We start from the raw sequence: 44,766 nt of genomic DNA on the forward strand, positions 1-44,766 counted from the left end.
GATGGTCGCCCGATGAACCTGTCGGACACGTTGGACTGGATGTTCATCGCCGACAGGAGCCGGGCGAGGGGCACGTGTGAGGGGACGACCCATTGAGCGATTGCCCCTCGCCGTGGGCGCTGCGACGGGCCGCTGCGGTACAGTCACGTGTTCGATTCGCCGGCGCCACCCCGAGGAGCGAAGCGACCAGCCGCGTCAGCCGCGTCAGTCGGCGAAGCAACCGTACCCGTCCACCGAAGCCACCCGAGCCCCCTTCCAGGCCTTCCAGGGGTCCACACATGCGGATGCGAACAGCCAGCCCCGAGGAGCGAAGCGACCCACCGAGCCCCCTTCCAGGCCTTCCAGGGGTCCAATCATACGGATGCGAACAGCCAGCCCCGAGAAGCGAAGCAACCGTACCCGTCCGCCGAAGCCACCCGAGCCCCCTTCTAGGGGGCCACACATGCGAATGCGAACAGCCAGCCCCGAGGAGCGAAGCGACCAGACGCGAAGCGGCTGCAGTCGGCGAAGTCTAAGGTCTATGTGGGGGTCATAACCAGCTAGTCTCCCGCGGGTGACCTGGCTCGCGCTCGCGCTGCTGCTTGGACCGGCGACGCCGGAGACCGTCCCCGTCCAGCGACCTGGCGATCCCGTGACGTGGGTGTTCGAGTGGCGCGCCCCCCCGGCGTGTCCGGGCCGCGAGCAGCTCATCGCCCGCATCCACGAGTACCTGCCGCAGCTCGAAGATCCACCCGAGCAGGCCGCCCACGCGATGTTGCGGATCTCCGCCGAGGTCGTCGTCGCGGGCGACACGTGGCAAGCGAACGTCCGGGTCAGCGGGCGCGACGGCGATCAAGCGCGCAGCTTCTCGGCGCCAAGCTGCACCGAGCTCGCGGACGCGAGCGCCTTGATCGCGGCGGTCGCCCTGGATCCCGTGCTCGCCGCGCGCAGCGTCGCGCTAACGCTCGAGCCAGCACCCACGTCGCCGCCCGACCCAACTCCCGAGCCAGACCCAGACCCAGACCCAGAACCACAGCGCCCTCGCCCCGAGCCCCCAGCAGGCGACAGCGTGCCCACCACCAGCATCGTGATCAGCGAGCCCCCGCCCCCGCCTCGCAATTTCCAGATCGGTCTGCGCCTCCAAGGCCACGCCAGCTACGGCCCAACCACAACGGGCTACGCAGGGATCGGTGGCGGCCTCGCGCTGTTCGACGGCCTGTGGCGCTGGCAGCTCGAGGGCGGCTGGTGGACCCCCCGCCGGGTCAACCTCAGCGACGGCAGGGCCGGTCGCTTTCAAGCTTGGTGGGTCGGCACCCGTGGCTGCGTGGTCCCAAGCGCCGGCGCGCTCGAGTTCCCGCTGTGTCCGGGTGTCGAGGCGGGCCAGGTGATCGGCGAGGGGATCGAGCCAACCACCAACCGCAGCAAGGCCCGCTACGCGTGGGTCGCTGGCGTGCTCGGGCAGGGCCTGAACTGGGTGATCACCGATCGCGTCGCGCTGAGCACCGAGGCCACGCTGCTGGTGCCGTTCACTCGTGGGCAATTCTCGATCGACGAACAGGCGCTGCAGGCGATCACCCCCGTGGGCGTGCGCGCCATGTTCGGGCTCGAGGTACGCATCTAGGAGCCCGTGGTGGAACCCCTCGCGCCGCCTCGCTTGGCCTTTTCGCCGAGGGCAGTGTCGCCGAAACTTGCAGTACGCCCGGTACAGCTGCGTTTCGGCTCCTCGCCCTCGCCGAAAATTCCGGCGCGAGGCGACACGATGGGTTCCACCACGGGCTCCTAGAGCGCCGATCAGTTTGGAGTCGCGGCGTCAGGTGCGTCTGGGGCCGTTCCTGCCTAGGAGGGAGGCCGAAGCTGTATCCGGCATACTGCGAGCGCCGAGTCGACAACGGCAGGGGCGGTCCCAGATGTGCCTGGCGTCGTGAATTCAAACTGATTGGCGCTCTAGGACCCGGCCGCAGGTACGAGCGCGGCGGCGACAGCGTCATCCGAACGCCGGTGTCGCGTGATATGCTCTGAACACTGTGCGCGCAGAACTAATTCAGCTACAGACGACCGAGGACGCCTGTCGCACGCTCCCAAGCCATGGCCCCGCATGGGACGCAGCCATCGCGTACGGGGTGGACGTGACGCTGCTCGAGCGCAACCTCTCGCTGACACCCAGCGAGCGGCTGACCCAACTCGACGACATGCTCCGGCTCTTCTTTGCGGTGCAGCAATAGAGACGCGTCGGGAGACTCGAAGAGTGAGCGCTCGACGACCGCAACAGACCTCGGCTCTGCTCGAGCTCCTGTCCGCCAGCAAGGTTGAGTTCGCTGTCATCGGTGGCGTCGCCGCGGTGCTGTACGGCTCTGCGCGAATGACCCTCGACCTCGACATCGTGACCCCATTCTCAGCGGCCAACCTGACCCTGCTACTCGAGACGCTGCGACCGTACGACCCTCGCCACGCCACCAGGCCCGATCTTTCCATCCTCGAAGACTCCATCGAGCACTTGTTGACCTTTCGCATGTTGTTGATCGAGACCCAGCTCGGCCGCCTCGACGCGCTTCCAGGTGTTGAGCCATACGGTGACTACACGCTCGTCCCCACCCGGGAACAGACCCTGTTCGGCCACGTATGCCGCGTAATCGAACTCGACGCGTTGATCGAGGTCAAGCGGCTCGCGGGGCGTCGCAAGGACATCGAGGTCGTGTTCGAGCTCGAGGCCCTGCGAGCTCGAACACAGCGTTGATCGGTTGCGGTGTCAACACCTTCCGCCACGCTCTGCGCTGACTCCGCGACGTCGCGCCGCCCCCTCGAGCCAGCGTTGATCGAAGGTGAACAAATGCAGCATCACCATGCCAAAGCTGAGATCGACGAAGTCGACCAAGAACATCAGGCTCAGGTGCATCAGTAACCCCGCCGCCCACACGTAGGGGCGCGCGCGTGAGCTGGACGCGACCACGACAAAGCCCAACTCCAAGCCCAGCGCGCCCCAGGTCAAGGCCCGCAGCAGCGGCTGGGGAAGCCCGAGCAGCAGCGCACCCAAGCCGCCGCTGCGAGCCAGCGGCCCGGCCAACACGTGGGTCAGCGCGCTGCCATCGATCCACGAAGGGCTGCCAAGCTTGATCAAGCCGCTGTACGAGTAGCCGACCGCCATCAGGATCCAGACCACTGCATACAGCGACATCGGCATGGCCCAGCGGGCTGGCCGAGGCTGGCCGAGCGCCCCCGCCGATGGCGTGAGCGCGTGGACGATCAGCAGCAATCCAACATAGGGCAGACCGGGATTGGAGATCAGCGGGTTGCGCCCAAACAAGCTGGCCCAGATCACCCACAACAAGAGCGCGGCCCAGCGATCCCCGCGGCCAAGCGCGAGCATGGCCGACAACACCGCCCCCAAGCCCACCCACGCGACACAAAACCACGGCGCGTCATACCAACCCAAGATGTTGGGAAGCGCCCGCACATACGGACTCAGGCTCGCGTCGGGGAGCACGCCTTGGTTAGAGAACAGCTCGGCCGCCCACGGCATCAGGTGCGCGAAGTGAACCAGCAGGTACAGGCCAAACACGAGCCGAAACCCACGATAGACCTCGACCGACCAGGGCGCGTCGGCGTTGACGAAGGCTCGGACGCGCGTTGCGATCACGCTCATGACGGGCACCGCACTTCCAGCGTGTTGGGGACCTCGTCCAAGCGCAGGCCCGGACGCGGCTCGTAGTGGATCACATAGTGCGTGCCGCGTTCGTGCTTGGCCGCGCCGAGCTCATTGAGCAAGGGCGCGTCGCCACACAGCCCGTGGGTTGCGACGGACTGAAACAGCGCCATGCCGTCGTCGCTGGTCGCCAACACGGGCCCGTAGGCAAGCGCGGCCCCGTAGACATTGCGCCGGTTGTAGGGCCCCTCGAGCTGGCTGTAGCGCGCCTGCGTGATCGGCAGCTCGCGCGGCGATCCATCGGGGGCGCGCCAGCTGAGCGTGAAGCGGGTCGAGAAGGTCTCGAGCCCCTTGGCAGAAGCGAACACCTTGGGCGCGGGCGACAGCATCGTCGCGGCGGCGATGCCCTTGAGCGCTGGCAGCCCGGCGAGGTCGCCCACCATCTGCGCCATGCCGATCAGCAAGAGCAGCGCGGCGGGCAGCCAGCGACCCCATGGACCCCATGGACGGTTCATCGCGCCACCTCGTCGCTGCGGTTCACGTCGATCCCGATCAACATCTCGGCGAGGCGGTGCTCCTTGTCGCCAAAGCCACATTGACCGTTGAATTGCGCAGGGTTGTCGAAGGTCCCAAACAGCATGTCCCACACCGGTAGATCACCGTAGTTGTGGGTGTGGCTGCCCGCGCGGTGGTGCACGCAGTGCATCTCGGGCCGCTGGAACAGGTACCCGAGCCAGCGCGGGGTCCGAACGTTCCAGTGGTAGACCAGCTCGGCCAGCCCACACACCAGCACCGCGCCCGAGGCCGCGGCCGGGCTCACGCCAAGCACCAGGTACAAGATCGCGCTCGACAGCAGCCCGTTGAGCAGCAGCTCGATCGGGTGCTTGTAGAAGCTGGTCACGATCTCGAGGCGCTGCGGGCTGTGGTGGGTCTGGTGAACCCAACGCCACAAGAAGTCCGACTCGTGCCGCGCCCGGTGCCACCAGTAGTAGACGAAGGTCAGGACCACGTAGCCAACGACCGCGCCCCCCACCGCGCCAAGCCGGTGGCCGGGCAGCCACTGGTGAGCCTTCATCCACGGCTCCCAGGCCACGCCCGCCAGCAGCACCACGCCAGCCTGCAACGCGTTGAGCGACAGCGCCCGCCAATGCCACCCGGCGACCTTGGGGAACCGGCGGCCGGTCCAGCGAGCCTCCGCGAGCATCATCAGCAGGGCACAGGCAAGCACCGTCAGCGCGACCATGCGCTCAAAGTAGGTGCATCAGCCTATAAGTCCAACGCATTTATATTTGACGAATCAATAAGCACAGGTTATCAGACTACCTTCAGGGACCCGGCCGGCGTGCAACTCAACCGACTCGAAGGGTTTTACTGGGTGGCCCACACGGGCGGCTACGCGGCCGCGGCTCGGGCGATGCCGTTCACGATCTCGCAGCCGGCCGTGCACCAGCAGGTCAAGCGGCTCGAGGAGGATGTCGAGTTCAAGCTGTTCGAACGGGTGGGCCGCAGCGACATGCGCTTGACCCCGGGTGGGCAGGCGCTGTTCGACTTCATCGCGCCCTTCTTCGTCGGCTACGACGCCGCGGTCCGGGCCGCGCGGGCCAACACAACGGGCGGGCTGCTGCGGATTCAGGCGGCGCACCAGCTGATCCGCGAGCTGCTCCCAAGCTGGGTCGCCGCGCTGACAGCCGCGCGCCCCGGCGTGCAAGTGGAGGTGCTCGAAGCGGGCGCGGTCGATCTCAACGCCCTGCGTCGGGGTGACGCGGACTTGCTCATCGACTACGTGGGCGCCGAGCCGCCGAGCGACGTGGGCGCGCAGACGGTGGCCGTCACGTTTGGGTTCTTGGTCGCGCCCGCGAGCCTGCCTGGCGTCGCCAACGGGGACTTGGCGACGCAGCTGCGCACGCCGGGCTCGCGCCTCGCGGCCCTCGAAGGCTTGCCCTTCATCGCGTACAGCCGGCACCTTGGCCACCACGGTGTCCAGCGCGAGGCGCTCGATCATTTCAACCTCGCGCCACGCGTGGTCGCCTACCTCGAGCGCGCGGAGTGCATCACCGCGATGGTCGCGGCGGGCGTGGGCTACTCCTTCATTCCCAGCATGGAGCCGGGGGGTCCGCAGGCGCCGGGCGTGTCGGCGTTTCCGATCGCGGTTGACGGCGCGCGGTTTCCCGTCGTCGCGCTGTGGCGCCAATCGGGGACGCCCCACCCGCTCATTGAGTTGATGCTCTCGCTCGCCCCTGACATGCGGCAGCGCGCTCAGGGACGGCTTCCGTCGACCCGGTAGCGAGCCAGATCCACGTGGATATGGTTGCGGTGCAGGTGATCGAAATATGGCGTGACCACGACCGAGAACACCTGCTCGTCGTACAGGCGATTCGACAAGCTCCGCAAGAACAGCGTCTTGGGGTCCTCGGGTTGGTCCACCGTGGGCTTGAAGTCGTCGAGCACCGTCGCCGACTCGCCGTTCGCAAACACGAACTTCTTCAGATCAATCCCATTCGCAAAGCTGTGCTCGCTGAGCAGATCAAAGTTGACCATCTCGCGGCAATTGAAGGTGCCCATGTGCTCGATGCTCTTGATCCGCGAGCCGACCAGGCGCTCGGCCTCTTCTTGGGCGACGCGCTCGAAGTCGGCGAGCGCCAGCGCCATCGTGCAGGTCAGCAGCGGGTTCTTGTTGTAGGCGATGTTGCCCGGCCCTCGCTTGACGCGAACGACCTGGTGGGCCCCGCAGGTGTAGACCCCATCCACCTTCTTGCCGACCCCGATCCGCGCGGGCTTGAAGCTGATCCCGGCCGCCTCGAGCCGCGCCTCGCAGTCGTCGAGCGGCGCGGGCGGGCCAAGCACGTTGTCGTTGTCGGGATCGAGATCCGCGTGACCCCAAGAGAACAGCTCGGGTTCGGGCTCGGGCTCGGGCTCGGGCTCGGGCTCGGATTCGGGCACCGCTTCGACCGCGGGTTCGGCCGCGGCGGGCTCCGTGCTGGGCGAAACGCTGGCGACCGAGGGCGCGCCCGGGTCAGGTGGCGCCTTCGTCGGCGCGCCCTCGCAAGCGTTTAGCGCGAAGACCAGCGCGATACAGGTGAGGCGTGTCATCCCAGGCTGGATCGTACCCATCGCGCACGCCAACGTGCCAGCGCGCCGGTTGATCTGCGCTCAGCGAACGCCGACGGCCTCGCACGCGGATCGTCGAACATGGGCGCTCAACGGTGCCGCGCGGCGTGAAGATCCGCTAGCATCCCCACGTGGCCGAACTGACCGTCAACGGACGCGCGCTGCAGATCGACGAATCGCGCCTCGATCCCCACACGACGGTGCTCGACTTCCTGCGTGATCGCGGCTTGGTCGGCACCAAAGAGGGCTGCGCCGAGGGCGAGTGCGGGGCGTGTGCGGTGGTGATCGTTCGCGCAAACCACAACAACCAGACCGCGTTCGTGCCCGTCAACAGCTGCCTGACCCTGCTCGGTTCCGTGCTCGGTGGCGAGCTGATCAGCGTAGAGGGCGTTCGCCCCAGCCCCGAAGCGCTCCACCCCGTCCAAGCAGCGATGGTCGAGCACGGCGGCTCGCAGTGTGGCTACTGCACGCCTGGCTTCGTGGTCAGCATGTTCGCGGAGTACTACCGGCGCGAGCGCCCGGCCTGGGACCCCGAGGCGGTGGCGGGCAACCTGTGCCGGTGCACGGGCTACCGGCCGATCCGCGACGCGATGCGCAGCCTTGGCGCGCCCGCCAGCGACGATCGCTTCCTCGCCCGGCTTGCCCAGCCCGCCCCGCGCTTGGGGGGGCTCACGCAGCTGCGGACCCGCGCCGGTCAGCCCGGCCAGACTCCGAGCAAGCGCCAGCTGCTGCGGCCTGCGTCGCTCGCCGAGCTGCTCGAGCACCTCGCCGAGCAGCCCACGGCCAAGCTGATCGCGGGCGGCACCGACGTGGTCGTGGAGATCAACCAACGCCAGGCCCGCTGGCCCACGCTGATCTCGCTCGAGGCCGTGACCGAGCTGCGCAGCTTCACGAAGACCGCCAACGTCGCGCAGATCGGCGCAGGCCTCAACCTGTCGACGCTCGAGCACCTGTTGGATCACGCGGTCCCGCTGCTCGACGAGCTGTTTCCGCTGTTCTCGTCCCGGCTGATCCGCAACCGCGCCACGCTTGGGGGCAACCTGGCCAACGCCTCGCCGATCGGGGACTCGCCGCCGGTCTTGCTCGCGCTCGACGCTGCGCTCGAGCTGCGCTCGCGCGCGGGTTCGCGGGTGGTCCCGCTCGCGGACTTCTTCACGGGGTACCGCCAGACCGTGCTCGCTGCGGGCGAGCTGATCACCAAGATCACCGTGCCCTTGCAGCGCCCGACCCACGCGCACTTTTACAAGGTCAGCAAGCGGGTGCTCGACGACATCTCCACGGTCGCGGCCGCGTTCGCGCTGGACGTCGACCCAAGCAGCGGCGAGATCACCAAGGCCCGCCTGGCCTACGGCGGCGTCGCGGCCACGCCCGCGCGGGCCGTGGCCGCCGAGCAAGCCCTGCTCGGGCGCCCGTGGACCCACCAGACCCTCGCCGACGTGACGCCGCTGCTGAGCGCCGCGTTCACCCCCATGAGCGACCACCGCGGCAGCGCGGACTACCGCCAAGCCATGTGCGCGCGCCTGTTCCAGAAGTTCTTCCACGAGACCACCCACAATCGTCGCGTGGGTCCGCAGCCGCCGCCCGTCGTCACGCACGCGGGCGCGCACCACGGGGGGCAGCCATGACCGCCGTTGGCAAGGCGATCCCCCACGAGAGCGCAGCTGGCCACGCCAGCGGCGAGGCGCTGTACACCGACGACCTCGTTGGCCGGTTCGCCAATCCACTCCACGCGTGGCCGGTGCTCTCCCCTCACGCCCACGCCAGCGTGCGCTCGATCAACGCGAGCGCGGCCGCGACCCTGCCGGGCGTCGTCAAGATCCTGACCGCAAGCGACGTGCCCGGTCAAAACGAGGTCGGCGCCGTCCTCCAAGACGAGCCGCTGTTCCCAACCGAGGTCCAATTTCACAATCAGCCGGTCGCCTGGGTCCTGGCCGAGTCAATCGACCAAGCACGCGAGGCCGCCGCGGCCGTCATCGTCGAATATGATCAGCTACCCGCGATCGTGACAATGGAGCAGGCGATCGCGGCGCAGAGCTTCCTCACCGAGCCGCTCACGATCGTCGCGGGTGATCCCGACCAAGCCCTGACCACCGCCCCGCACACGCTCAGCGGTGAGCTGCACATTGGCGGGCAAGAGCACTTTTACCTCGAGACCCAAGCCGCGATCGCAGCGTGGGACGAAGCCGGCGAGGTGTTCGTCCACAGCTCGACGCAGCACCCCACCGAGACCCAGATCATCGTCGCGCGGGTGCTTGGGATCCCGCGCAACCGGGTCACCTGTCAGTCGCTGCGCATGGGCGGGGCGTTTGGCGGCAAAGAGGTGCAGGCCAACCCCTACGCCGCGATCGCAGCGGTCGGCGCCCACGCGACTGGCCGCCCGGTCCGGGTTCGCCTCGATCGCCAGCTCGACATGGCGCTGACCGGCAAGCGCCACCCCTTCTTGGCTCGGTTTCGCGTCGGCCACGACGACCAGGGCCGGCTGCTGGCCATGGACCTGCAGTTGTTCAGCGACGGCGGCTGGTCGCACGATCTGTCCAAGGCGATCATGTTCCGGGCCTTGTTTCACTGCGACAACTGCTACCGGATCCCCAACCTGCGCGTGGTCGGCCGCGTGCTGCGAACCCACAAGACCTCGCAGACGGCCTTTCGTGGGTTTGGTGGGCCGCAGGGCATGGTCGCGATCGAGGACATCGTCGACCGGGTGGCGCGGGCGGTCGGGCGGCCCCCCCACGAGGTTCGGGCGCTCAATTTTTATCGCGAGGGCGACCACACCCACTACGGTCAATTGGTGCGGGACGCCGGGCGCATTGAACAGATCTGGACCTCGCTGACCCAGACCTCGGCGTTCGCCAACCGCTGGGCCGATGTCCAAGCATTCAACGCCAGCAACGAGCACGAAAAGCGCGGCTTGGCGATCACGCCCGTACGGTTTGGGATCTCGTTCACAACCAGCTTCTTGAACCAAGCCGGGGCGCTGGTCCTCGTCTACGCCGACGGCTCGATTCAGGTCAACCACGGCGGCACCGAGATGGGCCAGGGCCTGCACACCAAGATGCTGCAGATCGCCGCCGACGCGTTCGCGGTCCCGCTGCAGACCGTGCGCTTGATGCCAACCCGGACCGACAAGGTGCCCAACACCTCGGCGACCGCCGCCTCGAGCGGCTCGGATCTCAACGGCGCGGCGGTCGAGCACGCCTGCGCGCAGATCCGCGAGCGCCTGGCCGAGGTCGCGGGTCGCGAATTGGGCATTCCGCCGGGCGACGTGGACTTCAGCAACGGGCGGGTCCGGCCGTTCTGGGAGCGCGAGGATCCCCAGGCCGGGCTGAGCTTCGCCGAGCTAGTTGGGCGCGCGTACCTGCAGCGGGTCCCGCTGTTCGCGACGGGCTACTATCGCACGCCGCACATTCACTACAATGAGGCGACCGGCCGCGGGAAGCCGTTTCACTACTTCACATATGGCGCCGCCGTGACCGAGGTTCAGGTCGACGGATTCACCGGGCAATTCGAGGTCCGCCGTATCGACATTCTGCACGACGTTGGCGACTCGATCTCGCCGCTGGTGGACATGGGGCAGATCGAGGGTGGGTTCATGCAGGGCGTGGGCTGGCTGACCTCCGAGCAATTGGTGTGGAGCGACGAAGGCCGGCTCGCAACCCGCGGGGCCTCGACCTACAAGCTGCCGACCTTGGGGGAGTGCCCCGAGGCGTTCAACGTGGCGCTGCTGCCCATGGCGACCGAGCCCAGCGTGGTCAAGGGCAGCAAGGCCGTGGGTGAGCCGCCCTTGATGTTGGCGATCTCCGTGCGCGAGGCGCTGCGGGCCGCTGTGGCTGACTTTGGCGGGGCAGATCCGGTGCAAGGTCCCGTACAAGGTCCCGTCGAGCTGGGCTGCCCAAGCACGCCCGAGGCGGTCTACTGGGCGCTCGAAGCCCGCCGCCGGTCCTGAGCTTTCTGCTACCAGGACACGTGATAGGTGCAGGTTGCTTCACCTTGATCCTGACATTCCCCGGCGGCGTGCTCGATCAGCGCCTGGGCGCCATAGCGGGCGCAGCCGCCAGCGATGATGCCGATATTGAGCGCGCACGATCCCCGTTGCGTGCGCACGATCGTGGCGCTGTGCTCGCCCTCGATCGTACAAAAAATGTCGCCGACCGGGCCGCGTGCGTTGAGCCGAAACCATGCACCAAGGCTCATGAGTATGGCTTGTACGCTGTCGATGCCGGGCGGAAGCGCCGCTGTCTCGATCATGGCGCGACCCACCTCCGCGACCGCGGCCTGCCCCACCTCTTGGGCGATGCGATCATAGATGGCGATTGACCAGTCATAGTCGTACCACCGCTCGGGATCGATCCCGTCGACACCGGCGTCGGCGAGGATCTTTTGCACGACGCTGTTCGACTCACCAAACGCGAGCACGAACGAATTGAGGGCGGCGCCGTAGTATTCTCCCTTTTCCGTGTTCATCAGACCTCGACTGCCGGCCAGTCTACAGCGGCCTCGCGCGCCAAGTCTACACTGACAGCGCGGCTCAGATCGTCCGCAGAAACGCCAGCAGCTGGGCGCGTTCGTGCGGTTGCAAGTCCAAGCCGTAGCGATGTCCAGGCTCGGTTCGCGAGGGATCGAACATGGACTCCAGCGTTGCAAACGCGCCGTGATGTAGATACGGCGCATTGCCCCCAACTCCGCGCAAGCTCGGCACCCGCCAATACCCCGTTCCGCGCAGGGGGCTCTCGCCCGCCGCTCGATCCGTCCCCATCTCATCGAGGCTGACCCGCACGTCCGAGGTGTACAGCGGCGGCGCATGACAGGCGTCACACCCCTCGGCGGCGAACACCTGTCGCCCACGCTCGCTCTCGGGGCTGGGCTCGGCGACTGGCGGCGGCGGCGGGAGCGAGCGCAGATACGTTGCGAGCGCCCACATGAGCACCCGCGGCGGCCGGTCGCTCACGCGTCCGTGCGTCATGAACACGGTCTCGACGCGGATCGCCAAGCTCGCGACCCCGCGGTGATACCAATTGGCCGTGTGGTGCAGGTACGGCATGTCCACGATCCCGCCGAAGTCCGGGAACGCGTAGGGGTTGAACACGTCATCGCGCTGCACGTCGCTGCGCCCGGGTCCGAGCTTGTCGAGATCCTCGGGCCGCGTGGCGTCGACGAGCTGGGCCTCGTTCGCGCCGCCATGGGCGAGCCGGATGCGCGCCAGATCATAGTCGCGGTTGGCACGGATCCCGCTCACGACCCCATCTTCACCAACCGAGGCGTGACAGCTCGCGCAGGTCATGACCACCCGCGTGTGGCCGTTGTGCTTGGCCAAGCGCACGCCGATGTAGCTGCCTTCGTGTTCGATCAGCCCGTAGTCACGCAGATCAATCCCATCACGCAGCGCCCTGCCAACCACCGGCGCGATCCCCATTGGGTACTCGAAGAACACCCGCTCGCCGAGCGCGACCCAGGCTTCCTCGGTGGTTGGTAGGTTGGTGGGCGCCTGCTCCGTGCCAAAGCCGGCGGCGAGCGAGGCGCCAAACTCGAGCTCGGGCAGGCGCTTGGTGGTCGCGATCTGGGTCGCCAGCGCGCGGGTGAGCGGCAGCGTGGTCCAGTCGGTGAGCGGCACCCGGTCCCAGCCGCGCTCGTGATCCAGCGAGTAGTGACGCAGCCGGACCCGCGCGTAGATCGGCTTGGGATCGACGAGGTCACGCTCGAGGATCCCCCGCCGGTACGCGGCGCTGGTGATGTACGCGCGCGGATCATCCTCGAGCGAGACGGCCGGCTGCGCGCTCGCGGTGGGGCCTGGGTCGGCCGCGGGCGCTGCCCGGTCCGAGCACGCCGCCGCGCACAGCAGCGTCACGATCCCGATCCAGGTCCGCACCGCCGCATGGTGCCAGGTGCAGGCCCGCGGAGCCAACCACGGAGCCACCTAGGCGGGCGCGTCCGTGCGGGCGTTGACGCTCGCCAGCCAGATCGTGGTCGGCGAACGCAGCCGCCGCAGCCGGGGCTCACGCTCGGCGAGCAACTTGGGAGCGAGCTCGGCGCCCGCGTCGAAGCCCGCCAGCGCAAACACCCGATCGACGTGCTCGAGGTTGCGAAACGGCTTCGCCACCGCCTGGCCCCGGGTCGCCAGCTTGATCGCCTGACGCGTGACCTTGGCCGCCGTCCCAGCCTTGCGCTCGCGATCCCCCCGCTGCAGGTCCGTGAGGTAGTGACCCGCCACGCCAGCCTTGCGAAACCCGGCCGCGAGGTTGTGCAGCAGCGTCTCGCGATCGGATAGCTCGAAGTAGTCGAGCATCCCCTCGCTGACCACCACCGGACGCTCGGCGCCCGCGACCAGCTCGGCGAATTCATCGGCGAAGCTGGGCGCGAGGATGTTGGTGCTGCGCAGCTCGAGGGTGCCGTTATGCAGCGCCAGGCGAACCCGCCCGGGCGCCTTGTCCAGCATGCCCCGCTTGGCCGCGCTCATGTGGGGCAGATCGATCTCTGTGTAGCGGACGCCACGATCCAGCGCCCACGTGACGCCGCGGTGCGAGAGCCCAGCCCCGAGCTCGATGATCCGATCGGGCGCCATCGCATCGAGCTGGGTGTCGAGCATGCGATGTCGGAACTCGAGATAGTCGAGCAGCGACGGAATTTTGAACGCCCGGATCGCCGGCTCGGTCGCGGCGCGAAAGGCCCAGTACATCATCGCGCCCTCTCGGGTGGCAAACAGGTGGCTGTAGGGCAGGCCGAGCTGATACCAGGCGTAGGCGGTGACGTGGGCGGTTGGACCGATCTTGTCGTACTCTTGGCCTTGGTCTGGGTCTTGGCCTCGCGCGGTGCTGCTCGCCGACATCGGCCGGAGTATACGGGCACTGTGGGTCTGACGCCTGGTCCGGATGGGGGCGGTTCGTGACCACGGTCCCCCCCGCTCGGCCTGCGGCAACCTATACTCCCCCGATGGCCATCGACTCCAAACGAACGCCAGATGATCGCTTTGACGGGCTCCCCGAGTGGCCCTACGCACCGCACTACCTCGAAGACCTGCCAGGCTACGAGGGCCTGCGGCTGGCCTACGTCGACGAGGGTCCCCGCGACGGTCACGTCGTGCTGTGCCTTCACGGTCAGCCCAGTTGGTCCTACCTGTATCGCAAGATGATCCCGGTGTTCGTGGACGCCGGGCACCGCGTGCTAGCCCCCGACTGGTTCGGCTTCGGGCGCTCGGACAAGCCAACTGACGACGCGGTCTACACCTGGGATTTCCACCACGGCACGATGACCGCGTTCATCGAGGCCATGCAGCTGTCGCGGGTGACCTTGGTCTGCCAGGACTGGGGTGGCGTCTTGGGGCTGACGCTGCCGGTCACGCACCCGGATCTGATCGCGCGACTGTTGATCATGAACACGGCGTTGGCGGTTGGCACCCACCCTGGCAAGGGCTTCATGGACTGGCTCGCCTATGTGGAGAGGACCCCCAACTTCGACGTGTCCGGCTTGATGCGGCGAGCGATCCCGGGTGCGAGCGAGGCGACCGCCGCGGCCTACGGCGCGCCGTTTCCAGACGTCAGCTACAAGGCTGGCGTTCGGCGGTTTCCCGCGTTGGTGCCGATCTCGCCGGACATGGACGGCGCTCGCGTGGCCCAACAAGCGGCGATCTTTTGGTCCACGAAGTGGAGCGGCCCCACCTTCATGGCCGTTGGCGAGCAAGATCCGGTCCTCGGCCCGCCGGTCATGGCCATGATGCGCAACCTGATCCGTGGGTGCCCGGCGCCGCTGATGCTGGCGGATCAGGGCCACTTCGTGCAGGAGTCTGGCGACCAGGTCGCGCGCGCGGCCTTGCAGGCGTTTGCGGTGTAGGGCCCGCCGAACGCCCATTTTCTACCAGCTCGAGGTTTTTTGCGTCCGCGCAGCCGCGACCACGTCAGCCAGGCCATGGAACACCGCACCACAGCCATCGAATTCCCCACCCAGACCCGAGCGCACATTGCGCTTGCTTGCCGCGACGTCGCGCAGTCCCAAGCCTTCTACGAGCAGCTGTTCAATCTTCAACCAACCAAAGTCCGCGACGGCTACGCGAAGTTCGAGGTGCTCGAGCCGCCGCTGAACCTCACCCTCAACTACAGCCCAGATTCCCCCAAACAGCACATGCCCGCGCACTTCGGGATCCAGGTCAAGTCGACCGCCGCGGTGCTCGAGCGACGCCAAGCGATGGCCCGAGCAAACATCGACGCGCGCACCGAAGAGGGCGTGGGTTGCTGCTACGCGATCCAGGACAAGGTCTGGTTCGCCGATCCCGACGGCAACCAATGGGAGGTCTTCGTGGTCACCCAAGCGGACATCCCCGAGCACAGTCAAGCCAGCCAAGCGCTGCCGCCCGTTGGGCAAGCGGGCGGGGCCAGCGAGCAAGCCAAGGCCGGGAACGAATCCGAGCCAAGCTGCTGCCCGCCAACCTGCTGCACGTGAGCTAGATGAGCCAGTCCGAACACCCAACGCTCGACCCCAGCGACGCCAGTGCGCCCGCAAGTGCGCACTGGCGGCATCTCGACGAGGTCCTGCACCGCTTCTTTCGCGCGCGGGTCAGCGACCCGCAGCTGCGCGCCGACCTGGTCCAAGACGTGTTGCTGCGCATGCACGAGCGGCGTGAGCAGCTGCGCGAAGACGATCGGCTCGAGGCTTGGGCGTACCGGATCGCTCGCAACGTGCTCGTCGATCACTTCAGGCGCGCGCGGCCATCGGACCCGCTGCCGGAGCCAGCCGAGCTGGCCGAGCCGCCGCCCGAGCCCAACAGCGACGCACCGCGGGTGCTCGGGAGCTGGCTGCGATCCCAGATCCACAAGCTGCCCGCGCACTACCGCGAAGCCCTCGAGCTCACGGAGCTGCGCGGGCTCTCGCAGCGCGAGGCCGCCGCGGCCCTCGGGCTGCCCTACTCCACGCTCAAGTCACGGGTCCAGCGCGGCAGGGAGCAGCTTCACGCGGATCTGTTGGCTTGTTGCGCCGTCGAGCTCGACGTGCGCGGCCGCGTCACGGACTTTGCCCCGCGCACCAGCTCGCCCTGCGGTTGCACCCCAACAACCTGCAAGCCTGGCCCGCCCAAGCCGTGAGCTGATCGCCGCTCGGCTCGCAGGGCAATGGCTGCGTCATCATGACCTACGACGATCCGCTCGGCGGCCAATACCATGACAACATCGAGCTGCTCGTTGCCCCCTACCGGAGCACCGTCGGCAACAACAACATCCGGAACTTCGGCAACTGAACTGCCAACGATGAGCTCTCGCTCAACGCCGACATGGGCACGTTCAGCTGCCTCCCGAACTTTGCCTGCGTATTTGCCGATGACGGTCTGCCCGGCATATAAGACCTCATGCTGCGCACGAACCTGCAAGCTTGTCTTCTCGCCGGGCTGTCGTGCTGCGCGTGGGCGTGCATCGGCGACGACCTCGCCGACACGGGCACGGGCGAGTCGAACAGCACCCAGTCCACTGCCCCCGAAGACACAACCGGCGACGGCGACGGCGACGTCTGCAACACCGCCGAGACCACCACGGTCGAGGCCTGCCCTGCGATCATCGGCGAGGGCTTTTGCAGCGAAGGCGGCATCCACGTCGACCAGGACAGCGCCATCGACTGGGGCAACAATCCGCCGCACTCGGGCGACCACTACCCAACCTGGGAGAAGTGGGGCGAGCACGACACCCCGGTGCCGCGCGGCAATTGGGTCCACAACATGGAGCACGGCGGGATCGTGCTGGTCTACAACTGCCCCGATGGCTGCGACGCCGAGCTCGACACGCTGCGCATGGTCCTCGACATGCGGACGGACAGCCGAATCCTGATCACCGAAGATCCGCTGCTCGATGGGCCGCCCTTCGCCGCCGTATCGTGGACCTGGGTGCACGAGTTCGACACCCCCGTCCTCGACGAGCTGCTGTGCTTCGTCGACCAGCACTTCAACCACGCCCCCGAGAACGTGCCCTGAGCCGGGGGCCGTCTTCGGACCCGGGGTGTCAGATCGAGCGAACGCCGATCTTCTCGAGCCCATGGTCACCCAGCAAGCGCCGCAGGCTGGCCTGGGCCTCGCTGGTCAGCTGCACTTCGGAGGCGACCGGTTCGTTGGACAGCTTCGAGTGACCCGCGCGGGCGCGCCGGGTCGCCGCGGCGACGGCCTCGTCAAACGAGTCGGGATCCTCGAAGCCGATCACCAGCCCGTTGGTCTCTGCGTTCATCAAGCTCAAGCCCATCTTGACGACCGGCGAGCGGTACATGACCCAGGCCTTCTCGACGCACGCGGCGTGCTCGACCAGCCAGGCCTGGAAGATCTTGCGGACCTCGCTCTTCCAAGCGTGCACATCATCGGCGTCGATGACGATCAGGACCCGGAAGCCCGCCCGGATCTGCTCGTCGCCCGCGTCGAGCACCGGCTGGATGTGCTCGGCCCGAACGTGGCCCGCGAGGCGACAGTGGATCAGGCCGGGGGCGATGATGTCGGCTTGGCCCAGACCCATGCGCGCCGAGCTGCGGGCGCTCGGGTACAAGGGAGGTCGGTCCTCGTTGTTCCCGTGGTCATCCATGGGCTGACTACACCACAAAATGATCTCACTGAACATCGACCCAGAGATCAGTTCTTGGCTTTTCCGGCCGCAAAAGCTGGTGACCGACACGGCTTCGACTGGCCCAAAGACCACAGCCTATTCGATTTCGCGCGCCGGCCCCCAACCGCCACCGCCCGGCGTCTCGAGCACGAACGCGTCGCCAGCCTCGACGCGCGCCGAGTCGGTCGCCGCGAGCTCGACCACGCTGCCGTCCGCTCGCTCGATCCAGTTGCGCCCCACCGCCCCCGGCTCGCCCCCCGCCACGCCGTAGGGTGGGATCTCCCGCCGGTTGGCGAGGATCACCAGCTCCATCGCCTCGCCAAAGCGAAGCCGACGCCGCACCCCATCGCCGCCGCGCCAGGTCCCCCGGCCCCCGGATCCCCGACGGATCTCGAAGCGCTCGAGCACGACCGGAAACCGCTGCTCGAGGATCTCGGGATCCGTCAGCCGCGAGTTGGTCATGTGGGTGTGGACCGCGTCGGTGCCGTCGAACCCAGGACCCGCGCCCGAGCCCCCGCACACCGTCTCGTAGTACTGGTGGCGGGCGTTGCCGAAGGTCAGGTTGTTCATCGTGCCCTGGGCGGCCGCCATCACCCCCAGCGCGCCGTAGAGCGCGTCCACGACCGCCTGCGAGGTCTCGACGTTCCCGGCCACGACCGCGGCTGGGTAGCTTGGGCGCAGCATGCAGCCGGCCGGGACGATCAGCTCGATGGGATCGAGGCAGCCCTCGTTCATGGGGATCTCGGCGTCGACCAAGGTCCGAAACACGTAGAGCACCGCCGCCTGACACACGGCGTAGGGTGCGTTGAAATTGTTGGGCCGCTGCGCGCTGGTGCCCGTGAAGTCGACCCGACAGCTGCCGGTGTCCGCGTCTAGCCGCACGTGGACGACGATCACGCTGCCGTCGTCCATGCCGTACTCGAACCGCCGCTCGTGGGCATGGTCGCGGGTGAGCTGGCGGATCGCGGCGCGGACCGAGCTGGCGGCGTTGGCCCGGACGTGGCGCATGTAGGCCCGCACGATCGGCAGGGTCCAGCGCTGGACCAAGCGGCGCAGCTCGTTGACGCCCTGGTGGTTGGCGGCCAGCTGGGCCTCGAGATCCGCGAGGTTCTGGCTGGGATCGCGGGCGGGCCAGCGACCGCTCGCGAGCCGCTCGCGGACCGCCTCGCGCCGCAGCTGGCCCCGCTCGACCAGCAAGAAGTCGTCGAACAGCACGCCCTCCTCGTCGACGTGGCGGCTGTCCGCGGGCATCGAGCCCGGCGTCTTGCCGCCGATGTCGGCGTGGTGACCACGGCTGGCGACGAAGAACACCGGCCCGGCATCACCGCTCGAGCCCCGGGCCTCGCCGGACCCAGGCATGAACACGGGCGTGATCACGGTGACGTCGGGCAGGTGGGTGCCGCCGTTGTAGGGCGCGTTGACGGCGAAGCTGTCGCCCGGCTGGATGCCCCGATCGCTGTGCTGCCCGTTGGCGCGGCTGCGGATCACGGCGCGCACGCTCGCGCCCATCGAGCCAAGGTGCACGGGCATGTGCGGGGCGTTGGCGATCAGCTGACCTTCGGCGTCGAACACCGCGCACGAAAAGTCGAGCCGCTCCTTGATGTTGACCGAGTGCGCGGTGTTGCACAGCGTCGCGCCCATCTGCTCGGCGATCGATCCATACAGGTTGTTGAACAGCTCGAGGCGCACGGGATCGGGGCGCTCGAGCTCGGTCTCGTCGCTGGGGCTCTGGTCCGCGCGGGGCTGCGCACGCGTCAACACCAAGTGCCCCGTGTCGCGCACCACCGCCGCCCAGCCGGGCTCGACGATCGTGGTTCCTGTTGGCTCGGCGATGATCGCCGGCCCGCTCACGCTGGCCCCCAGAGCGAGTCGCTCGCGCTCGTAGACCGGTGTGTCGCGGGTCTCGCCGGCCATGCGCACGGCGACGTGGCTGATCGGCGTGGGGCGCTCGGCGTGGGCGACGATCCCCGCGGTGTCTGAGCCAGTGTCTGGCCCAGTGCCTGGCCCAGTATCTGACCCGGACGCGACAGCCTCAGCCGTGAGCGCATCGACCACGACCGCATCCCCCGGGAGATCAAAGCCGTAGCGCTCGCGGTGCTCGAGCTCGAATTGGGCGCGCATCTGCTGAACGCGCGCGTGTGTGTCTGGGCCACGGATCCAGGTGATCGGCAGCGGACGATCGCTGCCCGCGTAGCGCAGCTGCGCCCCACACAGCTGCTCGATCTGTTCGGCAGCGATCGCCTGGGCGCGCAGCTCGGCGACCGCGAGACCCACCAGCTCATCGAGCTGCGCGTCGGCGTCCGCGAGCGCGCCCGGCTCGAGCTCGACGCCAAGCGAGCGCTCGCGCAGCGCCCGGACATCGGCGAGCCCCATCCCGTAGGCAGAGAGCACCCCCGCGAACGGATGTATCAGCACCGTGCGCATGCCCAGCGCGTCGGCGACCAAGCAGGCGTGCTGGCCCCCTGCGCCGCCGAAGCAGCACAACGCGTGATCGTTTAGGTCGTGGCCGCGCGCGCTCGAGATCTTCTTGATCGCGTCAGCCATGTTGGCGACGGCGATCTCGATGAAGCCCTCGGCGACCTCGACGGGGCTTCGGTGGGTGGCGAGCTCCGGGGACCCCTGCGGGTCCACGGGGGTCTGCGCGAGCGCTTCGGCGAGCTCACTGAACAGCGCGTGGGTGCGCGCGACGTCGATCGGCTGATCTGCGCTGGGACCGAACACGCGTGGAAATAGCTGCGGCTGGATCTTGCCGAGCATCACGTTGCAGTCGGTCACCGTCAGCGGGCCGCCGCGGCGGTAGCAGGCCGGCCCCGGATCCGCGCCCGCCGAGGCTGGCCCAACCCGGTACCGCCCGTGCTCGACCCGACAGATCGAGCCACCGCCAGCCGCGACCGTGTGGACCTCGAGCATCGGCGCCCGCACGCGCACGCCCGCGACCTCGGACTCGAAGCTGCGCTCGAGCCGGCCCGCGTAGTGCGCGACGTCGGTCGAGGTCCCGCCCATGTCGAACCCAATGATCGCGTCAAAGCCTGCGCTGGCGCTGGTGACCACGGCGCCGACGATGCCGCCGGCTGGGCCCGACAAGATCGCGTCCTTGCCAGCGAAGCGCGTCGCGTCGGTCAGCCCCCCGCTCGACTGCATGAACTGCAGAGGCACGTCGCCGAGCGCCTTGGCCACGCGACCGACATAGCCGCGCAAGATCGGCGACAGATAGGCGTCGACCACGGTCGTGTCGCCGCGGCCGATCAGCTTGGCGAGCGGGCTGACCTGGTGGCTGACGCTGACCTGCGAGAACCCGAGCTCGCGCGCGATCTTGGCGACTGCCTGTTCGTGGGCCGGAAACCGCCAGCCGTGCATGAGCACGATCGCTATCGCCTCGATCCCGAGCGCGCGGGCGGGCGCGAGCGCAGCCCGGATCTGCGCGGGGTCGAGCGGCTGCAACACCAGGCCGTGCGCGTCGACGCGGGCGTCGATCTCCGCGATCTGCTCGTAGAGCATGCTAGGCAGCACGATCTGTCGATCGAACAAGCGCGGGCGATGCTGGTAGCCAATCCGCAGCGCGTCGCGAAAGCCGGCGTTGATCGCCAACAGCGTGCGCGCGCCCTGGCGCTCGAGCAGCGCGTTGGTCGCGACGGTGGTGCCCATCTTGACGGCGCGGATCAACTCCGCGGGCAACGCCTGCCCCCGCTCGAGCCCAAGCAACACCCGGATGCCCTCGAGCGCAGCGTCGGCGTACTGCTCGGGGTGCTCCGAGAGCAGCTTGTGCGTCCGCAGCGACCCGCTTGGATCCCGCGCGACCACGTCGGTGAAGGTCCCGCCGCGATCGATCCAAAATTCCCAGCCTTGCTGCGGCGCGACCATGCTCGGGGGCAGCATAACCCGGTGCGGACTTCGGGGTGCGGGTCGGGTCCCGTGGAATCGAAGCTCCGACCGGAAGTCCGATGCCGGACCCCAGCCGGACCCCAGACCCACCTGACGACGCGACTTTAGGGGGTGCCCGTCGACGACACCGCCGCGCGGCCGTCCTCGAGTCGAGGTCGCCGCCACGATGTCGAGGCCGAGACCTCAATGGTCTCGGCCTCGAGCGGCTACCAAGCTCCTTGGACCTCATCTTCGTGAATGCCATCGGAGGTTTCGCACCACCTATCGTGATCGCGTCGGTTGCATAGTGCTGGCCTTGCAGCACTACTTGACGTCGATATCAACGTCGGAGTCGAGGTCCGAGTCGAGGTCCGAGTCGAGGTCCGAGTCGGCGTCGGAGTCGGCGTCGGAGTCGGCGTCGGCGTCGGAGTCGGCGTCGGCGTCGGAGTCAGCGTCAGCGTCGGCGTCCGAGTCGGCGTCGGAGTCCGCGTCGGAGTCGGAGTCGGCGTCGGCGTCAACCTCGGAGTCGATGTCGACTTCGGAGTCGATGTTGACCTCAGAGTCGATCTTGATGTCGATCTCCGAGTCGTCCCCGCCCTCGACGTCGAGCTCGAAGTTGACCTCGGTGTCGAAGTCAACCGTGGCCTCGGGCGTGGACTCGGCGTCGGCGTCGGCGTCGGCGTCAGCCTGTGAGTCGGCCTCGGCGTCGGCCTGTGCGTCGGCGTCGGCGTCAGCCTCAGCGTCAGCGTCAGCGTCAGCCTCGGCGTCAGCGTCGGCGTCGGCTTCGACGTCGGCGTTGACGTCAGCGTCGAGATCCCCCTCGAGATCCGCGTCGAGGTCAACGTCATTGTCCCCGCGCATCAACAGATACTCCTCGTACTCTTCACTGCTATCGCAGCCAAGCGCGCTACCGCAGAGTATCAGGGAGATCGCCAATCCTGTGAGATGTGTCCGTTTCATGGTGGAGGCAGATTAGCTCTGCCCCGACCCTGCGTGAATAGTGCATTCAACCAAAGGCATAACCGCGACGCAGCGGCGACACAGTGGCGACGAGTTCATAGGCTATCTCGCCAATGTTCGCGCCAATGTTCGCGCCAATGCTCGCGCGGCCCTGGATGCAGGCAATACACCCCCCGCGAGATGCAGCAATACGCCGATCTGCGGGGGGCGCCGTCTCACCCGACCGGCGCGATCTCGTCACACTTTGCGGCGATCACGTCGGCGAGGGTGTCAGCGAGCAGCGCGTTCATCTCGCTGGCGGCCTGCGCGGGTGGCAGCTTCTCGCTTGGCAGCGGCGCGACTGCGGCGGCCTCGGGCAGGCCTTGCAGGAAGTCGTCAATGGGAAGGTTGCCCTGGGCGTTGCACGCCGTCTCGACCAAGAAGCCACCACCGAGCACGCAGTCCAGCCCACCGCAGCCGGCCTTGGCCGCGGCCACCTTATCGAGCATCGCCAGGCCGCCGGGCATGTTGTCGATGACTTGCGGGGTCTGATCGGGCTCATCGGTCATGAAGAAGACCAGCAACACCGCGCCCGCGTCGCGCAAGAAGCCTGCGTTTGTCGCGCTATTGGAGGGATCCATGGCCCAGCCGGCCGGCGCGGACGTCATCTCGATGTTCGAGCCGCCAGTGCCAATCGCCGAGGCGCTCGCGAACCAGCTCTCGAGCTCGGCGACCGCCGCGACATCGTCGGTGTCAAACTCGAAGTAGTAGGTTCCATTACCGGGATCGAACAACCGGCCCTGGGCGCCGTTCGTGCCAGTGTTCTGCTGATCCGGCGTGATATAGAAGTTGTCGCTTGGCATCCCGTCGCCCGTGAACGTGCACTCGCCGTTGAACTCGCTGGTTGAGCCCGACCCGGCGTGTCCCATCTCGGAGCTGGTGACCCCGACGTGGACGTTGGTTCCCGGCGGGAGCGCGGCGGCCAGCGTGTGGGCGAACTGGGGGAACGCCAGCCCGAGCGCCGCCTGGTAGACATCCATGGACTTCGAGTTATCGATCACGAACAACAGATCGACATAGTCGCAGCCTTGGCCATGAGCGCCGCCGTCGTCGACACCCGTGTCTGACGGCAGGACATCGAGCTTGGGGAGGCCCGAGTCGTCCTCGCCCGGATCGCCGTTGTCCTGACCACCGCCCGAGTCAGCGTCAGGGTCAGAGCCAGCGTCTTGGGTGTGGCTGTCCGTCGCGCGCATGCTGGTGTCGAGGCCCGTGCCGACGCCCGTCATCGAAGACATGTCGGAGTCAGGATCCTCGGTGGAGCACGCGACGAGCGCGAGGACGGCGAGAGGGAGGGTGAATGATCGGCGAATCGACATGGTGAGTTCCGACATGATGAGTTCCAACATGCTGAGCCCTTGAAGTAGCAGTATAATCCTCAAAACGCGAACACGCGTGGTCCAGCGGTGCGCCAGGTCCCGCTTGGATGAAACCCGAGTGGCCTGAGCTACGCCGCGCAATAGGGGCATTCAATGTCATGACAAAAGCGCCGAGAAGCGCGCGATTGTTCCCTGAAGATGGCACGCAGTGGAGCGCGCTTCACACATGGAATTAGTGTTGACTGCGCAGCTTGGACTCGCGTATCCATGCGCGCGCGCGATGGCATGGCGGCACACTTCGAGCCGGGGGCAGGCGCTTGCAATTAGTTCGGGTTGACGATTGCGGAAGCGGGGACATTGTATGAATCCACGACGCGGTGATATCGCACCGCTGTCATAGGAGGTTACAGATGCACGTCAACAGCAAGAGTCCACTACGGTCTGCATGTTCGATGGTCGCGGTCGCTCTGCTCTGCGGATGCGGTGGCCTTGGCTTCGTCGACCTGGACGCGGAAGACATGGAGCGGGCCGAGGATCTCATGATGGCCGACGCGCTCAACCCCCAACAGCAGGTGCCTGGCGCCGTGCTCGACGATCTCGCCCCGCCTGCCGGGGACAACGGCAACCTGAAGCTCTGCACCATCTGGTTTGACTCCCCCAACTATTGGCGCGAGTCGTTCGTCGCGCCGCAGGGATGGAGCGGAGCCAACTGCGACGAGTACCGAAAGAATCAAGGGGGGGTCTGGTATTCCCTGACCTGCCTCACCAGCTCGGGGTTCCAGGCTGGAACCAAGGGCGGGTCGCTGCCGGCAGGCAACCTCTGCGGCTGGTGAGCGCCCACCCAAGCCAACGCGGCCATTGTCGCCCGGCGCTCAGCTGCCCGACCGCAGCCGGTAGACCTTGCCCGTGGCCTTGCCTGGGCCAAGGCTGTCTGCGGTCAGCAGGTACAGCTCGCCAGCGTGGTCCCGCCCAAGCCCGCGCACGTACGCGCCAACGCGGCCATTGTCGCGATTGCGGATCTCGACCGGCTGCAGCGTCCAGGCCCCGTCACCCGCGGTGGGCGGCGAGCCGAGCAAGAGCGAGCCGTCACCTGGGGCCCAGCCCTTCGAGAAGTCTGCAAACACATAGCGGCCTTGAAACCCCTCGAGCGCTGCGCCGCGATAGACGTGCCCACCCATCACCGCGATCCCCTGGCCCACGCCCTGGTTGGCGTTCCGGTACTCGAGGATCGGCTCGACGAGCGGCTCGCCGCGGTTGTCGGTGTCTGGGCACGCGTCGAGCGACTTGTTGGGCTGCGCGGTGCTGAAGCAGTGCGTGCCTTCCTTGACGTTCCAACCGTAGTTTCCGCCAGCGACGACGATGTCGACTTCTTCCCAGCGATCTTGCCCAACATCACCCACGAACAGCTGATGGCTGCCGCCAGTGTCGAACGAGATGCCGAAGGGGTTGCGCAGTCCATAGGCCCAGATCTCGCCCGCGACGTCCGCCGTGTCCACGAAGGGGTTGTCGGGTGGAATCGCGTACGGCTGTCCGCCATCCACGTCCACGCGCAGGATCGAGCCCAGCAGGTTGTGCGTGATGTCCTGCCCGTTCCCGCCTTCGTTGGGCTCGTACCAGTCCTGAACATGGCCAAGCCCGGTGTCGTCGGCGCCACCGCCGTCACCCAACGGAATATAGAGGTATCCGTCTGGGCCAAAGGTGATCTGGCCGCCGTTGTGGTTGCTCTGGGGCTGGTCGACCTGCAACACCAGGCTCTCGACGCTTGGATCGGCGAGGTTGGCGTTGTCTTGACCCACCCGATACATCGCCACGCGGCTGGTGTGATCGAACCCTGTGGGGCCGTTGGCTCGCAGCGGCGCGCTGTAGTACACGTAGAATTGGCCGTTGTGAGTGTAGTTGGGGTGAAAGGCCAGACCGAGCAGACCTCGCTCGTCGTAGCCCTCGTCGAGATCGACGAGCTTGGCGCTGATGTCCAAGAATGGCTCGGGGCGCAGCTCCCCGTCAGCGTCGATGATACGGATGGCCCCCGTCTGCTCAACGACGAATAGACGCCCGGTTTGGTCGGGGACTGGGACCAAGGCCACGGGCGCCGTGAGCCCATCGGCGACAGGGTCTAGGCTGACCGCCGCGACGAATGCGTCGTTCGGGTGCTCGCTGCATCCAACGCTGCACCCTCCGCTCATCAGCCCTACAGCAACGAGTAAACATACATTCGAGTTAACAAAATAGATGGAATTGCCCATGATGGATAACATCGAGTGTTGCGGTGATGCTGCAACCGACATGCCACACAAACGCTCGACATGGAGAATCGCCAGACCCAACGCTGGCCGAGCGCAAGACGCCGCGATCTCGAGCCCGCGAGCGGCTACTGTTGCCTCCGCGGCAGTGGCCTGCGACCACCACTCACGGGTAGCGCGTGCGTGTGAGCGGTTCCTCGATGCGAAACACGGCCCGCGCCTCGTTGATCACCAGCAGCGCCTCGCCGTCCCAGGTCAGCGCCTCTACCTGTCCCGTGACCGCCGAATCGAACGCGATCCAGCTGACCAGCTCATCGAACAGCTCAGCGGCTTCGCCCGAGTCGGGGACCGCAAACACGAACACCCCGTCGTAGCTGAGCATCGCCCAGTACCGGCCAGCGTAGGGCCCCTCGGACGCGAGCTCAGCCGCGGTCACCTGGCCCGACCACTTTTGCAGCGCCGGGCCCAAGTGCGGGCCAAGGTCAAAGCTCGCAAGGCGCTCGAGCGCGACCTCTTCAGCCTCGAGGCTGGGAAACCGATACAGCCGCGTGCGGTCGTCGCTGCGGTGCTTGGTCAGCAGCAACAGCTGCCCGCGCCACCACAGCAGCGCCTCGCTGTCGTAGTCGCTCAGCTTGTTGCCAAACTGGGTCTGCTCCGGAAAGTAGTAGTCGACGCTGCGATCGACGTGGACCTCGCGTAGATCTGCGTGGGGATCGGGCTCGGGGATCCGGTGGACCGACAGGTCCCGCCGGCCCGAGTCGCCGTTGCCGATGTCGCCCAACCACAGATTGCCGCGGTCATCGTGGGTGATGTCCTCCCAGTCGACGTTGATCGTGCCCTTGACCCGCAGACGCCTGAGCACGTGGCCCTGGGGGTTGATCGCAAACAGCCAGTTGCCGGCCCCAGAGTCGCCGTGGGTCCACAGCACGCCTGGGTAGGTTGGGCTCGTCGTCACACCCGACGGCTCGCGAATCGTGCGATCCAGCGCGACCCCGGTTGGCGAGGGCGGGGAGCAGCCAAGCAGGGCGACCACGCCAATCCAGCGACGACGCATCAGCCACCCCTCAACCGACTTCGCTGGCCGACAGCAAGACCTGGGGTGAGGTCGTGCGCTCGTCAACGAGAGTCTCATTCTTGATGTCCGCTGTGTCGGCATCGGGCGTGGATTGGTGCTGATCCGGCATCGGCGTCTGGGTTGCCGGATCTCGCTCGCTCGCAAGCCCGGCCGAGATTCGACGCGCGTGGGTCACCCGCACCATATACTTGTTTCCAAGCGCGCCAAAGCAGGCCTCGGCCCGGACCAACGCCGCGAGGGCCTCGGGCGCGTCACCGCGGGCCAGAGCCAGCTCGGCCGCGCCGCGCAACAGCCGACCTTGCTCGATCCGATTGTCCTGCTCGGGAGTTGACAGGATGCTGGTCGCCCGCCGCAGCGCGGCCTCGGCCGCCGTAAACTCGCCCGTTCGAATCAACAGATCAGCAGACAGACGGGTTGCGATCGCGTGCTGCAGCGGATTGCGCGTCGGGCCGCTGGCCGTCCCCGCGAGCACCTGATCGAGCGCCGCGCGGGCCAGCTCGAACTCACCAAGCCGGGTCAGCAGCTCGGCCCGCCCGTTGAGCGCCAGCAACACGACCAGATCCATACCCACCTTGCGGGCCCGATGCTCGACCGCGGCGAAGCTCGCGTGGGCCTGGTCAAACTCGTCCATCGCCAGGTGGATGTGGCCCTCGAGCACGCAGGCGTACTCGCGCGCGAGCATCATGCGATCGATCTGCGGATAGCGAAGCGCGCTGCCAACCAACGCCTGGGCCTCGTCGAACGCCCCCTGCTGCCAGGCCAAGTAGGGCCGAAGGTACAGCGCCCACGGATACGGCGGGCTGCCGATCTTTCGGCAGTTGCCAGCGATGCGCGCGAGCAGCTCCTCCGCTTGTTCTTGCCGGCCTGTCCACGCGTACCACAAGCATGGGGACGCCCAGACCTGATTGTAGAAGTCGGGCTTTTGGATCGCGTCGACTGCCCACAGGCCGTACTCGACCATCTGGGGGTCAAAGCGGCGCCCCTGGAACACCATGCAATTCGAGAACACCGCCGCGCCGACCCGCGCCGACATGGCCACGCTGTTGCCGCTCAGATCGGTGTTGAACAAGAATTTCCGAGCGCGAACCAGCACGTCGCCCATCGCGTCCAAGTGACCCGCGGCCTGCAGACACCCAGCCAGCGCCGTCGCCATCGCGCCCTCGAGCGGGGTCCGCTTGAACGGCAGCAGCCCCAGCGCGCGCTCGCCAAGCGGCAAGCCCCGCGCGGGCTCACCAGCCATGCCGGCGGCGACACAACCCAGCACGTAGCTCTCGAGCACCTTGGGGGCCCAGCTGGAGATCGGCGGCGGCAGCCGAAGTCGCCGCCGCGACGGCGCGCGCTGGTGCCGATAGGGCTGCGGCTTGGTCATGTTGGCGATCGCCCTGTCCCGCGCCGACGCGGGCAGCCGCCCGAACCCCGCGACGACTTTCTTGAGCAGCGCGCAGACCTTGTCGATGTTGCCCCGGGACTCCAGCGCCTCGCGGCAGCGCGCGGCCGCGGCGAAGGCCATGCTTGGCCACAGCACCAGCGCGTTCTCGGCGATCCGGGCGGACAGATCGAACGCCAGCGCGTCCGCGTCCGCCCGGTTGGGGCCGTCGGGGCTGTCGGTCTCCAGCAGCTCGAGGGCGCGGCTCCAGTACTCGATCGCCAGTGACTCGGCGCCCGAGCGCTTGGCCGCGTCGCCGGCCCGCAGCGTGTACTCGAGCGCCTTGCCGGGCGCCCCACCCCGGGTGAAGTGATAGGCCAGCGCGGCCAGCTGCGCGTCGAGCTGGTCGGCGTGGCGTCGCTCGAGATACTCACCGCAGCGCCGGTGGAGATCTTGGCGGGCGGCGGCGGGGATGTCGTCGTACAGGACCTCGCGCACGCGTTCGTGGGGAAACACGTAGCGGCGATCCTCGCGGGTCAGGAACCACCGCTCGGTCAGCGCTTCGACATCACCAAACAGCCGGTCTTCGTCGACGCCGCTGAGCGCCAACAAGGACTCGCGGTCGAGCGAGCTCCCAAGCACCGCGGCGACCCGGGCGAGCTCGAGCGCGCTCTGGCTCAAGCGACCAAGCCGCTCGAGCACGACCACGTCGATGCTGTTGGGCAGCGAGCGTGGCTCCCAGTTGGTCGGCAGCGACCAGCCCGCCTCTGTCGCGACCAACACGCCCTGCTCCATCAGATCGCGCATCACCTCGGTCACGAAGAACGCGTTGCCAGCGGTCGCGTGAAACAGCGCCTCGATGAATGCATCGGTGACCCGCAGCTCGTGCAGCATCGACTCGACCAGCCGCCGAACCTGGCCCTTGTCAAACGCCTCGAGCTCGAGGTGCTCGGTCTGCCCGTCCTGGACGGTGAACCACAAGGGGCTGTCGAGCGAAGCCTCGTCGCTGCGCAAGGTCGCCACGCACAGCACCCGACTCGACCGCATGTGGCGAAGACAGTGGTTGAGCAGATCGAGGCTGGGAAGATCACACCACTGCAGATCCTCGATCGCCAACACCATCGGGGTCTTGGCCGCGACCGCGAGCAGCCAGCTGGTGACGTCGGCCGCGAGCTCGTGCTTGTCAAAGCTTGGGCTCGAGTCGTCGGGACCGTGTCCAGGTTCGCTGCCGTGCGAGGCGGCGCCATCGAGCCGATTGCTGACCGAGAGGTGCCGCGAGAACTGATCGGGCGCCGACAGCGAGAGCAACGGCCGCAGCGCGGTCGCGAACGACTCATACGGGCCCGTGCTGGGCTTGCACTGCACGTGCACGACCTGCGCGCCGCGGAGCTTGGCCTGGATCAGCGTCTCTTGCATGAGCCGCGACTTGCCGACGCCGGCCGGCCCACCGATGAACAGCGAGCGCGCCTGGCCCCGCGCAGCGTCGGCCGCGAGCTGCTCGAGGTGGGCGAACTCCCGCTCGCGACCCACCATCAGATCGCTGATCAGATAGCTCGTGTTGCGGGCCAGGTTTTCACGGATGTGGTGGGCCCCAGCGAGGCGCGCGACGTCGTCAGCGACCTCGGCCGCCGACGCATAGCGCTCGTGGACATCCTTGGCCAGCAGCCGGCGCACGATCGCCTCGAGCTCGGGCGGGGCGTCGCTGCGATACTGGCGAAGCGACGCTGGGGTCTCGTTGATGTGTGCGCGCAGGGTCTCGCTGGTGGTGCCCAGAAACGGCGGACGCCCCGTCGTCATCTCGAACAGCACGCACCCGACCGAGTACAGATCCGCGCTGGTGTCCAGCGCGCCGCCCACGACGGCCTCGGGTGCCATGTAGGCCGCGGTCCCGATCGCGCTGAGCGTGGATCGGCTGCCCAGCCACTCCATCAGGCCGAAGTCCATCACCTTGAGCGTGCCGTCGTCGCGCACGCGCAGGTTCGAGGGCTTGATGTCGCGATGAACGTAGAGCCGCGAGTGAATGAACTCGAGCGCCAGCAGCAGCTGCAAGGTCAGCGCGTAGATAGTCTGGAACTCGAGGCCACCGCTCACCAGCATCTGTGACAGCTCGCGCCCGGGGACCAATTCCATGGTCAGGTATTCGGTCTGCCCATCCAAGAAGCCGCAGTCGTAGACCTCGACGGTGTTCGGGTGCCGCAGTCGCGCCATGGCCCGAAACTCTTCGCGGAACCGCAAGCGGCGCTCGGGTGTGATCGGGACGTCGGAGCGAAAGGTCTTGAGCGCGAGGTGCCGCTCGTCACCGAGTGTGTCTTGGACGCGATACACCGTCCCCATCCCGCCGTGACCGAGCTCTTCGAGCACGCGAAAACGGTTGGCTATCCACTCGAGCGACACCGCGAACATGATGCCAGAACTGGCGACTGCGATCCTCGCGATGTCGGCGCCGACGACTGTGTGCATTTGCCCGCCGTTGAGAATCGCGCGTGTGCGGTGAATCGCAATTGGGTAATCATGCCCCACTGCATCGGGCTATCGCGGCACAGGCGCGAGCGATCCAATCGTTTCGTCCGCGCGTGGGTGAGCGGTCGCCATGACCGCGATCTGGCACCGGGTGCGCCGCGAACACTTCGTCAGAACCGCAGCGACCAACGCAGGCCCACACCCTCGGGCCCCAACATCGCGGTGGGTAGCGCTTCCCGCCGCCTGCGCTCGCGCGCGTAGCCGAGCGCGACCAATGTTATGCCGGTCACAAACAAAGCCCCGGCCGCGGCGCCGCCCGTGAGCCCCGTAATTGTGCCTGCCCGCATTCGCTGTTCCTGACGCGCGATCGCGGCGAGATCTGGCTCGGACCCCACGCTCAGCGCTTGGCGCTGGGTGACTGCATCCGCGCGCAGTCCCAGTCCGACGCCCATCGCGATGAGCGCCGCGCCACCGAGCCCAATCACGATGTCGCCTGCGAGGACCATGCGGTAGTTGGCCGGCGCGACCGCGATCGGCGTTGGTATCGCGGGGGGCGGGACGAGTTCGGGTGTGACCGCGGGCCCCTCCGCTGGCCCCTCCGCTGGCCCCTCCGCTGGCTCCTGATTTGGCGGCGCCGCGGCGACCCCCGATGGCAGCGCAAGGCCAAGCGTCAGGCTGATCACCACGACCAAGCGACTCGTCACCAACTTGCTCGACCTGACCATTGGGATCTCTCGCTGCACCGGCTGACCCTACTCGCCCACACGGTCCGGCGCGAGCCGGGCGAGCAACGCGATCGCGGCGGTCTCGACTCGCAAGATCCGGGGCCCAAGGCTGACGAGCTCGTGCCCGAGCGCCAACAAGCGCGCGCGCTCGAACGGCACGAATCCGCCCTCGGGCCCAAGCACCAGACACAGCGGACCCGCGACCGCGCGCGGACATGGCCGCGGGCCCTCGGGGTCGGCGACCAACACCGGCCCCCGCTCGCGCAGCGCGACCAGGCGATCCTCCACGAAGGGCAAGAAGCGCGGGTGCAGCTCGACCTGCGGAACCACCGTGTCAACGCACTGCTCGAGGCCCAACAGCAGCTGCCGCCGCACGGCAGCGGGCTCGATCGCCGACGCCCCCCAGTAGCTCTTCTCGACCCGACGGCTGTGAAAGAAGATGAAGCGCTTGACGCCGAGCGCCGTGCCCTGCTGCAGCACTTTCTCGAGGGTGTGCGGACGCGGCAGCGCGATCGCCAGGGTCACCAGCGAGGGCGCAGGCGGCCGCGAGCCAAGCTCGACGCGCAGCTCGAGCGCCTCGTGATCACAGCGCAGCACCTCGCCGTGGCCCAAGTTGGCCGCCGCAGCTTCCCCGTCACCGCGCGCCTCGTCGACCAGACCCACGCGCACCCGATCACCTGCCGCGAGGCGCAAGTGCTTGCGAGCATGGACCAGGCGCCGGTCGATCAACCGCACGCGGTCGGCGGCCACGAAGTCCTCTGGCTCGATCACGATCAGGTTCACGCGAGGCTCCCGGGGCGAGTCTGGGCGACCGACGTGATCCGGTCCAGCGCTGGTAGTATTCGCCATGCTCTCTCGCAGGCGCCTGCTTGGATCCCTGGCCTGCGCGGGCCTGCTTGGCTGCCGAAGGACCACCGAAGGCCCGCGCCCAGAGTCTGGCCCGCGCCCGGGAGCTGGCCCGACCCAGCTGATCCGCGCCAACATCCACACCAACAACCCGGCCCAGCCGCGCGCCGAGGGCATGCTGATCCGCGACGGAGCGATCCTCGCGGTCGCGAGCTTCGCGGAGCTCGAGCAGCGTGGGGCCGATCAGGTGCTCGACTGGCGCGACAGCACGGTCATCCCAGGCCTGACCGACGCGCACGCGCACCTGCTTGGGCTCGGTCAGACCGCCGAGATCGTCGACCTGCGCGGCGCCACCTCGATCGACGAGATCCTCGCGCGGCTCCGCGAGCAGGCCCCGGCTTCGGGCTGGATCTTGGGTCGCGGCTGGGATCAGAACCTGTGGGGTGGCGCGATGCCGAGCGCGGCCCAGCTCGACGCCGCGTTCCCCGATCGCCCAGTGTGGCTGCGGCGAGTCGACGGCCACGCTGGCTGGGCCAACAGCGTGGTCATGCAGCTGACCGGCATCGTCGCCGGCACCCCCAACCCCGAGGGCGGCGAGATCCTGCGCGACCCCACAAACGCGAGCGCGGCGACCGGGGTGCTGATCGACGCGGCCATGGACGTGGTCCCGGTCCCGGCCCCAAGCCCCGCCGACATCGAGCGCTGGTTGGCGGCCGCGTGCAGTCACGCCGCCTCGCTCGGGCTCACCGGCGTCCACGAGATGGGCCTCGACTCCGTCGCCCACGCCGCGTTCACCAAGCTGGCGGCCAACCACGCGCTGCCGCTGCGGGTCCACGGCTACGCCAGCGAGAGCTGGTGGACCGCTGGCCTGAACGGGCTCACCCGCGCGCGCGTGGCCCCGAGCGATCGCTATGCCCTCGCCGGCGTGAAGCTGTACGTGGACGGGGCGCTCGGCAGCCGCGGCGCCGCGTTGATCAAGCCCTACGCGGATCGCCCCGACCACAGCGGCGCGCTCATGCACGAACCTCAGCAGTTCGCCGCGCTCGTCAGCGCGATCCTCGAGCGCGGATTTCAGGTCGCCTCGCACGCGATCGGTGACCTTGGAAATCGCACGATCATCAACGCCTACGCGACCGCGCTGGGTGCCAGGCCAACGCCCGAGCACCGCCTGCGCGTCGAGCATGCCCAGGTGCTCGACCTCGCAGAAATCCCGCGCATGGCGGAGCTCGGCTTGATCGCCAGCATGCAGCCAACCCACGCGACCAGCGACATGCCGTGGGCGCCGGCGCGGCTCGGCGAGGACCGGCTCGCGGGCGCCTACGCGTGGCAACGCATGCTGAATGCGGGCGTGCGCTTGGCGTTGGGCAGCGACTTTCCGGTCGAGCGACCCTCGCCGCTGCTGGGGCTCTACGCCGCCGTCACCCGCCAAGATCCAAGCGGCCAACCCAGCGGCGGCTGGCTTCCGGATCAGCGCCTGAGCATCGCCCAAGCGATCGACGGATTCACCCACGGCGCCGCGTTTGCGGCTCACCGCGACGACCACCTTGGCATGATCGCGCCGGGCTACCGGGCCGACCTCACCTGCCTGCGCGGCGATCCATACACCGTGCAGCCCCAGGCGCTGCCCGAGCTCGAGGTCCACGCGACCATGATCGACGGCGCGCTGACCTTCGAGGGCTGAACGCTGCGGGGGGTCGGGTAGACTCTCGCCAGGTGCTGACTCGTCGACGCTTGCTGACGGCCACCGGCGTCGCGCTGTGCTTCGCCGCGCTGGGGCGGAGCCGCGAGGCACGAGCGCGCGGTCGTTGGGGCGATCCAATCCCCGATCCCGACGGCATCCTCGACCTCCCCGCTGGGTTCTCGTACGCGATCCTCGAGACCGCCGGTGACCTGATGAGCGACGGCTACAAGCTGCCCGCGCGGCCCGACGGCATGGCTTGCTTTCCCGGGCCCGACGGCACGCTGATCCTGATGCGCAACCACGAGAACAGCGTGGGCGCTGCCACAGGTGGGCCCTACGCCGACGGCCAGTCGGCGCCGCCCGAGGCCTACAACCCCAAGGGCATGGGCGGCGTCTCGCGCCTGGTGATAGACGCCCAGACCTTCGCGCGAGTCTCGAGCAACCTCGTGCTGATCGGCACGTCTCGCAATTGCGCGGGCGGGCCAAGCCCGTGGGGCTGGCTGAGCTGCGAAGAGAGCGTGCTCATCGACGGCGCCTATCGGCACGGCTACGTGTTCTTGTGCCCAACCAACGCCGACACCGTCCAGCTGCCCGACCGCAAGCTTGGCTACGGTCGCTTCTTTCATGAGGCCGCCGCGATCGACCCGGCCACCAACATCGCGTACTTGACCGAGGATCGGTTCGATTCGTGCCTGTATCGATTCGTGCCAGACGACCCCGCCGCGCCCTTCGTCGGCAGCCTGCAGGCGCTCAAGGTCGTCGGCGAGGACAAGTTCCCGACCACGACCCTGCAGCTTGGCGCCGTGCTCGAGGTCGAATGGGTCACGATCGACGATCCCGATCCCAGCACGGACAGCGTCCGGGGCCAGGGTCATGCCAAGGGCGCCGCGTTGATCACCCGTGGCGAGGGCATGTGGAGCGTTGACGGCCAGGTGTTCTTCACCGCGACCACGGGCGGTCCGCTTGGGCTCGGTCAGATCTTTCGCTTGGTCGACGGCGCCGCGCCAACCCTCGAGCTGCTCGCCCACGCGGACGACCCAACCACCCTCGAGATGCCCGACAACATCACCGTCGCGCCCTGGGGCGAGCTGTTCTTGGTCGAGGACGGGCCCGCGAACAACTCGATCCGGTGGCTGGGCGCAGACGGACAGCTGTGTAGGTTTGCCAGCACGTCGCTCTACGAGCTGGCGGGGATCTGCTTTTCGCCCGACGCCCGGGCGATGTTCGTCAACATACAGGTCGCCGGGTTGACGCTCGTGATCACTGGGCCGTTCGTGGATGACGGCGGTGAAGAGGGCGGAGACGGCTGGGCCGGCGACAGCGAGGGCGGGGCCGACCCCGGCGCAGAGGGGGGAACGGCGGCCCCACCCACCGAGGTGGGATCTGCCTGCGCGTGTTCCAGCGTTGGTGAAGATCCGCTCGACGGCAGCGCGAGCACGCTGGCGATCTTGACCGCAGCGTGGGTCGCCACGCGGCCACCCAAGCCCGGCGAACGGTGACCACCAAGGCCTCGGCGCGTGTACCATGCAAGGGTGGCTGACGCGCTCACTTACAACAAACAGCAGGGCTTCTCGCGCGCCGAGACGGCCTTCATCCAACGCGTCGTGGGCTCCAACCCGGATGGGCAGTGGGGCCCAAGCACAGTCACCGCGATCCAGAGCTGGCAGGCGGCTCGCAAGATCCCCGCCGACGGCAAGGTCTGGCGCAGCACCAGCGGCGACACCTGGCCGCAACTATTGAGCACGGGCGCCGCGGGCTGGGCTACCGCCACGCCCAAGATCACCCGGGTCGGGCTGTGGACCTTCAGCGACGCACTAATGCCCACGAGCAGCGCGTGCAGCCACGCGCTCGAATTGGCGGTAGAGGCCGGCCTGACCGACGTCGTCTTCACCCTCGACAACGACACAGACACCACATTCGAGCTTCCCACCACAATCGCCAACATCGTCGAGTCCGGGAAGGCCTACAAAGACAAGGGCATCGACGTCAGCCTCAACGCTTTCATCTATCCAAGCTCCGACTATGTCACCGCGCTGACCGACGCGGTCTTGCAGATCGATCACCAGCTGGGCCTGCGCCGGCTCGACATCGACGCCGAAGAGCTGTGGATCAAGCACGCCGATCAAGCGGCCAAGGACAGCGCCGCCGAGCTGTTTGGCCAGCAGCTACGCGGCGCGCCCTTGTTCGTGGCGATCAACGGAATTGTCTACACCAAGCAAGCCGCCCTCGACCCGCTGGTGAAGCAGAGCTGCGTCACCCACGTGACCCCCCAGGCCTACAGCGTCGCCAACAAGACCTCGTCTGACGGCAAGCCAAACGCCACCTACAACCCGATCGACCTGCAGACTACGGCCCACACCAAGTGGGCCGGGTGGTGGCCGGATCGCAAGATCATTGGGGGCTTTGCCACTTACAACCAGGCTGGCCGCTATGAGCTTGGGACCCTGAGCGAAGATGTTGCGATTGGGCTCGCGCTGCAGACCTGGGCGGACCTCGGAGTGACAGAGGTATGTGGATGGTCGATCAAGCAGGTCTCGAGCGTGACGGCTGCGTTGCTGCGCCAGCGCTGCCCGGTCTCCTAGATAGTCTCCTAGACGGGCTCCCGCTCACTCGAAGTGCGGGCCCCACTCGCGGCCGGCCAGGCGATTCCGGCGTTTCTCGGGCGTCAGCGCATATTGCTTGCACGCCGCCGAGTCACCGCCCTCCAAGAAGGTCTGCACCGCACAATTGAACTCGTCGGGAGAGCTCATCATCGGCGTGTGGCCGCCCAGGTGGACCACATAGGTCTCGCTGTCGGGGATCGAGTGGTCGAATATCTTCATGGCGTTGATCGGCACGACTGGATCGTCGTCGCCCCAGATCACCAGCGTCGAGGCCTGGATCTGGCCCAGCTGCGCCTTGGAGATTCGCGCGTAGGTTGGCGCGAGCAAGGCCGCGAGCGCCTCGAGGTAGGGCTTCTCTTCCACGGTGCCCGCGAAGCTGCCCGCGAACGCCTGCCGGGCTTGGCTCTTTGGATCCAGGCCCGGGTAGTGCTCGCCGGTCGTCATGTTCGCGACCTGCAGCCACCGCGCCGTGAGCATGTTGAGCACGCCGCCCGCCGAACCGGTGTAGCGGGTGCCCGTCGAGTCCGAGAGCACCAGCTTGGACACCCGCTCGGGCTGCTCGATCGCGAATTGAGCCGCGATCCACCCGCCGCCCGAGTTGCCGATCACGATCGCCTGCTCGACCTCTAGCGTGTCGAGCAAGCCGCCGAGCACCGCGACGTGCTGCTCCATCGTGTAGTTCAGGTGAGGGCCGCGCTCGGACTTGCCGTGGCCCGGGGCGTCAAACACGATGACCCGGTAGCGCGACTGAAAGTGCTCGAACTGATCCCACCAGTTCTGCACGTTGCCGCTCCAGCCGTGCACGAACACGATCGTCTTGGCGTCCTTCGGCCCAGCCTCGAGGTAGCAGATGCTCAGCCCCTCGATCTCGATGAAGCGCTCGTCGAGCCAGTAGCTAGGTGGCGTCCACGCCTCGGTCCCGGCGACGACCTGCCCACAGCCGAGCCCCGGCGCTGCCAGCACGCACGCCAACACGAGCGGCAGCGTCTGCAACGAAGATATGCGCGGAGCGGTCATGGTTCTCGAGCGGGGCTTTGATGCTAAACCCTAGCCGCCGCGCTCACCACTCGATCTTCAGCCCGATCGACGGCGCCGTTGGCAGCGAGAGCACCGGCCGCGTCACCGTGAAGTCGTAGCCATAGCTCAAGAACTCGGTGTTCTCCGCGCTGTAGACGTTTAGAATGTCGAGGTAGCTCGTCACCTTCACGCGCCGGTACACCCAGGTCTTGTCGACGCGCAGATCCAGTTGATGAAAGGTCGGCAGCCGCGCGGAGTTGGTTGGCCCCTGGATCGGGATGTAGTTCGCCGAGGTCGCGTCGAACACCCCGTTGACGATCGGCGTGTAGGGGTTGCCCGAGACCACCCGCATGCGCGCGCCGATCCGCCAGTTGAGCGGGAAGTCGTAGCTGGCGATCAGCGTGAGAATGTGGGTCTGATCAAAGTCGAACAGCGCCTGCGGCTCGCCGGGCGCGGGGACCCGGACCGAGCGCATCAGCGTGTACGAGACCCAGCCATAGAAGCGATCGCCCAGCTCCTTCTTGAGCAGCAGCTCGCCGCCGTACACGTCCCCGGTCCCAGTCGAGGCGAAGGTCTCGGGCCGCGGGTCGTCCTCGCCGGGCCACTTCACGATCTGCCCCGACGGGCTGGTCAGATCCCACAGCCGCTTGTAGAAGCCGGTGAGCTCGACGCTGACGTCCCACGGCAGCTGCCGCACAACCGACAAGCTGGTGTGCACCGATCGCGACAGGCGAACCCGCGGGTTGCCAAAATACAGGTCGTTCTCGACCTCGGTGGGCCCTTGGCTGTAGAGCCCGACCCCACCCTTGAGCTTGGTCTTGTCCGCGACGTCAATGATGAAGCGCAGGCGTGGATCCAGGGCCGCCCGGTTCTGCGGCGCCGCGAACCAATCAAAGCGCAGGCCCGGGTACAACATCAGGCGCTTGCCCACGCGCAGCGTCAACGTGGAGTAGAGGCTGGGGATCAGCCGCAGGTAGTCGGTCTCGCGCACGGTCGCGTCGGCCTTCGTGGTCCCGACCGCGTCGGCGCCAAATGGCACGATCGCCGCGCGCCCACGCCACCACTCGCTGACCACCTCGGTGCCGACCCGCAGGCGGGCGTTGGCGCTGAGCCGCCGGCTGATCTCGGCGCGGGCCGAGAGCGTGTCGGTGTCGACCTCGAAGTCGAAGTTGCCAAAGATCGCCCCCGAGAAGTACTCGCGCTTGTACGAAGGCGTGATCAAGAACTCCCAGGGCCCGTCGACCTTGCGATAGACAAGATCGACGCGGTGAAACCCCTGAACGGTCTCGAGCTGGTTGCGCTCGTCCTCGCTGACGTCGTTTTGCTCGGTGAACAGCAGCTTGCTGCGATCATCCGAGCCGAACACCCGGACCGAGAGCTCACCGCCGCCAACCGGATAGTCGAACAAGCCCTGATAGTCCCAGTAGCGCGGGGCCAAGGTCAGGCCAAGGCCAACCTCGTCGGGGATGACGAGCGGCAACAACAGATCCACGTAGCTGCGCCGGCCCGACAGGATGTAGCTGCCCTTGCCGATCGGGCCCTCGGCGAGCACGCCCGTGTCGAATAGATCGGTGTCGATGTAGCCGTGGAACCCGTCGCGCCGACCCTTGCGTGGTTGAACATTGACGACACCGCCAAGCGCGTCGCCGTAGCGGCTGTCAAAGTTGCCGGGGATGAAGTCGATCTGCGCGAGGATGTCCGCGTTGAACACCGAGGTCAGCCCGCCAAAGTGAAACAGCGTGGGGATCTCGTGATAGCCAAGGTAGACCCCCGAGTCCCCCGGCGCGGCCCCGCGGATCGTCAGCTGGCCGGCTCCAAACGGCGCCCGCGCGACCCCTGGAAAGTTCTGGATCGACTTGAGCGCGTCGCCCAGGGTGCCGGGGATCTCGTTGACCTCTTCGATCGTGATCGTGCGGACCACCGCCTCGGTCATGCCGTCGCGGTCAACGCTGACCTCGGTGCGAAACGGATTGGCCGAGGTGCGGGTCAAGAAGTACTTGGTCTCGAGCCGCTGATCCGCCGCGAGCTCCACGACCCACTCGAGCCGCTCGAAGTTCGGCGCAATGATGATCACCCGGACTTGGCCGTTGGGCACCCCGGCCAGCGCAAACTCGCCGGTGTCTGTGCTGAGCGCCTTGCGGATCCAGGCCGGCTCGGTCTCTTCGCCGTAGAGCTTGTGGCGGACCTTGCCGAGCGGGTAGTCGCCGGCCGGGACCGCGAGGATCGTCGCGCCGCTCACCGGGGTCCCGCTGCCGGCCTCGCGCACCACCCCTGTGATCCGCGGCGGGCCCTTGGGCTGCTCGATGGGCTCCGTGTCGCCGTTGCCTGTGCCGCCTTCGAGCTCGTCGGGCTCGGACGGCGCGTCGGGTTCATCGGGCACAGACGGCTCCGGCGGCGCGAACGGGATCGCCAGCGAGAGCACGACCTCGACCGGCTCGTCCTCGTAGGTGGCAGGCGAGAAGCGCAGCGCGGCGACGACCTCGAGCGCGATCGCGTCGAGCACCGGATCCACGCCAGCGAGCAGCTCGATCTCTTTGGGTACGCCGTCGATCCCGACCACGTACTGCACCATCACCTCGCCGCCTGGTGGTTGCTCGCGTGCGAGCAGCTCCGGCGGGTAGGCGTAGGGGCGGACCTCGTTGATGAGCGTGGGCGGGACCAGCTCGGACGCGGGCGCGGTGGGCCCTGGCGGTGGTGCGGCGGCAACCAGCGTGGGGACCAGCAGCGCGCACACAAACACCAAGGCCAGGCCCGCGACAGCGCGACCCTTGCGGAGCCTCGGTTCAGCCGAGCCTGCCTCGCAGCGGCGTTTCACGGGCCGTTTGGATAGCACATGTCGCCAGACCGCGGGCATCGGGACCCGCGCGTGTTGGCGCGGCCGTAACTGGCGCCCAATCGATGCGCTGATCAGTCCAGCGCTTCGCCGCCGATCACCAGGACGCCGCCGACTTGGCCGTTGCCCAGCTCGGTCCCTTGCTCGGTCCGCGCACGAGCGCCCCCGCCTCTGAGGGACCCCTGCCGGTGGCAGCGAACTATTCCCGCGCGTGCGTCACGACTCTGTAAGAGCCCCCAAAAACCTCGCGTTGTCGGCCCTCGCAAGCCCATGCAACGCCTCAATCGCTCTCCCCGAATTTTGCTGCTGCTGTCTGCCCTCGCCCTGCTCGGCAGCGCCTGCGATCGCACGGGTGGCGGCGGCCCGCTCGGGCCCCTCGATGTCGACCACGCTGACGAGCGCGACAACACCAAGCTCGTCGAGACCGAGCGGCCCTACGTCGCGCCCGTCGATCTCGACCTGGACTGGGCCCTCGCCAACGCCTTGGTCCCGGCCGACAAGCCCAGCGAGCTGGTCGCGCGGATCCGCATCGAGGCCCCGGACAAGCTCGACCTGCCGCGTCCGCCGGCCCGCGTGGTCCTGGTCGTCGACACCTCCGCGTCCATGCAGGGCGACGCGATCGAGGGCGCGAAGGCGGCCGCGATCGAGCTGGTCGACAGCCTGGCCGACGACGACAGCTTCTCTTTGGTGGTGTTTCACTCGCAGGCGCAGACCTTGATGTCGGCCACGCTGATCGGCGACGAGAGCCGCGCCGCCGCGAAGGCCCAGATCGCGAAGATGCAGGCATGGGGCACGACCGATCTCGCCGGCGGCCTCGGCCTGGCGCTGCAGCAGCTGTCGACTGCCCCGGCCAGCATGGCGACGCCGGATCCCAAGACCGGCGAGCTGGCCCAAGCTGGGCCGGGCATGTGGGTCAGCAACGGCCCTGATCCGCAGGTGCTCGAGCGCGTAGTCTTGCTTGGCGACGGCGTGCCCAACGACGCGGCCCCGATCGCCTCGCTCGCCCAGCAGTTCGCGGCCCGCGGCGCCGCGATCACGGCGCTCGGCTACGGCCTGGACTACGACGAGGTCTTGCTCGCGAGCTTGGCCGAGCAGACCCACGGCCAGTTCCGCTTCGTCGAGAAGCCCGAGGCCGTCGCCGCGCTGTTCCGCGAACAGGTCCTGCACATCCAGCGCACGGTCGCCAGCGAGCTGCGCCTGGGCATGGGGCTGGGGCCCGGCATCACGCTGATCGAGGTCGTGGGTCACACCTCGCAGTGGAACCCCAGCCTGGGCCGCAACGAGGTCGCGCTTGGCAGCATGTTCGAGGGCCAGACCCAAGAGCTGATCGTCCGGCTGCAGGTCAGCCCCCACAACGACGGCGCGACCGTCGAGCTCAGCGACCTCGAGCTCAGCTTCAACGACGTCTACACCGGCACGGGCCAGCGCTTCGAGCGGAGCTTCATGTCGGCCCTGGCCAGCGGCAACGTCCAGGCGATCGCCGCCGGGCGCGACATCGAGATCGCGCGCGCGGGCGCCCACGCCCGCACCGACGCCGCGACCTTGCAGGTGCTCTCGCTCGCCCGCGCGGGTCAACTCGACGAGGCCAAGGCGTTGCTGGCCGAGGCCGTCAGCTGGGCCAAGGACTCATCCAAGACGCTCGAGGACGACAAATTGTGGACCCAGGCCGAGAAGCTCGCCGCGCTCGAGCCCGAGCTCAGGAGCCTCGCCCGCCAGGCGCGACAGCCCGTCGTCACCAACGTTGGCTACGGCCCCGTTGGCGGTGGCCAGCCGCAGCCATTCCCCGCGCAGCCAAGCTCGCCCGCGGGGGCGCGCGCGGTCAAGTCCGTGCACGCTGACGCGTACAACAACCTGCACAACTGATCGCCACGACCGCGCCCCGACCGGGCACCGAGTCCCGCGAGCGAAGCCTGACCACAGCCCCTCCAGCGGGTTGCGATCATGACAACGCCCACGGAGCCTGCCCCGCGCTTGACAACAATCTTCGCGCGCGCCAGGTAGACGAGCATGGACCTCGGACTCAGCGACCGACTCGTGCTCATCACCGGATCGTCGGCAGGCATCGGCCGCGCGATCGCAGCCGCGTTTGTCGCGGAGGGTGCCCGGGTGATCCTCAACGCGCGCAACGTCGAGAAGCTCGAAGCGCTCCAGCGAGAGCTGGGCGCGGATCGGACCTACACCGTGGCTGGGGACGTGTCCGACGGCGCGTCGGCGCAGGCGCTCGCTGCGGCCGTGGACAAGATCGGCCCGCTCGACATCCTGGTCAACAACGTCGGGATCTTCGGCGTCAAGCCCTTCGTCGAGATCACCGACGAAGAGTGGCTGCGCTACTTCGACGTGAACGTCGTCGGCAACGTGCGGCTCATCCGGCACTTCCTGCCCGGCATGCTCGAGCGCGACTTTGGGCGCATCGTCAACATCTCCAGCGAGTGCGGCGTCCGTGGGTTCGGAACGATGGCGCACTACGCCACGACCAAGGCCGCGCAGCTCGGGTTGACACAGAGCGTCGCCGCGCTGACCAAGGGCCGCAACGTGACGGTGAACAGCGTGCTCCCGGGGCCAACGTGGACCGAGGGCGTCGACGAGTACATGAACGGCGTCGCCCAGCAGCAGGGGATCTCGCCCGAGCAGGCGGCGAAGGACTACTTCGTCCAGAACGAGCCGGACTCGTTGCTGCAGCGATTCATCGCGCCGGAAGAGGTCGCCCAGACAGTCGTGACCGCGGTCGCAAATCCTGCGATCAATGGGGCATCGATCCGGGTCGAGGGCGGCCTGATCCGCTCGCTCTGATCCCAAACAACTGCTGGGCTGGCACGACCGCCGTCGACCTCGACGGAGATGGGTGCGAAGAGGACTGCGACTGCGAGGGCGACTCCGGCCCGCTCGAGTGACGCGCCGCTGCAGCGATGCCGCGAGGATCGTGAGTTCGGCCGTGGACTTGGCAGCACTGCTATCGAACTATCAGCAGCTCAGTGACCAGCTTTTTGGGCGTCCAATTCGTCGAGAAACGCCCGGAGAGCATCCACCGCGTTGGCGATCTCCCCAGCGCTCTTGCGCTGCAACAGCCCGACGAGCTGTGCGATCGGATCCGCGTCACTGAGAACGTCATCAGACATGCCCAAGACAAACGCGAGGGCGTCTACCGCGGTGTCTTGGTCTTCGCGGCTCCTGCGGTGGAGCAGATGAAAGACCTGGTTCATCCACGCAGACGCGTAGCCTGAGGACGTATCGTCCCAGTCGGGATCTGTGCCAAGCAGCACGTCTCGCATGTCGGGGAATGACGTCTCGCGGGCCAACCCCAACTCCATCGCCATGGCCTCTCGCTCTTCGGTGGTCAACTCGTCGCGACCCAGATAAGCGGCCGCGAGCCTGTCGAGCTTGCGCGCAGACTCTATCAACGCGTCGAGGTCAGACCGCGCGGGTTCCCAGCCCAAGACCCGCGGCAGCGCCCTCGCTAGCTCCAGCGTCGAGGACTCGAGGGCATCGGTGGCGTCCTGGCCACCGCCGGCCTCGCTCACCTCGTCCAGACGGGCGCGGAGGTTGGTTCGGAGCGCGCGGATCTTCGGCCAGTCCATCGCCCTACCTCACCCGTCGATGATCGAGATCTGCGTGACGCGCTGCTCGGCGTCGAAGCAGACCTTGGCGAGGAAGGGCGTGTTGTGCAGCAGCATCGGGTCGTGGCTGCAGCACTGCACGCCCACGTCGTCGGGGCCCGGGTCGGTGCAGCGCGGCTCGGTGTCCTCGGCCATCCCCAGCGCGAGCGGGTTGAGGCCCATGCACGGAGGATCGGGCGCCTCGGCGCATGCTGGCGCCCAGCTGTCGTAGGCCTGGGCCAGCCACGCGCGGTGCTTGTCGGCCGGGATCGTGCGCACGCGGATGTCCACTTCGCCGATGCTCTGCTCGCGGGAGAAGCGGAGGCTGGGCGCCCCCGCGAAGCGCTCGAACGCCGCCCAGTCCCCCTCGCGCAGGGCCTCGTAGACGAGGAAGAACGCGGCCGCGGGGTCGAGCGCGTCGGGGTTGGGCGTGGACTCGCTCGGCCTGGGTCCGGGCTCGACGATCAGCGGAGCACCGGCGGTCGCGTCGTCAGCTCGAACGGGCTGGACGTTCGCGGACGGTCGTCCAGCGCAGCCGGTGACGAGCGCAGCAAGCGAGAGGAGCGGCAGGGCAAGGCTTCGCACGGGCACAGCATACCGAGTGTGGCCCGGTTCGAGCGCGGGGCTGGCCTACTGCGAACTCGGGCGCGGGCACGGGAGCTCCGCAAGCAACGCCCGCAACTCCAGCGGACCCGGAGGGCAACGCCCGACCGCAAGCAACGCCTGTGAAGCCCCTCATCAAGATCTAGCAACGAGGCCGCGGGCACGGGAGCTCCGCAAGCAACGCCCGCAACTCCAGCGGACCCGGAGGGCAAAGCCCGACCGCAGGGGTGGGGGCCCCATGACGGCTCCGCCGGCATGGGGGAGGGGC

General features: G+C 67.9%; 36 protein-coding genes. 16 read left to right on the forward strand and 20 right to left on the reverse strand.

The window, feature by feature from the left end:
- The first annotated feature begins 553 nt into the window (after nucleotides 1-553).
- From DB30_RS27260 to DB30_RS27270, 3 genes are all read left to right on the forward strand, one after another.
- Nucleotides 554-1,600, forward strand: coding sequence for a hypothetical protein (locus tag DB30_RS27260; RefSeq protein ID WP_052554248.1), 1,047 nt, complete (start codon nucleotides 554-556; stop codon nucleotides 1,598-1,600).
- A gap of 403 nt (nucleotides 1,601-2,003) precedes the next feature.
- Entirely contained in the window at nucleotides 2,004-2,201 is a 198-nt protein-coding gene (locus DB30_RS27265; protein ID WP_146660840.1) for a hypothetical protein, read from the forward strand.
- Between the two features lie 23 nt (nucleotides 2,202-2,224).
- Nucleotides 2,225-2,713 carry a hypothetical protein gene (locus tag DB30_RS27270; RefSeq protein ID WP_052554250.1) on the forward strand — a complete coding sequence of 163 codons (489 nt, stop codon included), beginning with the start codon at nucleotides 2,225-2,227 and terminating at the stop codon, nucleotides 2,711-2,713.
- A gap of 12 nt (nucleotides 2,714-2,725) precedes the next feature.
- On the opposite strand, the gene DB30_RS27275 is transcribed toward DB30_RS27270, so the two are convergent.
- Genes DB30_RS27275 through DB30_RS27285 form a run of 3 tightly spaced genes read right to left on the reverse strand, consistent with a single transcriptional unit; the run spans nucleotide 2,726 to nucleotide 4,862 of the window.
- The gene (locus DB30_RS27275; protein ID WP_052554252.1) at nucleotides 2,726-3,619 is read right to left on the reverse strand and encodes a hypothetical protein; all 894 of its coding nucleotides are present in this window, start codon (nucleotides 3,617-3,619) and stop codon (nucleotides 2,726-2,728) included.
- Nucleotides 3,616-4,134 carry a hypothetical protein gene (locus DB30_RS27280; RefSeq protein WP_052554254.1) on the reverse strand — a complete coding sequence of 173 codons (519 nt, stop codon included), beginning with the start codon at nucleotides 4,132-4,134 and terminating at the stop codon, nucleotides 3,616-3,618. Before DB30_RS27280 ends, DB30_RS27275 begins: the two co-directional genes overlap by 4 nt.
- Nucleotides 4,131-4,862: a sterol desaturase family protein gene (locus DB30_RS27285; protein ID WP_052554256.1), complete on the reverse strand. Its 732-nt coding sequence runs from the start codon at nucleotides 4,860-4,862 to the stop codon at nucleotides 4,131-4,133. Before DB30_RS27285 ends, DB30_RS27280 begins: the two co-directional genes overlap by 4 nt.
- Before the next feature lie 99 nt (nucleotides 4,863-4,961).
- On the opposite strand from DB30_RS27285, the gene DB30_RS27290 reads away from it, so the two are divergent.
- Entirely contained in the window at nucleotides 4,962-5,903 is a 942-nt protein-coding gene (locus DB30_RS27290; protein ID WP_165703975.1) for a LysR family transcriptional regulator, read from the forward strand.
- On the opposite strand, the gene DB30_RS27295 is transcribed toward DB30_RS27290, so the two are convergent.
- Entirely contained in the window at nucleotides 5,876-6,709 is an 834-nt protein-coding gene (locus tag DB30_RS27295; protein WP_146660844.1) for an extensin-like domain-containing protein, read from the reverse strand. The genes DB30_RS27290 and DB30_RS27295 overlap by 28 nt on opposite strands.
- Before the next feature lie 149 nt (nucleotides 6,710-6,858).
- Between DB30_RS27295 and xdhA the strand changes: the two genes are divergently transcribed.
- Both xdhA and xdhB read left to right on the forward strand, forming a co-directional pair.
- Nucleotides 6,859-8,352 carry a xanthine dehydrogenase small subunit gene (gene xdhA / locus DB30_RS42500; protein WP_052554261.1) on the forward strand — a complete coding sequence of 498 codons (1,494 nt, stop codon included), beginning with the start codon at nucleotides 6,859-6,861 and terminating at the stop codon, nucleotides 8,350-8,352.
- Nucleotides 8,349-10,670 carry a xanthine dehydrogenase molybdopterin binding subunit gene (gene xdhB, locus DB30_RS42505; RefSeq protein ID WP_052554263.1) on the forward strand — a complete coding sequence of 774 codons (2,322 nt, stop codon included), beginning with the start codon at nucleotides 8,349-8,351 and terminating at the stop codon, nucleotides 10,668-10,670. Before xdhA ends, xdhB begins: the two co-directional genes overlap by 4 nt.
- Nucleotides 10,671-10,678: 8 nt before the next feature.
- Here the strand turns inward: xdhB and DB30_RS27310 are convergent, their stop codons facing one another.
- From DB30_RS27310 to DB30_RS27320, 3 genes are all read right to left on the reverse strand, one after another.
- Nucleotides 10,679-11,188: a hypothetical protein gene (locus tag DB30_RS27310; protein WP_052554266.1), complete on the reverse strand. Its 510-nt coding sequence runs from the start codon at nucleotides 11,186-11,188 to the stop codon at nucleotides 10,679-10,681.
- 64 nt (nucleotides 11,189-11,252) lie between these two features.
- Nucleotides 11,253-12,590: a hypothetical protein gene (locus tag DB30_RS27315; RefSeq protein ID WP_052554269.1), complete on the reverse strand. Its 1,338-nt coding sequence runs from the start codon at nucleotides 12,588-12,590 to the stop codon at nucleotides 11,253-11,255.
- Between the two features lie 48 nt (nucleotides 12,591-12,638).
- Nucleotides 12,639-13,547 carry a class I SAM-dependent methyltransferase gene (locus DB30_RS27320; protein ID WP_052554271.1) on the reverse strand — a complete coding sequence of 303 codons (909 nt, stop codon included), beginning with the start codon at nucleotides 13,545-13,547 and terminating at the stop codon, nucleotides 12,639-12,641.
- A 104-nt stretch (nucleotides 13,548-13,651) separates the two neighbouring features.
- Here DB30_RS27320 and DB30_RS27325 point away from each other — a divergent pair, with 104 nt between their 5' ends.
- The 4 genes from DB30_RS27325 (at nucleotide 13,652) to DB30_RS27340 (ending at nucleotide 16,667) form a co-directional block, all read left to right on the forward strand.
- Nucleotides 13,652-14,548, forward strand: a complete 897-nt coding sequence (locus DB30_RS27325; RefSeq protein WP_052554273.1) for a haloalkane dehalogenase — start codon at nucleotides 13,652-13,654, stop codon at nucleotides 14,546-14,548.
- A 75-nt stretch (nucleotides 14,549-14,623) separates the two neighbouring features.
- Nucleotides 14,624-15,154: an ArsI/CadI family heavy metal resistance metalloenzyme gene (locus tag DB30_RS27330; protein ID WP_146660846.1), complete on the forward strand. Its 531-nt coding sequence runs from the start codon at nucleotides 14,624-14,626 to the stop codon at nucleotides 15,152-15,154.
- A gap of 5 nt (nucleotides 15,155-15,159) precedes the next feature.
- Entirely contained in the window at nucleotides 15,160-15,792 is a 633-nt protein-coding gene (locus tag DB30_RS27335) for a sigma-70 family RNA polymerase sigma factor (RefSeq protein WP_052554277.1), read from the forward strand.
- Between the two features lie 260 nt (nucleotides 15,793-16,052).
- A complete protein-coding gene (locus DB30_RS27340) occupies nucleotides 16,053-16,667 on the forward strand; it encodes a DUF3105 domain-containing protein (protein ID WP_052554279.1) in 615 nt (204 codons plus the stop codon).
- A gap of 28 nt (nucleotides 16,668-16,695) precedes the next feature.
- On the opposite strand, the gene DB30_RS27345 is transcribed toward DB30_RS27340, so the two are convergent.
- The 4 genes from DB30_RS27345 to DB30_RS27360 all read right to left on the reverse strand — a co-directional run bounded on the left by DB30_RS27345 (nucleotide 16,696) and on the right by DB30_RS27360 (nucleotide 23,375).
- A complete protein-coding gene (locus DB30_RS27345; RefSeq protein WP_052554280.1) occupies nucleotides 16,696-17,259 on the reverse strand; it encodes a hypothetical protein in 564 nt (187 codons plus the stop codon).
- Nucleotides 17,260-17,376: 117 nt separating this feature from the next.
- Nucleotides 17,377-21,141 carry a hydantoinase B/oxoprolinase family protein gene (locus tag DB30_RS27350; RefSeq protein WP_052554320.1) on the reverse strand — a complete coding sequence of 1,255 codons (3,765 nt, stop codon included), beginning with the start codon at nucleotides 21,139-21,141 and terminating at the stop codon, nucleotides 17,377-17,379.
- A 324-nt stretch (nucleotides 21,142-21,465) separates the two neighbouring features.
- Complete coding sequence (locus DB30_RS27355) at nucleotides 21,466-22,101, reverse strand: hypothetical protein (RefSeq protein ID WP_153258419.1); 636 nt, start codon at nucleotides 22,099-22,101, stop codon at nucleotides 21,466-21,468.
- Between the two features lie 215 nt (nucleotides 22,102-22,316).
- Nucleotides 22,317-23,375: a hypothetical protein gene (locus DB30_RS27360; RefSeq protein WP_165703976.1), complete on the reverse strand. Its 1,059-nt coding sequence runs from the start codon at nucleotides 23,373-23,375 to the stop codon at nucleotides 22,317-22,319.
- 533 nt (nucleotides 23,376-23,908) lie between these two features.
- On the opposite strand from DB30_RS27360, the gene DB30_RS27365 reads away from it, so the two are divergent.
- On the forward strand, nucleotides 23,909-24,289 hold the full coding sequence (locus tag DB30_RS27365; protein ID WP_052554287.1) for a hypothetical protein: 381 nt from the start codon (nucleotides 23,909-23,911) through the stop codon (nucleotides 24,287-24,289).
- 39 nt (nucleotides 24,290-24,328) lie between these two features.
- Here DB30_RS27365 and DB30_RS27370 read toward each other — a convergent pair whose 3' ends face one another.
- The 5 genes from DB30_RS27370 to DB30_RS27390 form a co-directional block, all read right to left on the reverse strand.
- Nucleotides 24,329-25,639 (reverse strand): PQQ-dependent sugar dehydrogenase, encoded by a 1,311-nt coding sequence (locus DB30_RS27370; RefSeq protein ID WP_146660850.1) that lies wholly within the window; start codon nucleotides 25,637-25,639, stop codon nucleotides 24,329-24,331.
- 223 nt (nucleotides 25,640-25,862) lie between these two features.
- Nucleotides 25,863-26,750 carry an SdiA-regulated/phytase-like domain-containing protein gene (locus DB30_RS27375; RefSeq protein WP_052554289.1) on the reverse strand — a complete coding sequence of 296 codons (888 nt, stop codon included), beginning with the start codon at nucleotides 26,748-26,750 and terminating at the stop codon, nucleotides 25,863-25,865.
- A 10-nt stretch (nucleotides 26,751-26,760) separates the two neighbouring features.
- On the reverse strand, nucleotides 26,761-30,540 hold the full coding sequence (locus DB30_RS27380; protein ID WP_165703977.1) for an ATP-binding protein: 3,780 nt from the start codon (nucleotides 30,538-30,540) through the stop codon (nucleotides 26,761-26,763).
- Between the two features lie 227 nt (nucleotides 30,541-30,767).
- Nucleotides 30,768-31,340, reverse strand: a complete 573-nt coding sequence (locus tag DB30_RS27385) for a hypothetical protein (protein ID WP_052554294.1) — start codon at nucleotides 31,338-31,340, stop codon at nucleotides 30,768-30,770.
- Nucleotides 31,341-31,349: 9 nt separating this feature from the next.
- A complete protein-coding gene (locus DB30_RS27390) occupies nucleotides 31,350-32,105 on the reverse strand; it encodes a 16S rRNA (uracil(1498)-N(3))-methyltransferase (protein ID WP_052554296.1) in 756 nt (251 codons plus the stop codon).
- Nucleotides 32,106-32,169: 64 nt separating this feature from the next.
- Between DB30_RS27390 and DB30_RS27395 the strand changes: the two genes are divergently transcribed.
- The 3 genes from DB30_RS27395 to DB30_RS27405 are packed head-to-tail and all read left to right on the forward strand — an operon-like array spanning nucleotide 32,170 to nucleotide 36,431.
- Nucleotides 32,170-33,849 (forward strand): amidohydrolase, encoded by a 1,680-nt coding sequence (locus tag DB30_RS27395; RefSeq protein ID WP_052554301.1) that lies wholly within the window; start codon nucleotides 32,170-32,172, stop codon nucleotides 33,847-33,849.
- 32 nt (nucleotides 33,850-33,881) lie between these two features.
- On the forward strand, nucleotides 33,882-35,348 hold the full coding sequence (locus DB30_RS27400) for an alkaline phosphatase PhoX (protein WP_240480341.1): 1,467 nt from the start codon (nucleotides 33,882-33,884) through the stop codon (nucleotides 35,346-35,348).
- Nucleotides 35,349-35,381: 33 nt separating this feature from the next.
- Nucleotides 35,382-36,431: a peptidoglycan-binding domain-containing protein gene (locus tag DB30_RS27405; protein WP_052554305.1), complete on the forward strand. Its 1,050-nt coding sequence runs from the start codon at nucleotides 35,382-35,384 to the stop codon at nucleotides 36,429-36,431.
- A 24-nt stretch (nucleotides 36,432-36,455) separates the two neighbouring features.
- Here DB30_RS27405 and DB30_RS27410 read toward each other — a convergent pair whose 3' ends face one another.
- Entirely contained in the window at nucleotides 36,456-37,469 is a 1,014-nt protein-coding gene (locus DB30_RS27410; RefSeq protein ID WP_146660854.1) for an alpha/beta fold hydrolase, read from the reverse strand.
- 43 nt (nucleotides 37,470-37,512) lie between these two features.
- On the reverse strand, nucleotides 37,513-40,284 hold the full coding sequence (locus DB30_RS27415; RefSeq protein WP_240480342.1) for a TonB-dependent receptor domain-containing protein: 2,772 nt from the start codon (nucleotides 40,282-40,284) through the stop codon (nucleotides 37,513-37,515).
- 288 nt (nucleotides 40,285-40,572) lie between these two features.
- Here DB30_RS27415 and DB30_RS27420 point away from each other — a divergent pair, with 288 nt between their 5' ends.
- A complete protein-coding gene (locus tag DB30_RS27420; protein WP_146660858.1) occupies nucleotides 40,573-42,165 on the forward strand; it encodes a vWA domain-containing protein in 1,593 nt (530 codons plus the stop codon).
- Nucleotides 42,166-42,309: 144 nt separating this feature from the next.
- Complete coding sequence (locus DB30_RS27425) at nucleotides 42,310-43,092, forward strand: SDR family NAD(P)-dependent oxidoreductase (RefSeq protein ID WP_052554313.1); 783 nt, start codon at nucleotides 42,310-42,312, stop codon at nucleotides 43,090-43,092.
- Nucleotides 43,093-43,271: 179 nt separating this feature from the next.
- Here DB30_RS27425 and DB30_RS27430 read toward each other — a convergent pair whose 3' ends face one another.
- Together DB30_RS27430 and DB30_RS27435 are read right to left on the reverse strand one after the other, a co-directional pair.
- Nucleotides 43,272-43,877, reverse strand: coding sequence for a hypothetical protein (locus DB30_RS27430; protein WP_052554315.1), 606 nt, complete (start codon nucleotides 43,875-43,877; stop codon nucleotides 43,272-43,274).
- Nucleotides 43,878-43,886: 9 nt separating this feature from the next.
- Entirely contained in the window at nucleotides 43,887-44,480 is a 594-nt protein-coding gene (locus DB30_RS27435) for a hypothetical protein (protein WP_146660860.1), read from the reverse strand.
- Nucleotides 44,481-44,766: the final 286 nt, after the last annotated feature.

This window comes from Enhygromyxa salina (assembly GCF_000737335.2).
Classification (GTDB): domain Bacteria; phylum Myxococcota_A; class Polyangia; order Nannocystales; family Nannocystaceae; genus Plesiocystis; species Plesiocystis salina_C.

Excerpts from the sequence above, each read along its gene's own strand:
- DB30_RS27325 (WP_052554273.1), top strand. The coding sequence starts at position 13,652 with ATGGCCATCGACTCCAAACGAACGCCAGATGATCGCTTTGACGGGCTC.
- DB30_RS27410 (WP_146660854.1), bottom strand. The coding sequence starts at position 37,469 with ATGACCGCTCCGCGCATATCTTCGTTGCAGACGCTGCCGCTCGTGTTG.
- DB30_RS27310 (WP_052554266.1), bottom strand. The coding sequence starts at position 11,188 with ATGAACACGGAAAAGGGAGAATACTACGGCGCCGCCCTCAATTCGTTC.
- DB30_RS27280 (WP_052554254.1), bottom strand. The coding sequence starts at position 4,134 with ATGAACCGTCCATGGGGTCCATGGGGTCGCTGGCTGCCCGCCGCGCTG.
- DB30_RS27420 (WP_146660858.1), top strand. The coding sequence starts at position 40,573 with ATGCAACGCCTCAATCGCTCTCCCCGAATTTTGCTGCTGCTGTCTGCC.
- DB30_RS27360 (WP_165703976.1), bottom strand. The coding sequence starts at position 23,375 with ATGTCTTCGATGACGGGCGTCGGCACGGGCCTCGACACCAGCATGCGC.
- DB30_RS27375 (WP_052554289.1), bottom strand. The coding sequence starts at position 26,750 with ATGCGTCGTCGCTGGATTGGCGTGGTCGCCCTGCTTGGCTGCTCCCCG.
- DB30_RS27330 (WP_146660846.1), top strand. The coding sequence starts at position 14,624 with ATGGAACACCGCACCACAGCCATCGAATTCCCCACCCAGACCCGAGCG.
- DB30_RS27345 (WP_052554280.1), bottom strand. The coding sequence starts at position 17,259 with ATGGATGACCACGGGAACAACGAGGACCGACCTCCCTTGTACCCGAGC.
- DB30_RS27395 (WP_052554301.1), top strand. The coding sequence starts at position 32,170 with ATGCTCTCTCGCAGGCGCCTGCTTGGATCCCTGGCCTGCGCGGGCCTG.
- DB30_RS27295 (WP_146660844.1), bottom strand. The coding sequence starts at position 6,709 with ATGACACGCCTCACCTGTATCGCGCTGGTCTTCGCGCTAAACGCTTGC.
- DB30_RS27430 (WP_052554315.1), bottom strand. The coding sequence starts at position 43,877 with ATGGACTGGCCGAAGATCCGCGCGCTCCGAACCAACCTCCGCGCCCGT.
- DB30_RS27350 (WP_052554320.1), bottom strand. The coding sequence starts at position 21,141 with ATGGTCGCGCCGCAGCAAGGCTGGGAATTTTGGATCGATCGCGGCGGG.
- DB30_RS27365 (WP_052554287.1), top strand. The coding sequence starts at position 23,909 with ATGGTCGCGGTCGCTCTGCTCTGCGGATGCGGTGGCCTTGGCTTCGTC.
- DB30_RS27320 (WP_052554271.1), bottom strand. The coding sequence starts at position 13,547 with ATGTCGGCGAGCAGCACCGCGCGAGGCCAAGACCCAGACCAAGGCCAA.
- DB30_RS27340 (WP_052554279.1), top strand. The coding sequence starts at position 16,053 with ATGCTGCGCACGAACCTGCAAGCTTGTCTTCTCGCCGGGCTGTCGTGC.
- DB30_RS27355 (WP_153258419.1), bottom strand. The coding sequence starts at position 22,101 with ATGAAACGGACACATCTCACAGGATTGGCGATCTCCCTGATACTCTGC.
- DB30_RS27370 (WP_146660850.1), bottom strand. The coding sequence starts at position 25,639 with ATGAGCGGAGGGTGCAGCGTTGGATGCAGCGAGCACCCGAACGACGCA.
- DB30_RS27285 (WP_052554256.1), bottom strand. The coding sequence starts at position 4,862 with ATGGTCGCGCTGACGGTGCTTGCCTGTGCCCTGCTGATGATGCTCGCG.
- DB30_RS27275 (WP_052554252.1), bottom strand. The coding sequence starts at position 3,619 with ATGAGCGTGATCGCAACGCGCGTCCGAGCCTTCGTCAACGCCGACGCG.
- DB30_RS27380 (WP_165703977.1), bottom strand. The coding sequence starts at position 30,540 with ATGTTCGCGGTGTCGCTCGAGTGGATAGCCAACCGTTTTCGCGTGCTC.
- DB30_RS27425 (WP_052554313.1), top strand. The coding sequence starts at position 42,310 with ATGGACCTCGGACTCAGCGACCGACTCGTGCTCATCACCGGATCGTCG.
- DB30_RS27335 (WP_052554277.1), top strand. The coding sequence starts at position 15,160 with ATGAGCCAGTCCGAACACCCAACGCTCGACCCCAGCGACGCCAGTGCG.
- xdhB (WP_052554263.1), top strand. The coding sequence starts at position 8,349 with ATGACCGCCGTTGGCAAGGCGATCCCCCACGAGAGCGCAGCTGGCCAC.